Below are 57,671 nucleotides of genomic sequence, written 5' to 3' on the forward strand. Positions count from 1 at the left end.
TTCTCCGTTATATCATTTCCGACACTAAGTTCATCCAAAAAAGCAACCCTGAAAATCGTCAGCTAATCGGGGTTAAATAAAAATTTATAGTACAGATTTTCTTTTAATATCAAAGATATCTATATCTTTTTTTTCAAACAAATCTTCTAAGGCTTCTGTTCCTTCCTTCTCAGCAAATAATAACTCTTTTGTTGATATTGGTACTGTAAGTAACCATGTTACTTTTTTATCTATGAAATCTATGGAATTAAGTTTTTCCCATAAGAAAGGTGATGTAAATAAAACATGCTCCATCTCACTATTTGGAAAGTACATTCTTATTACCCCTTTAAATATTTTGCCATGGGTAATAGGTAGCTTTGTATTTATTATATTAAAGGCACATGTAGATAATATATTCGGAAAAAACTCAAATATTGTTGCACTAGCCCCCACAATTTCTATTCGCAAAGGCTTTTCATCAATTGAGTATCCAATTGAATAATCAGATAAACCAATCGTTGAATAAGAAGTAACACCCTCATAAGGTCTATCTTTAGTCGATAAGATATCAACATTGCTTACATTATTTTCATCCCAATATTTCGAGACGCTAGGTTTTCCACCGAATGCTTCTAAAGCAGTTCTTGCAACAATTTTGTTATCCTTAGTAACTGTCATATTAAATCTCCTTCAATCAAATTTGATTATTAATCACCAAAATAATCATCTGTTGAATCTTCTCCCTTATGATTCTATTTGTGGTGGAATCTCTTCCACTAGCGCATACTTTATGGTACCATTTGGATTAAATTTAATGTAACGTTTTTCAAACGAATAGCGAGTATTATAGACCCTATCTAAAAAAATAAAACACCATTTTTATCTGCCCTATTTCGAAACTAGTAACCTGCATATGTAACCTACCGATTATCGCCACGAGCTTTGTCATTGTAGTTAGTTTGTTAGGCAATCCATGTCATAATATCCCTACCATATAAAATGTCAGATCGCCTAATTATCGTAGTGTCCCACTATCCTACTATTAAAACTAAAACCATGATGGTACTACCTTCATGAGCTCTTGATTCTAAAGCTAATCATTATTTTCTCATTCAAATATCAGCTGATTTAATATAAATTAAAGAAAAAACCTTGAAAGGGGAAACCATTCAAGGTATGTTTTATTATCTTTCTTTAATCAACTAGTAACTCCAAGTAATATTTATCATTTTCTTCTATCCTTCTAAAAAATTCTTCAAGAGAAGTCGCAATTTGAATATCATAATAGTAAACTGCACTTCTATTATTTTCATTCAATTCTATTGACATTAAAGCTGATTCACTGCCCTCAAAAAATATTAGTTTGTTATTCTCAAATTCATCATAGATTTCTATGTCGGGGTAAAACTCAAAATCATTAACTCTTAATCGAAAATCCCTTACTGAATATGGGTCCATAATACGATTAATATTAAACTCTGATCCTTTAATAAATCCGTAACCAACCTCTATATAAAAATTAACTAACTCCTTTGGAAATTTTAAATCAAGTTCCTTTTCAACCTCTTTTATTTCGTTTTCAGTCACTGGATAAAAAATATTTTCTTGGTTTGCCTTAATAAATTCATAACTCATTATTTTTTATCTCCTTTAAATAATGTATTTGCTGGTGAACCTGCTCCATTAATACTAGCTTGATGCTCATTTGGGTTTACCTTTTGAAGTTTCAACACTTTCCCAATAGGGATAAAGGAGGCAGTAGCTATTGCCTAATCCATACTAGAAGCTTCATCATCTATTATAGTGGTTAGATCATCGAGAAATAGAAAATCCACGACGTCCTTACCCGCTTTTCCAACAACTGTAACTGTTTTGCCTGCACCTAAAAAAATGCTATCCCAGACGCTTTGTTTCTTTTCCACTTTAGAAATGGTCGTTTTCTTATAGCGATGTGGTGGAACCTCATCCACTAGCGCATACAGAAGTCAAAGGTATAGTATTGGAGAATATAGATGGTGGTAACTGATGGTTTTGTGATTACTTCTAATAGCTAGATACATTAAATAGGTTATACGTTATATAGGTGTTGTACGTACTTTATAATTTACTTAAACATCATATAGGGCACACAATTTTTATCTGTATTCTATAATTAATTAGCGGTTCATTCGGCACTAGGTAGCCCCTCAAAAAAGAAACCTTGAAAGGATCTAGCCAATCAAGGTTTATCAAATCTATACTTCTTGCTTAACTAAGTCTAATAAAAAATCACCAAAGTCATTAGCAATTATTTCATATGTTTGACTCTCTAAGTCTACTCCAGGCACAAAAGATACTACTTTTGGTTCACCATTATCATCAAGTTGACTATAGTCTAAACAAAATATTTCGTCACTCCCAGTATCATATATCACTAGCAGATTATCAGGTAGATTAATTTCTCTTCGTTCTGTTAAAGTGTACCATATAGCGTCTGGAACTGATGAATTTTCAAAATCAGCATTAATAATTCCGTATATTTCTTGAGCTCCGAAATTACCTGCTCCAAATGTCTTTAAATAATCAAAATATAAACCAGTAAACTTTAACCCTAATTTTTCTTCAGCCAAACTAATTAATTCATCTGTATGACCACCTACAAAGTCTACAATCTCTTTTTCACTCAAAATAATTTCCTTTGCTTTTTGATAATTTTCTACACTCATTTCCATCCCTCTTTTACATTAAAAATCATTGGCTCTATTTTTCCAGTAATCAGTTCGCCATTTATTAAACTCAGACCTATTTATACCTGAAGGTATAGTATTAGGATTGATGTGAATTACAGAACTGTTATCTTTATGAAACGTCTGTGTAACCTCTGCTATCGAACTTTCATTTTTTTGTGTCATGTGATGAAGGTTTATAGATTTTCCATCTGGACCAAGTGGGGCTAGTCCCTTCTGCATTCTTTCAAGGTTAGTTCTACCTCTTGCGTCTTTCATATTCGGATTTATAATATCATCTCTTTGGTAAACTTTCACGTTTTTAAATTGGGTAGTTTTATTCCAAAATTTATAACCATTATCTATACCCTTAGGAATATCTAAATAAGTACTTAATAAAAGGATGGCAGTCTATTCAACCACCACCCAAACTGATTAACTTGCCTTCGTTTCAGGCATTCTTGGCAGAATATAAGCCGTTTTATTTTTCATCATACCATAGACAATTCTGACTAATCTCCTCATAATACAGAGAAGGGCTTGTGACTTGGATTTCCCTTCACTTTGCTTTTGATTATAGTAAGCATAAAACACAGGATTACGAGGAATTTTACTCCCCTTACTTACTTGGACTTGTTGAACAGCTAGGTTGTAAAAAACATCATACAGCTTTCGGTTGCCTTGTTTTGTTTTCTTCATCGTTTCCTTACCGCCCGAACCCATCTTAATAGGGGCTATGCCTGAATACCTTGCTAGTTTATCAGAATTGGTGAAACGATGAATATCACCGATTTCTGCAATTAAAGCGGAGGCAGTCACCGTATCAATCCCTGGCATGGTTTCAAGCTGCATACCTAACTTCTGAATAGTTACTTTTAATTCTCTATCTACCTTCTTGATTTCCCTTTTCTTAAAGCTAATATCTCGAACTATGCTTTGAATGATAAAGTCTCTTGATGTTTGGTATTCTCGTTTTACTTCTCCATCTGCTTGAACAAGTGTTAATATTTGCTCTGCCTTTCTAGTGGAACAAGCATTGTTACTCACTTCTAATAGGAACTTCCGTAAGTCCTCTACTGTTTTCCCCTCCAAATGAGATGGTGAAGGGTAGCTTTCCCAAAAAGCTAATGCTGTTTTCCCATCCACTTCTGAAAAGAACTCCTTATAGCTTGGATAATGATAGTTTAATTGCATATGCAGTTGGTTTTTCAAGGATGTTTGTGTTTTTACTAAAGCATTTCTTCTACCCACAAGTTGAGCGATTATCCAATGAATATCAGATGGTGTAGCTTCAGGTAAATACGGTAGGTCACGTATTAAAACCCTTGCCACACATTGAGCGTCCCAACTATCATTCTTTTGTGTCATCGCATAGCTGTTCCGTTCTGCATTGGATAAAGAGGAGTTAACAAATTTCACAATGTAACCTTGTTCAATCAAATATAACGCTAAATCCCTTCCATAGCCGCCCACATCTTCTAATCCAAATACAGGGGTCAAACCTTCTGTTAAGTACCTATTCACATACTCTAGTAAACTCGGAAAGATGGCTGGTTTATTTTGAAACGTCATTTCTCCTAGCTTTTCATTCCAACAATCCAATATCACCGCTGTATGTTGAAACTTGTGTAAATCAAGTCCTATATAAATATACTTATCTTTTCTCATCAGAAAACCTCACCCCTATATTAGACTGAACGGATAAAGCAAGACAGAGAATGTCGGCAACCTTAGGTCGAGCGTTAGTCCCTAGGGACTCGCAAGGGTACGAAAGCCTATCCATTCTCTATCTGTTAACCGTTATAAAATGGCTTGATGTTTGCCATCTGCTGTTATGTCACCATAGTGGTATAACCCACTATAAAAGGCTTTTCTATCTAAAATCCTTTTGACTTGGACTTTAGTAAACAACTTTTCTTGTTTTGTTCGATGACCTTCCTCATTCAGTTGTTCCGCTAGTTGAGTTAATGACCATGAAGGATACTGTTCCTTTAAGTCAAACACTCGTTGTACGGTTTTGGCTTGTCTATCATCTATGACAAGGATTTTCTTACCTTTTTCCACTTTGTAGCCTAATGCGACATTTCCACCTGAATAGCCACCCTGTTGGGCTTTCTTATTCCGCCCTCTCCCTAGCTTTAAAGAGATTTCTAATCGTTGATATTGGTCTAATAACTCTATTAAACCATTGATTAAAAAATCGCTAGGGTCTTTCTTATGGATACTGTATTGCGGTTGTTCAATGCTCCGAATGTCTACTCCATACTTTTTCAATTCCCGATGAACTAACACTTTCACAATGTCTGACCGCCATAAACGGCTTGTATTCAGTGTGACAACATAATCCACCTTTTGATGGGTGAGATACTCCAACATCTCCTGAAAGCCTAATCTGTCCACTTCTAACGCTTCTTCGTCTACTTTAGCCCCACTGATACCCTCGTCCTTAAACAAGCGTAAAAGCGTATATCCTTGAGCCTGACAATATGCTTTGATTTCATCTTCTTGGTAAGCAAGGCTGTATCCATCCCTTGCTTGACCTTGTGTAGATACTCGAATATATCCGATAACTTTCATGGTATTTTCCCCCTCCGTTACGCAAATTAGGATTAACGTAACGCTTAGCCGCTATATTTGATGTAAATTCATTGTATGCGGCTTTAGCGATACAATCAACCCCTTTACCGATACAAGTTTGTGATGTATCGTAAAAGGTAACATGAATAAGAGGAAGGGAAGTACCATGCCTATTACAATCAAGCTAAAGGAAATCCTTAAAGAACGAGACCTTTCACAGCGTGAATTGGCGCGAATGACAGGTTTGCGACCAAATACAATCAGCCATCTTTGTTCAGACAATGTGGACAGAGTGTATCTATCAACATTAGAAACGGTTTGCAAAGTGTTAGACATCGACATTCAGGAGTTAATCGAGGTGGAGTAGTCCTCTTGTTCTAGTAATCGTTCTATGTACGTAAAAGTTGCGAAAAAATTTAAAAGGCAGCGAGAAAGCGAAGGTAAGGTTTTGAAGAATTGAAATGGTGGTAGCTGATGATATTATGGTTATTTGCTTAATAAAATAAAGAGTAGATAGGGCATACGTTTTATAAGTGTTGTACGTACTAAAGGATTTATTAAAACATTATATAGGGCTTACATGTATTATCTCCTTTTCTCTAAATAAATCGGAATTGTTCGACACTGGGTAGCCCCACATAAAAAAAAGAAACCTTGAAGTAAATAGCCCTTCAAGGTTCTACAAATAGTATTCTAAATACAATTATTTTTCTTCTTTATATGCTAATGCAATCTCCACTACTTCCTCTGGTGATAAATCCTCATCGTTCCAAAAAATTAAGTCACTGGGAGCAGGGTGAGGAACATTTTCTTCTAAGATTTCTATATATTCACTTACCTCTTCATCAGATAGCATAGGATTATATATTTTATTTACTAGTTCAACTAGTTCTTTAACGGTTAGTTTCTGATACATAATTGTGTACTTATCCTTGTTGAGATATTTGACACTAAATAAAATGCTATCTCTTCAGTCTCAAATTCCCTATTAATTCTTGGATATTCTCAGCAATATGCTCAAATGTCCCTCTTTCAAAATCTTCTAATTGTATTATTCCATTATTGTTCTCAATAACCACCAACAAACCATTCCCTTCAATCCCAATAGGTATCTTCTTTAAACTATCCCCATGATTTTCTTTATATCCTTTCAGTGACTCTCGGAATGAACTTATCTCGCTATTCGGTAGCACAGGCTCTAATGCAATATAGTGTTCCTGATAAAATCCATCTAAATCTGCAAACCAATATGAGTTAAAATATTCAACTATTGATTTATGCAATTTTATATCAAATTCATCTTCTAAACTTGTAAAGTCCTGTGAAACAGTCCTTTCTACAGGTTTCCATGAGATATATTCTTCCTCATCAACTTCTCCATCATAAATTATTAGGTTATCTTCACTACTAATTGGTGTTTTAAATAAAAAATCTAAACCTTCATTAGCTATCTCTTTTCTCATTTGAAAGTATATCTGCATTGCTTCTTTTATTGACAAAGTTATCACCCTTTACTTATTTAAAAATTTTTCAAGTAATTCAGCATACTCACTGTCATTTCCCCAAACACCTGCAGCTTTTTCCGCATTATGTATACCACCTGTTCCTGGGTGTAGCTTGGAAGGCACTGCAACTGCTTGACCACCCCCACCTACATGATGATGGATTAATTTATCATTATATAATTCCTTTATATCATATTGAGGGAAGTGTTCTCTAAATGTTTTATCATTTATCGGAGAAAAACCCAATTGAATTTTTTGGTTATTTGCTTTACTTAAACTTTCTGGATGTTTATTCATTATTTCTTTCCAATAAAAGTCTTTATCACGTAACCAGCCTTCTGAATTGGTTCCTGCTTTACCCTTGCCCACATAAGGCATTTCTACTGTAATTCTTGGGTCTGCAGTATATTTTTCTTCTAATTTTTTTAAATCAGCATTCCTATAAGTTCTTATAGGATGATTAGCATTATCTATACCCTTACTACCATCCCTAACCTTCTTCACATCAACCTTATCGCCGTTTTCAAAAAGCTTGTTTATCTTTCGAAGCTTTACCACTTTTCCAATCGGTATAAAAGAGACTCCCGCTAAAGCCTTATCCGCACCAGAAGCTTCATCATCCATAATGGTATTTATATCATCAAGAAAAAGAAAATCTACGACGTCCTTGCCCGCTTTTCCGACAGCTTTTACTGTTTTGCCTGCGCCTGAAGCAATGTTATCCCAGACGCTTTGTTTCTTTTCCACTTTGGATATGGTCGTTTTCTTAAAGCGATGTGGTCGAATTTCATCCACTAGCACATACTTTATGGTACCATTTGGATCCGTAAAGGACCTGAATTTCCTACCATCCTTTAGTATAAAGTAAATGCCATCCCACTCTTGTTGATAGTCTTTTACCATTACATAGTTTGTTACTTCTTGTCTTAACGGATCAAATTCTGCTTGGGTGAATACTCTTCCACTTGCCTCTCCGATGGCCTGCATGGAACGCAAAGCATAGTTTAGTGTACGCTTTTGAAATTTCTCCTGGAAGGCAGTAAGTAAAACATTCGGAAGCGTACCAAAGCGAGATAACACCGATCTCCCCAGTATTTCTAACACAACATCCGCGGAGAAAACTGTTTTCTTCGCCTTATTGCGGACAGTAGTTATCAAATCTTGATGAAATTCATAGCCACTTAAACTTCTTATCTTGTAATTTGCGATACCTATGGATTTCTGTTGGAACAAATCAGTAATCTTGGAGATATAGTTCTGCATGACAGCTATATCGCTCTTTAACGGTTCCAGTCGTGCAGTACTATTCGTATCAAATGTATGTAGGTTCTCCGTTATATCATTCATATGCTTTCTTGCGCCTTTAGCGTGATGAAGAAATTCCCCTTGATCTAATAAGGGAACGGAAACGATGTCACTTATGGAACGAATAATGGCATTGGCCTCATTCGTTAATCCGTTTACAATGTTTTCTATGCGCTGATTCTCTAGCATGAGATCATTCTGCAAAAAGGATTCTCGAATAAAGGCATCCTTAGCGGGATCAAAAGAGCGTAAGGAACGCTGAATGTCCAATACAATCTCCTTATAGTCGAGAATAAAACCTTCTAACAAGATCAATAATGGGATATGGCACTCTTGATAGAAGGAGCGGATTTTCTCAGCACCTTCCCCTTTAAAATGATAATCCAGAGATATAAAACTTTCTATAGCTTGTTGTATCTGCTTTACTTGCGGAAGTAGCACATCTAATTTTTGAACCGTCTGAGAAATACCCTGATGTAAGCTCTTCGCATCTAAAACTTTTATCGTAATCCCCCCTCACGTTTCCCTAGAAAATGGTTTGGATTATTTTTCCAAATCCTAAACTAAGACTAGTATAAGGGGTACGTTAGGAAGGGTAAATCGGTTTTCTGATAATTGAATCTATATACCTATAAGTTTACTTCTTGTAACCAAATAATCAATACTTTTCTCTTAGAACAAAAGTCTACTATTAGAGTTTCTAATAAACTGTCACACGAATTCACTATAGTATTAAATAATAATCGTGTTAACATGCTGTGAAGGAAAATTTTATCAGATTTGTATAGATACCCCTACAACTTCTATATTCTTAACCGAAATGTGCCAAGGAACCTGTCCCCACGGCTCTTTTTCAATAAAAATAAAAGAGAGCTATTCATTTTAGATCCTTACAAAGGACTAAAACAAATAGCTCTAATTCATTCAACAAAAAAACCGAGTGGATTCAGTAAATAACAGGTATCTAAACCATTTCAAGCCAGTGAACCTGTCCCCATGGCTTGGTTTGTCCCCATGGCTTTGTTTTATGTGTGAGAAACAATAAATTTTGCGTTTCCGGTTATTTGGTATTCTTTTACGCCTTGTGGTATTAGGAAATTAGTTCCTTTGGTGATTGGGAAGGTTTTATCGCTTACGGTAATTTCAGCTTTACCTTCGATTACACTCACTTGTAAGAAGTCATTTTCTAATGTTAGGGTAGCTTTTCCGTTTAACTCCCAGTGGTAGACTGTAAAGTAATTTTCCTCAACAAGTTTTTTACTGGTTAGTCCATCAGTTGTCACGACTTGTTGGTCTGTCTCAGCAGGTTGATGTGGTACAGTCGATACTTCTTTTGCCCTTTCCAGGTGAAGTTCTCGTTTGTTACCAACTGCATCCGTTCGATCATAATCGTATACTCGATAGGTGATATCCGAGCTCTGCTGTGTTTCTAATATAACAATTCCCTTACCAATCGCATGAATAGTTCCACTTGGGACATAGACAAAATCACCTGCACTTACCTTCTCACGTTTCAATAGCTTGTCCCATTCACCATCATCCATCATATTCTCAAGCTCTTCACGTGTTCTTGCATGATGACCTAAGATTAATTCAGCACCCTCTTCAGCAGATAGTACGTACCAACACTCTGTTTTGCCATAAGGCACACCTTCAACTTTTTGCGCATATGTATCATCGGGATGCACTTGCACGGACAATTCATCATTTGCATCCAATATTTTCACTAGTAGCGGATAATCCCCATCGTTACCAGGCTTTTTATTAAATAATTCACCATGTTCCTTCCAAGCATCTTCTAAAGTTTTCCCTTGTAATGGACCGTTTTGGATAACACTTGGGCCGTTTGGATGTGCCGAAATTACCCATGCTTCTCCTGTTTGTTCAAATGGAATTTCATAGTTAAATTCTGTCTTTAGTTTCTGGCCACCCCAGATTCTTTCCTGGAATACAGGTTGTAAAAAAATAGGTTCGTTGTACATGATGTCCCTCCAAAGTATTATGTGAGTATAAGTATAGTAGAACAGAATAATGTTATCAAACAGAATTCATTCTTATTTCTAATTAACTAGACTAAGAAGGATTGAAAGGATCCTTTATAGGCAGATTAATTGTTTCTTACGTACTTTATTTTGATTTTCACCTATAGTCTTATACTACCATTTCTATTAATTAACTAATGAAAACTTAGGTGACAATGCTAACTATACATCAAAAACTGTTTAAGACAAAACTGTGATAATATAGGGCATCCAGAGGTCAAAAAAATAGCTCCGTTATCAAATCGGAACCACTTCAAAACCCAGAATATAAAAATGTTGATCAAATCCAAACACTTTAGTTATCTTTTCTTTTTTCATAATTGCCATACTAACAGCATCAACATAGGACAAGCGCTGTTCTGGAAAGTCCCTTAATAATTGTTCAGCTAATTCCAGAATGTCCATTTCACAGATAATAACATCCAAAGCACCACTAGCCTTTGAACGCTGAATGATATCAAGAAAAGAATCAGCATACTTAAAGCCAATACGGTATCGTAACCAAGTATAGGTTTCTGCAATTACATAGGTTGATGAATAACGTTTAGTAGATAAATCAAGGTCTTCCAAATATGAACGAGCTTTTGTATGGAATTGATCACTCTCTACCATTAATGCTATCCATGCCCCAGTATCGATAAACAATTTATTTCTTTTCATGGGCATTTCCTTTGTTAGCTAGATAAATAGCCTCATCATGTGAAGTAGATCCATCTATTATATTCTTTTTCACCAAGGCAGTAAGCTCTAATAAAGGATCTGCCTGGTCCTTTTTATTAGTAATTAAATAATTATCGATGGCCTCTCTAATAATTTCTGCTTCAGTCTTACCTTTACGTGCTGATAATTGTTTAATTTGCCTATTTTGTTCAGGTTCAAGATAAATTTGCTTTCTAACTTTTCTTTCAGAATCCAATCCTATCACCTCATATACATTATATACAAAACAGATGATGTATACTACTTGTTTAGTGGAAAAAGCCTGACAGTTACTATTCCATCTCGAAAGCCCATGGGGACAGGTACCTCGGCTCAAAGAGCCGAGGTACCTGTCCCCATGGCATTGTTCTCTACAATACAGTAATTTTTATTGATGATTTTTGTCCTGCGATGTAGGTTGTAATTGTTGCACATCCTTTATTTTCCGCTACAATCATACCATCCTGATTTATGGATATAACAGAAGCATTACTAGTCGTCCATTGCTTATTTATCGTATGAAATTCCGTTATCTCTACATCATAGCTTAAATCTAAAACTTCAATAAATGCTCTAATCTTCAATTGTTCTTTTTCGCCTTTTTTCATTTGTAGCACATTGCTAGTGCGTCTCTTTGAAAAAATGTTTATTCCTTTTATAAAGGGTATGTATTCATACTTCATTCCAGTTGGCAATACATGTACCAATCCATAACCATGTACGTTACCATTTTCATTAGATACATAGCCTTTAGGAGCAGCATTTCCAGATATAATATACTGGATATCTTCTTGGTTCCACATTTGAGATACATGTAAATGGCCAAAGAGGAATAAAATATTTACATCTGGATTACTTCTTTTATAATCACGCAAAATACATGTTAATCTTGTCACATCTCCCTCTACCATTCTATGAGATGTTCCAAACTTGTCCTGCAGAGGAACATGAGTTGCAATCACTATATTTTTCTTAACATTTCTTTTAAGCAAAGTTTCTAGATAATGAAATTGTGTAGAATCCGACTTACTAATACTTTGGTCGTACGTTGAATTCAGTATAATTAATAACAACTTTCCATATTCAAGATGATAGGTAGCAGAGCCAAAATATCTCATAAACAAATCTAGATTACCCTGAAAAGACTCATGATTACCTGCAACAGCTAATAACTTTTTGTCCTTTAGTAATTTGCGTAAACTAGATACTTGTTCAAATTCTGAACTAGTAGCCTGATCTACCATATCCCCCATATGAATGACAAATGGAACATCTTCATGCTTACTAATCTGTAAAAAAACAAATTCCGCATTATTCGGGTCATGTGTGTCAGGAATTACAGCAAGACTAAATTGGTTCCAGTCAGAAGGTTCAGGTAGTTTTTTTATGAAAAATTTATTTTTAATTGGACCTAATTGATTTCCCGCTCGGTCATTTACTAGGATGGTGAATGAGTGTTCCCCGTCATCCAATGGTGTCACTGAGTAACCATAGCACCAGCCGCTTTTCTCATCATAAAAGATATCTAATTTTTCACCATCTAATGTAACCTTTATATCACTTTCGTTAATCCCACTTTGTACATCTGTTACGTTGAAAGAAATTCTTGGTGTTCCCGTATAACAAATCGCAGACTCTGTTGGCGTTATTTCCGATATTACTGGTTTTTCTTTATCAGGACTAAGATCGATTATAATTTTCTTATCGATACTGGGCATGGATATATTACCAGAAAAGTCACGTGCAACAATTGAAATATGATGCTCCCCTTCATATAAATTATCAAATTTATAACGAATCCTATTTTGTTCCTTCACGTATTGATATGCTAGTTCCACACCATTATGTTTTAATATAATAGTTTCCGGATCTACACCTGTCATTTCGTCCACAGCTTGTACCGATAGTGTAAAAGAACTACGATAAATCACATTTTCTGCCGGGAGAAAGTTACAAAAGGTCGGTCCAACCAAATCTTCATCATCGATATAGACAAAACGAATTTGGTCAAAACAAATTTCACCTGTATAAGTTGAATCGCCCACCAATGACTTATCCGTCTCTACTGCATAAATTTGTTCTAAAGATAGGGGAAGTGCCCATGATGGGTCAATTGGAGCATCTACATATTTCCAACCAACCCAGTCAATGTTTTTTTCTGTTAAATTAACCGTTTTTCTTTCTCCAAATCCATCGATTACAGTCGCTCTAATCCATGGCGATTTTCCATCTCCATGGATCCACATCCCAAGCTTCACAGGCCTTATTTTCGTCATCTTTTTTTCATTAAATAAAATATACATGGCTCCATTACCAGTAGTCCAGCCACCAAAATGGTAGGTTAATTTTAAGCACTTGCTTCCATATTTGGAATTACTCTTACAAATGGAGAGATCATAACTATGTACAAAAGAGAATTTTTTATCATACTTGGATAAATCACCATGTTCAAAATCATCCAGTATTCGTTCTTTATTGTGCATAAATATTCCCCTTTTTTACTGTTTTACCAAATTAATTGCTTTACGGATAAATCCTCCTGCTTGTTCAATTAACTGTTCCGCTTCTTGATACGAAACTCCTGACTCAATCATGACAATAGCTGGCTTTACTTTATAATCTGCTTTTTTTAAGGCTTCTTCCGCCTCGGTATTCGATATGGAAGTGATCGTACTAATGATGTTAATAGCTCTTTTCTTCAATTTATCATTACTAACCTTTACATCAACCATTAAGTTTTCATACACTTTCCCGATTTTAATCATCGCAGTTGTAGTAATCATATTCAAAATTTGCTTATGTGCTGTTGCTGCCTTTAATCTTGTTGAACCCGTTAAGATTTCAGGTCCAGTGATCACATCTATTACAATATGTGCATGCGCACTAATAAGAGAATTAGGATTACTGGATAAGCTGACCGTTGTTGCTCCTATCTTTTGAGCAAATTTTAATGCACCAATAACATATGGTGTTCGACCACTAGCTGCAATTCCAATTACAACATCATGTTCGGTGATTCCCCTTTGTTCTAATTCATGAGCCCCAAGAGTTTCATTGTCTTCTGCACCTTCAATTGCTCTCATAAACGCATTATTTCCTCCAGCGATGATTCCTTGTACAAGGTCTGGTGAAGTGCTAAATGTGGGTGGACATTCTACTGCATCAAGAATCCCTAAGCGACCACTTGTCCCTGCTCCAACATAAAATAGTCTCCCACCTCGTTTCATCGCTTGACATATTGCTTCAATTGCTGCACTAATTTCTGGTAATACCATACGAACACACTCAGCCACTGTTCGATCTTCATCATTCATAACCTTTAAAATATCTAATGTTGGTAAATCATCGATATTCATTGAATTTTGATTTCTTTGTTCTGTTACCAAAGTTGTCAGGTCAACCATATCGTTAGCACCTACTTATATAAATGATATTGTTTTTTTACTTTTTCAAAATCAATGAGTTGCTTATTACATTCCTCAAAAAAATCATCCGTTTGTATGTTCATAATATCGGTCCTTAGCTTCTTTGTACCTGCAAGCAAATCAAAAAAATACTTTCCATGATCATTTTTAACAAATTGAAAATCGCTTGGGTATAATTCAACTATTGATTCTAATAAAGTTAGTCCAGTTTTTAATGAATGTACTTGTTCCCTATCTATAATATGGAGCTGAACACCTTCACACACTTGGCCATTATATTTTTGATAAGTAGGTGAAAATGTAACGGGACGCGCCAATACACCTGGTAGCCTCTTTTTATTAACGTGTTTCGCTAATTTTTGCCCATCTATAAACGGTGCACCAATCCATTCAAATGGTCGTGTAGTTCCTCGACCTTCAGAAATGTTTGTTCCTTCAAAGAGACAAGTACCAGTATATAAAAGATTCATATCCAAATTAGTTGTATTCGGTGATGGTGGAACCCATAATAATCCTGTTTCATCATAATACATATTTCTGGTCCAATTTTTCATCGGGACAACAGTTAGATCGCAGGTGTACCCAAATTCATGGCGGAACATCCATGCTAACTCACCAATGGTCATTCCATGACGATTAGGTATAGGTAAAAGCCCTACAAACGAACGAACATCTTCTTCCACTAGATTACCTTCCATAGTTATTCCTGCAATTGGATTTGGCCGGTCTAATACAATCATTTTCTTATTATATTGGGCACACGCCTCCATAACGTATGCCATCGTATAAATATATGTATAATAACGAGAACCAATATCCTGCATATCGAATACGATGACATCTACATTCTCCATCATTTCCTTCGATGGTCTTCGAGTTTCACCGTACAAACTATATGCCGGTAATTTCGTATTATTATCGATGGATGAAGTAACTTTTTCACCCTCCTTTGCATTTCCACGAATCCCATGCTCAGGACCATACAAAGCAACAAGACGGATATCCGAATGCTCAAAGAATAAATCAATCGTTGTATTTAATCGCTGATCAACACCAGTCATATTCGTTACAAGTCCAATTCTTTGGTTTTGGAACTCTTTGTATCCTGTTTCCAGGAATATATCTAAACCTAATTTCATTACATAACACGTCCTTCGTTTAGGTTATACTTCCACTTTTTCATACTTCATAAAAACTTGTGAAGCACCCCACATCAAGATATAGGCTGTAATACTTCCCCCAAAGAATAACAACAAAATTGGTATGGTAGCATATGCGAAGTATTGAATGGCAATAACCCCTCCAAATAGAACAATAGTTAAAATAGGATGTCCAATTCCAATGAGAAATGCCCATTTAAAATAATGCGTCAATTTTAATTGAAAGTGGGAAAACATCGGAAAAATATACAATAATACAATCGCATATATTAGAAGAAGACCTATTACCGTATAGCTTGCTATTAAATAGGCAACATGTTCTTGAGTCCGCAATATTTGTAATTCTACTATCAGCAGGTACCCAGAGATGACTAATACAAGCCCTAGCATATTAATTCTAATAAATTCCTTTTTAAACGCTTTCCAGAAGGTTTGAAAAATAGGAATATCCGTATCTTTATTTATCCACTTTCTAACTACCGCAAACATGGCAGCTGTTGCAGGAAAAAAACCAAAAAGTAGCAAACCGATAACAGAAAAGCCAATCCATAATAAATTTAAATAAGCAAATCGTGTAACCCAAACTGAAAATCGATAGTATCCACCGACAAATCCATTCATTGTTGTTACCCTCCAGTAGATTTGAAGTTTACGATTAAATGCTAGTATTGAATCTATTAAAATTCATATCTATGCACGATTCTTTTTTAATAGTTATCTTGCTTATTCTTTAATAGAACCAATCAATACCCCTTGAACAAAAAATCGTTGGATAAATGGATAGACTATTAATAGAGGTAAAGATGAGACAATAATAACCGAATATTTTATTAATCCTGCAGTCTTAACTTGTTCTACTAAAGACTCGGCTCCCCCACCTGATGGATCATTTAATTGCATCTGATTCACGACAAGAATCTCCCGTAATATTAATTGTAGTGGGTACATATCTCTATCCGATAAATAAATCAATGCATTGAAATATTGATTCCATAAATTCACAGCATGAAATAATGCCATAACAGCAATAATTGGTATAGAAAGTGGTAGCACAATTCGCATAAATATATAGAAATCCGATGCTCCATCAATTTTGGAGGCCTCTACCAATTGATCAGGAATACTTTGTTGGAAAAATGCACGTGCGACCAAGATGGACCATGCACCAACAACACCTGGAATAACAATTGCCCACATCGTATCAAGCATACCTAACGATTTAACAACTAAGTATGTCGGAATAAGACCACCATTAAATAACATGGTAAATAATATAAACCATAAAATAATCTTTTTACCCTTTAGTTCTTTTCTAGATAGGGCATAGGCACATGGTAATAAGACAAATAAATGAACAGCGGTTCCAACAATAGTGTAGAGGATTGTATTCCCATAACCACGCCATATGGAACTATCCGCAAATACTTTCTCGTATCCCTTAAATGTAATATCTACCGGCCACAACCACATTTTCCCTGAACTTACAGCCTGAGGATCACTTATGGAAGCACTTAAAACAAAAATTAAGGGATAGACCACAATAATCAATATAATAGTTAAAAAAGTATTATTTAAAATCTCAAAAGTTTTATCAGACATTCCTGATTTCGACACGTTTTACACCACCTACCAAAGACTGTTGTCACTAGTTTTTCTTGCCACGTAATTAAATACAATGAGTAAGGCTATGTTTATAGCGGAATCAAATAAACCAATTGCTGCAGCAAAACTATATTGCCCCTCCAACAACCCTGTTTGATAGACAAACGTCTGAATAACATCGGAAGAGGAAGCATTCAAGTCATTTTGCATTAACAAGACCTTTTCAAATCCAACTGACATGAAACTACCAATATTTAATATAAAAAGAACAATTATAGTTGGTAAAATACTTGGTATATTGATATGTATAATTCGTTGAAAACGAGTAGCGCCATCTACTTTAGCCGCTTCATGTAATTCTGGGTTTACCCCAGCTAATGCAGCTAAATAAATAATCGATCCCCATCCTAATGTTTGCCAAACACCAGACCAAGTAAATATGTGGCTAAACCATGAAGGGCTAGTTAAAAATGCGATAGGTTCACCGCCCATTGCAACGATAATCCGATTAATTAAACCAGTAGACGGATCTAAAAAGATAACGATCATCCCTACAACAACTACTACTGAAATAAAATGTGGTGCATAGGTTAACGTTTGTGCCCACTTTTTAAAATACTTATTTTTCACCTCATGCAATGACAATGCTAGAATGATAGGTAATGGAAATAGTAATAATGAATAACCACTCAATATAAGGGTATTTTTAAGCAACCGCCAAAAATAATAGGAATCAAAAAATCTAGTAAAATGATCGAACCCTATCAAAGGGCTTCCCCAAATCCCATCCGTGGCAATAAAATTTTTAAAAGCTATTTGTACCCCATACATTGGAATGTAGTGAAAAATAGTAAAATACAGCAAAGCCGGGATTAGAAAAATATATATTTGCCAATTTCGTCGAATATTCTTCTTTAAGTCGCTCCACCCATTATAGGTTGGAGTTACGACTTCTTTTTTTGTTGTTTCCATCCACTGCCCTCCTACTTCAGAGCCTGGGACATAACAATTCCCCAAAGGTAAGTAGGAACAATCTGTTTTTTTGTGCATATACCTGCTCCGTAAATATACTTGGTTTTAAGCAGGGAGATAGCAAGTAATCATTCCGAGTTACAGGGTCTCACCTATGCCTACTCTCATAGAAATCTGTACTGTATATTTCCGGATTGAAACAGTGCATTGTTCAACTTAGCTTGATAGATTTAGTTATGTCCCAACCTCATCATGTAACGATCATTCTTAATAATTAATTACCTTTATATCGCTCGTATGCGTTCTTTTGAATCTCCATGTATTCGTCTAATTTCATTTTTTCAATTTGCTCTACATAGCTGTCCCATTCAGAGAAATCTTTCTCTCCTGTAATAAATGCTGCCTGCATTTCAGCTACATATTTAGATAAATCTGTTTGTAAAATAATAATTTGCTCATTTTCTTCCGCTGTATACGTAAAGCTTGGCCAAACTTCTTCAATCAAGTAAGGCTCTATAACTCCTACTGCCTCTTTATCAGCTGGAGCATTTTCAGAACCAGTAAAGTAATCATCTGTAACCATTACTGGGTGATTTCCGCCTGGATTGATAATATACTCAGCAAGCGCCTGTGTTAATGTCAAACCATCTGGATTATCTGTAATTTCTTCAAGTAATTTCGGTCCTTCAGCTGTTTCCTCATAAGTTACACCTTCAATTCCCATAAAGAACATTTTTGAACCCTCATCAGACCAAAAGTAATCGATCCATCTTAACGATGCTTCAGGGTTTTCATTTACTTTTGTAATAACAAAGTTACCTAAAGAACGTAGAGGGGATGTGATGCCTGTGTACATTTTAGTTCCATCAGGTCCTTCCAATGCATTACCAGGAATAAATTGGTTTCCTACATCTTCTCCATAAAGTTCGTTTGGATTATAAAATTGTACCGCGCCATAACGCTCTTCAGCTGCATTAGCTAAGTGCTGGTCCACTTCTAGTGAATATATATTTTGCTCAATTAATTCTTCATCATATAGTCTATTTAGATACTCTAACATTGACTTATATGAATCTGAAGTCGGGAAGAAACGCAGGTCACCTGTCTTTAGGTCTTCGTCGATAAGTGTATGTAATTGACCTTTATTTTGTACTCCAAATGCACCAGAAATCCAGTGAATAATACGGGACATTTGAGCGACACTACTAAGCGGTATTTCATCATTCTCACCATTGCCATTTAAATCTGTTTCTTTAACCGCTTTTAAGTATTCGTAAAATTCTTCTGTTGTTTCCGGATTATCCATACCAAGTTTTTCAAGCCATTCTCCGTTAATCCAACCTTTTGCTCCAATTAATAACGATGGAAATTCCGGTGAATATACAGTTGGAATGGAATATATATTGCCGTCTGGGAATGTCAAACCTTTTTTAATTTCAGGATTTTCATCCAGCACTTTAGCAATATTCGGTGCATATTCTTCAATTAGATCATTAAGAGGTATAAACGTACCCTGCGCACCATATTTTTGTATATCAGATACTGGAATATTTGCCGCATAGAAAACATCCGGTAAATCTCCACTTGCTAAAGCTAAATTTCGTTTCTCTTCTAAACCATCAGCTGGGACTTGATTCCAAGTAATGTCTATATTTGTCATTTTTTCATATTCATTTAAAAGTAAGACATCATTCCAATCATCTGCCGTAGTAGCTGACTTTCCAGAAAAAATGTCTAGTTCAATTTGCTCTTTAACGATTGGCATATTTTCTGTATTAAGATTATCAAGAGCAGCCTCTCTATCTACACCTGTTTCTTCATCTTTGTTACAAGCCACTAATACTAACGATAATGTCATAAACAAAAATAAAACTTTAATTCTCATTTTCTTCAATCCAAACCCTCCTAATACTTTTTTCTCTAAACTCATGTCATTCTTAGCATAATGTAATGTCTTTACTTTTTTTCTTAATCACCCCCTAAAGTTAATCTACTAAATAGTCTCTACGAAATTAATATCATTTGAAAACAGCATCATAGAAACAATTGTCTTGTACCCCTCGAACAAGGTCTTTTGATTTGGAAGCGCTTACCCTTATACCCAAAAATAAAATCCCATTTCGGAATTTAATTATATTTTTTGAATTTAAAATTTAATCATTTATATAATACCATAATGTTTTCTAAAATAAAATGTAAAATTACAAATAATAGCAATAAAATGTAATAATATTTCAATTTAAAAAATAACGCGTAAGGACCAGCTTGGAATTAGAGGTCTCTATAAGGGCAGCGTACTCCTTTGCCACTACTAGGACTTCATGAAATAAAGTCCCTATGGTACTCCAACTTTCCGTTGGTGTAACACCCTCTTTAATACTATTGCAGCAAGATCCTAGAGGACTATGCACTGGATTCCTCTTTAGAAAGCATGAAAACCTAACAATATTTTAAGCAGAGTCAATGTCCACACACCTATGCCTCTCCTTAACACTCCTTTCCCAACAAAAAAAGCTATTCATCTTAGTACCTAATCAGGTCTAAAACAAATAGCTCCAATTTATTTAAAATACGATCAAATTCAGTAAATAACTTTAGCTTATTATAGACCATTTCAAGCCGAGGTACCTGTCCCCGTGGCTTGTTTTAAGATAATACTTTCGAAAGTGATTCCTTAATTCGGTCCATATTGAATGGTTTTACTATAAAGTCATTTGCTCCTGCTTGTATGGCATCGACTACCATGCTTTGTTGTCCCATCGCGGAGCACATGATAATTTTTGCTGCAGGAAGTGCTTTTCTTATTTCTCTTGTTGCATCTACACCATTCATCTCTGGCATGGTGATGTCCATCGTAATAAGATCGGGTTGTAATTCTTTAGCTTGTTCAATGGCAATCAGACCATTCTCCGCTTCTCCAACAACCTCATGACCTAATTTAGTTACAATATCCTTTAACTGCATTCTCATAAATGCAGCATCATCTGTGATTAATACTCTCGCCATTTGAAGTCCTCCAATTAATGTTCCATTACCTCTTTTAGTTCTTCTTTTTCAGTAAGTGCTAGTACATTAGCTAAGTCTAGTAAAATCAATAACTCATTTTCTAGCTTTGCAACACCTTTGATATAATCCTTATGAACCATACCGCCCATTTCCTTGGCTGTTTCGATAACACTCGAATCAACATCCATCACATCCGTTGCAGCATCAACAATTAATCCGACCTGGATGCCATCAACCTGAACAACGATAATCCGATTTAAATCAGATTCTTTCGTTTGGGCAATTTGCAATCGTTCCTTCAAATCTAATACTGGAACCGTTTCTCCATGAAGGCTGATAATACCTTTAATAAAATCAGAAGTTCCTGGAACTTTAGTGATTTCTTTCATTTTTTCAATAGACATTACCTGCTTAATGTCTGCACCATATCGTTGATTGTTTAACGTAAACACAATAACTTTTACTGTTTCTTCCATCTTGAATCCTCCTATTATTTCACTAAAGCATTTGGATCAATAATTAAACATACTTCACCATTTCCTAAAATCGTAGCACCAGAAATAGCAAATATATTTTTTAAATAGTTTCCTAATGACTTTAATACGACTTCCCGTTGGCCAATAAAGGAATCTACTAGTAATCCGCTTCGCTTATCACCTTTTTGGATGATAACAACAGAGTGACTAGAATCATCCTGATCTGACACGCCATAAACTTTATTCAACGATACAAGAGGTACAATATGGCCCCTAAAGTCCATCACTTTTTGTCCATGGACATATTTAATATCTTGAGGACTCAAAGCTACTGTCTCAATAATGGATGAAAGTGGAATAGCAAATGTTTCCTGTTGCACCTTCACTAACAATGTTGACAAGATAGAAAGTGTTAAAGGAAGCTGTATCGAAAACATACTACCTTTTCCTGGTTCTGAGCTAACAACAATAGAACCGCCAAGGGATTCAATCTTATTTTTAACAACATCCAATCCAACACCACGACCAGAAATATCTGATATTTGATCAGCCGTACTAAATCCTGATGCAAAGATTAAGTGATATACCTCTTCATCAGATAACTGCTTCGAATGTTCTACACTGATTAACCCATTTTCAATTGCTTTCTCTTCAACCTTCTCACGATTGATTCCAGCGCCATCGTCAACGATATCAATGAATACATGGTTTCCACTATGATAGGCTTTAAGCGTTATTTTACCCTCTTCTGCTTTCCCTGCTTGCAATCTCTTTTCTGGTGTTTCGATTCCATGGTCAAGAGAATTTCGGATAAGATGTACTAGGGGATCACCAATCTCATCAATTACTGTACGATCTAGCTCCGTATCACTTCCGATAATTTCTAGAGAGATCTTCTTATGCAAGTCCTTCGATAAATCTCTCACCATTCGTGGAAATCGGTTAAATACTTGGTCAATCGGAACCATTCGCATGGCTAACAATAGACCCTGCATGTCTTCTGTCACCCTGGTCATGTTTTCAACCGTCTCGTTTAATTCTTGATCTATATACTTCTTAGACAAATCTTCTAATCTACTACGGTCAATAATAACCTCTTCAAATAGATTCATTAAATGATCAATCCGCTCTATATTTACTCGGATTGTTTTCGATTGTTTCGGTTTTTCTTTTGTTGTTTGTTTCTTATCTTCCGTTGATTGAACGGTTTCTTTTGGTATTTCTACAGATTGCTCTTTCATGGAAAAACCTGCAATTTCTACCTTTTCAATTTCAGAAACTTTTTCAATTGTTTCTTGAATCAGTTTGCTAGACTCCGTCGAGATAAATAAGAATGAGAAGGATTGATCAAAATTCCCCTCTTCTATTTCATCAACATCTGGAACGGTCTTAATCGCTTCCCCTAACGGCTCCAAATTGGAAAATACCATATAGGCACGTGGACCTTTTAACATACAGTCCTCTGTTAATTTCACTGTAATTTGGAAAGCTTGATATCCATTATTCACTGCCTGTGAAATAATCGTTGCTTGATATTCATCTATCTCTAACAACTCGGTAGCAGGGGGTTGTCCTACACTAGCTTCTTCCTCTGAAGGTTTACCAGTCTCCACTTGTTTCAATTGGGAAACAAGCTTCGTTACATCCTTTTTACCGTTATTTCCTTCACTTATGGACTGAACCATTACCTCTAAAGCTTCCACAGCAGCAAATGTTAAATCAATTACTTCAGTCGTAACAGTTAATTCATAATGGCGGATTTTGTCTAATACATTCTCCATTTGGTGGGTTAGAGAAGCAATATCCTCAAATCCCATTGTTGCAGACATACCTTTTAAGGTATGTGCTGACCGGAAAATTTCCTGGACAATCTCTATCTCGGTCGGTTGTTTTTCAAGTTTAAGTAAATTATCATTAATTGCTTGCAAATGTTCCCGACTCTCATCCAAGAATACTTCTATATATTGGTCTGTATTCATGTCCTCTCCTCTTCCTCTCAACAGCTATTAATCTAACAATAAATAAAGTTTTAATTCTCCAATGGATTCAAAAGTTACAGGAAGAACTAATGATCTTTCATACCCAGAAAGCATTGTATTTCCATCCATAATGGTTGGTGCTGTAATATCAGTCGTGATCCCTTTTTCCACGATAATCGTAGACAGGCCTCCAGCTAGCATATTTCCTAGTTCACCACTAAATGAAACAAGCATTTCATCCTGAAGTGGCATTCCGAACATTGCCTCACCAATGGCTCCAAACAAAGGTTTCTCCGCTGACAATACTAGCTTCCCTTTCACATCACCAGTAATCCCAATAAGAACACCAAATTGAATCTGCAAGGATTTTTGAGATAATTGTGGCTTACCAATGGTATGGTTAATTGGTACGATATTTTTCAATGATACAATTGTTCCATTTAATAAAGTCGTGATATAGTCGCTTTTCACGTTTGCTGTTAATGGCAAAGTAAATTCCCCCTAATGAACTAATAAAAGGCAAAAAACTATTCTAATGATAAAGAATAGCCAAGAATAGATAACTTGGCAGCCAGGCAATCATTGTCTAATAGACTTTAGACCCTTGGGCTTTGCGTCCCATTCTTTCAAATGGTTTGCCTTTTTCAATTACTTTATACCTATTAGTAGTCATTTTGCACTATTAAATAGTAGTATAATATAATACAATAAGCAACAATACAAAGCTTGGAATCATTTATTTTTTTAATTTCCATGAAGTAAAAGTATGAAAGAAGACATTTTCCCCCTTAAAAACCCCCTAGGAACGGGCTTTCCGAAAAAAACTTGAGCAAAGGAATTTTTCATCCCTTTGCTACCTTCAAGATTTTCTCTAAAACAACTTTTTTCTACTTTGATATCATGTTGTTATTCAATTTTAAGTTAAACTTTAAATCTACTTACAAGGCCTTGTAAATCTTCTGCCATATGAGAAAGGGATGTAGCAGAAGCAGTAATCTCTTCCATAGAAGCCATTTGCTCTTCAGATGCAGATGCAACTTGCTGCGTATTAATCGCAGAATCCTGAGAGATACGAGCTACACCTTCTAACGTCGTATTAACTTGCTCTATACTTGCAGACATCTCTTCTGTTACTGCAGAAACCTCTTGAATTTGGCTCGTTACATTTTCGATGGATGCTAGAATTCTTTGGAAGCCGCTACCTACATTATCGATCACTTCCATACCTACCGCTGTTTCCTGTGTACCTTTATCCATCAAATCAACAGCATTCGCTGTATCTGTCTGAATTTGACCTATCAAACTAGCAATTTCATCTGCTGAGCTCTTTGATTGCTCGGCAAGCTTTCTAACTTCATCTGCAACGACTGCAAAGCCTTTTCCATGTTCTCCAGCACGAGCAGATTCAATTGCAGCATTAAGTGCTAGTAGATTCGTTTGTTCTGCTATTCCAGTGATGACTTCAATGATAGAACCAATTTTATTGGATTGTTCCCCAAGATTTCTAATGACAGCTGCAGAATCAATCACAGAAGTATTTATTGCCTCCATTTGTTCAACTGCCTTTTGAATCGAACCATAACCATCATTTGCTTCTTGGTTTGTTTCTGAAGCTAGTTCTGATACAGAAGAGGTTGTTTCTGCAACCTGTTGAATTCCAATGGCCATTTCCTTCATTGCCTCTGAGCTCTCATTTGCACTTTTCCCTTGAACTTCTGCCCCACTAGCTACTTCCTGAATAGAAGATGCAACTAGGCTTGTTGATTGTGTCGTTTGTTCAGCGCTTGCTGATAACTCTTCCGATGCAGCAGCTACCTGATCGGATGTAGAACCAATTTGTCTAATCATATCTCGCAGGCTACCAATCATCCGGTTAAAGGAATTTGCTAATTCCCCAATTTCGTCTTTTGATCGTACAGAAAGCTCTTGTGTTAAATCTCCTTCCCCATCGGAAATATCTTTAAGCTGGTTATTAATCTTCTTAATAGGACTGACAATCGTTCTTGTGAAGAATATGCTAAATACGATAGCGATAACCCCAGAAATAACAATAACAATCACTAATATTGTAATAAAGGAAAGTATCGTTTCATTTATTACATCAACTTTTGGACCTACTAGCCACATCCCAATTACTTCACCATTTTTATCTGTTAATGGCTTATACATGGTTAAATGTTTTTCCCCTACAATGTCCGCTTCACCATAATATTCACTTTGATTTTTTAATACGGTTTCCGTTATATCTGGATCAGCCTTACTACCTATAGCTCTTTCACCATCTACGACAACATTAGTAGCAACCCGAATATCATCTTGAAATATCGTTACAGCACCACCAGTTATTTCACCAATTTTCTCAGTAATTTCATTATTATCGTTCATCTTTACATTACCTTTATAGATATATCCATTTTTAATGGACCAATCGCCACGGTATGTTTCATCTAACCAGTTATATCCTAGAGCAGATACTACCTTAACTCGGTCAATGAATACATCCTGCATGGCTTTATTAATTTGGGTATAGGATACAACACCTATAACTATAGATAGAAAAAGTATAATAGCAACAACTAATAGATTAATCTTTGCGCCTATTTTAAAGTTTTTAAGTTTCATGTTAGTTACTCCTGTCGGTTTGTATTTAAAAACGGTTTTATTGCTGAAACATAAAATAAAGGAGAGAAATTAAGTGAAGAAGGTTCACCAATTCTATTTCTATAGAGAAGATTTATACTGAAATGCCGTCTTTCCCTCCTGTTCCTATGTCTTAGTAGTAATAAATCTTTCATTAGAAAAACTCACGTTCGTTCGTCCTTTAACGAATGTGGTAGTTTTTCTTATGTCGGCGGAAAGTTTTTATACTTTCCTAACTACGAACAAAGGGACTAGCCCTATGTACCTACTCTATATTTCGACAGTATTGAGCAATACCTTAAATGGTGTTTTTTAACAAAAAAACCATGAGGACAAATCTTTTCGGTGGGGCGAGTAATCGTAAAAGGTCTTCGGTGGGACGAGTAACCGCAGTCCCAGTCCCAGGTTCACTGGCCTGATTTAATTCCCATGACCCAAATTCCAATCATGTGTTCAATCTATAGAGACAGGGGTGGATTTCTCCCTTCCCCTGTCTCCTTTTCCAATAATTCTAGTAAATTACTAGTTATTATCATATCCATGTGGATAGCCATTAAATAGAGCCAAGGAACCTGTCCCCATGGATCTTTATAGTTTAAAGTGTCTTATTAATTCATTTAGTTGACCTGCTAATGTAGCAAGTTGTTCGGAACTTCCTGCTACTTCTTCCATGATGCTGCTTGTTTGTTGGACGGAGGCAGAAGTTTGTTCAACACCAGCAGCAGATTCTTCAGAAACAGAAGCAATTTCTTGAATTGCTCCATTCATCTCCTCTGCATTTGCTGCAATTTCAGCTAGGTTTTCAGCTATAGTTGTAATACTGCTTACCATTACAGTTACAGCTTCACTAATTCCATGGAAAGTTTCACCAGTGGATTCTATTTGTACCTTCCCTTTCTCCACTTCCTTATATCCACCTTGTAGCGAGTCCGATACAAGTCTAGATTCCATTTGGATGTTACTTACAATATTCGTGATATCTGTAACAGAATCAGAAACTTGTTCAGCCAGTTTTCTAACTTCATCTGCAACGACAGCAAATCCTTTTCCATGTTCCCCAGCTCTAGCAGCTTCAATAGCAGCATTTAATGCAAGAAGATTTGTTTGGTCTGCAACGTCTCTAATGACGGTTACTAAATTAGATATTTCCTGTGATTGTTTGTCTAATCCTTCAACCTTTTTGACTGAGTCTTGTACGATCGTATCAATTTTTTCCATCTGAAGAATAGAATTTCTCATTAACTCCGAACCATCTTCAGTCATATTTAATACTGCTTTTGAATTTTCTTCTATTCGGTTACCATTTTCATTTGCTTCTAGAACCTTTTCTGCAAAATTATTCATACTAGACGATAAATCACTCGCACTATTAGCTTGGGTTTCAGAACCAGCTGCTAATTCTTGCATAGTAGATGCTACTTGTTCTGATCCAATTTTCACCTCATTTGCAGACTGAGTCAATTCCTCACTATGGCTGCTAACTGTTTCAGAAACGGTACTAATTTGACTTACCATTTCTCTTAGGCTTTGATTCAATTGATTCGTAGATGTTACTAATTGACCTATTTCATCATCTGATTTTCTTTGTAATTCCACCTTGCTTAAATTACCCGAAGCTAGGTCCTTCATGATACTCGTAACACGAGGAATTTCTTTTAGCATCTTCTTCAATAGGAAGAATACTAATACAATAAGTATCAAACAGGCAATACCGAAAAACACAATCATCATGATTGTGAACATACTTAGACTACTTAAGGCTTCCTCTTCTGTTATAGCGGTTCCAACAGACCATTGTGTTGTTGAAACTGGTGAATAGCCTATATATTGTGTATCACCATCTACGTCTCCAACTTCTAATCCCTTTTCACCAGCAACCATCTTCTTACCAATATTCCCAATATCACCAGGAAGTGACTGAAGTTGTTGTTCTAATATTAATTCACTATCCGGATGGTATAGAACGGTTCCATCATTTGAAAGTAAAAAAGAATATCCATTTTCACCTATCTTATAAGACTGCATTATTCCTGGTAAATCATCCAAGAAAATATCTATTGCTACGATACCAACCGTATTGCCGCCCTCTTTAATTGGCTTCATAAGACTTAAAATCATTTTTCCAAACACTTCATCCATATATGGATCAGTTATGTATACATCTTCTTCCTCTATAGCTGGTTCATACCAAGGTCTGCTTTTAATATCAAAACTTGAATCGGAAACTACGTTGTTACTTCCAACTAAGAAATTAGATTTATTGCTAGCAACCCACGCCATTGCAATATTATCATCTGTCTTAACAATCTCATCAAGTGATTTCAAAACATCCTGATAATATGTATTTGTAGTTGCTTCATTTCTTGACTCAGCTGTGTTTAAGTACCTGATTATCTCTTGGTTTGTTACAATTTGCTCTACAATAGTTGCTTTATTAGCAAACATACTGTCAACTTGATCTGCGATGGCATCACTATTTGTAGAGAGATTTTCTTCTATACTTTCTACTAATATTGATTTCGTATAAGAGTATATTAGAAATCCTGTTATTGAAAAAATAACAATAATAGCTATAAATAGAGAAAAAGCTACCTTTGTTGAAATATTATTTTTTACTCGAGAAAACAATTTTGTTTTATCTTCTTTTGTTACCATTGAAATCTTCCTTCCTAATCTACGTTGACTATGATTTCCCAATTTAATTTTTCATTATATTAGCTTTGTATTAGGTAATCATCCCTTTCTTCAATTTATTTTTTCCTGTCCCAACCTGAATTTCTATAAATCTCATTTTCAGATAGAGGAATAACCCAAAAATTAATAGGATTTTCTACAACAAACAATCAATAAACCCAATACCATAGAACCAGTAATAAATACCTATAACTCAACCGAACTTATAAATGAATAGACAATAATGCCCAAAGGTATTAACTCAATGTTTATATTAGTTACTAGAATTCCAAATTTCAATATTTTAGTTGTATATTACGGAAATAATTCTATTCTGAGTATTACGTATTAGTACCATTATTGCTCACATTCAGTTTTTTCAAGCCATGGGGACAGGTTCACTGGCTTTTAAAATATTAAAAAAGCTCCTATATAGATAGGTTTGTTCCCGAAAACAAACTATCTATATAGGAGCTTTAAACAAGATACTATGGTCAATCAAAATAGTGCCTTAAATCAATATCTACCTTAATTACCTACCCACAATCTAGCATGTCTCATCTTAATCCATAACAAAAAAAGCTATCAAATGAAGCCAAATTAAATTACTAGACATCCTATCCTAAGTTTAAGGGACAAACGACAACCTAGTTAGGATTGTCATTTGCCCCGAGAAAAAATTATAAGTTATACACAGCCAGTGAACCTGTCCCCATGGCTCTTTTTCCTATGGATCTTTCTAAAACCAAGGGGTGGCTGTTCTTTCGAGTACTGTGTTTAGTTCTTCGATGTTTTTTCTTCCTTGGGTTTGTAGCCATTCTACTGCTTTCTCTTCTCCTTGTTCTGAGAAGATTGCGACACTATCTTTCCAGGTTGCGCGTCCACATAGTACACCATTGAATGTGGATCCAGCATCTTTAGCAAATAATAGTGTTTGTTGGAATAATTCGGCTGAAACACCGGCACTTAAGAATATAAATGGAATGTTGCTGACTTCACTTTGAAGTTTAAAGTATTTACTTGCCTCATCCTTAGTATAGACAACTGGACCATTTGTATATCCTTCAACAAATGCCATGTTCACCGGAACCTCAACCTTTAACACGTCCACATGGAATCGTTCGTCTGAGAATACCTTCATCGCTTCAATGACTTTGTGTGGTTTCACTTTTGCATAAGCTTCACTTTTCACATCTTCATTATCTGCATCATAGGTAACAATTTCAAGGAAAAATGGCATATCCTCTGCTACACATTCGGTACCGATTCGCTCTACAAATGCATGTTTTTGGTCGTTAATTTCTTCTGATTCATCAATATCATAATAAAGTAAGAACTTGACGGCATCGGCACCTTTTTCTTTTAAACGCCTTGCAGACCAATTTGGTAATAAATCTGGTAATCTACCAGGTTCTGTTGCATCATAGCCAGTTTCCTCATAGGCAACTAAGAGACCAGCATTGTCATCACGTACCGCTGCACCATCCCAACCATACTCCGGATCTAATAAAATAGAAGAAGCAAAAGGGGTTAACTCTTTTGAAATATGAACCTTAAATTCTGTTAAAGCAGCATCAACATCGCTCTTACCAGCGCTTTCCAGCATTTTCTTAAGTGATCCTCTTTGGTCAATAGCCAAAGCACTAATTATCCCTTTTGAAGTAGATAGTCTCTTTAATAGGTCTTTTTTTGTAGCAGTTAATATAGCCATCATAATAGCTCCTTTACATTTTTATTCCTCAATATCCAAATATCGATAAATAGCTTTAGCTACACCATTCTTATCATTCGTCTCCGTCACATACTTTGCATGAGCTTTTACTAGATCATTTGCATTTCCCATTGCAAAACTGTCAGACACAACCCCCAGCATAGAGATATCATTTCCGCTATCTCCAATTGCCATGGACCTTTCTATGTCCATGCCAAGCACTTTAGCTAAATAGGTGATTGCTTTTCCTTTGGAAGCATTAACGTGTTCTAGTTCAAAATTAAAGTCCAATGATTGAACAATCGTTAGATCATTCGCATTCTTAAACTTTTCCAAAACAGCAAGTCGCTTTTCATTATCAAATGAAAAAACGTTAATATTGTATACAAGTTGTTTATCCGTATATAATTCTTCATGTTCTTCCTTGTATATATAACCAAATTGCCCTGTTTGCTTTTCATATTGGTTTTCCATAAAAGCAAATTCGTCTTCCGGGACATTATCTTTGTAGCTTGCTAATTCATCCAGGAGAATATTCTTGGCATAACTACGGGTGTAGATTCCATCATCACTGTATACCTCATAGTAAATATTCTCTTTATCTAATACCTTTAGAATCTCTTTTACTTTATCCCCCTGCATTGGTACAGATAAAATACTTGTTCCAGCGGGCGAATGAACAGTTGCACCGTTAGCACCAACCGTATATAGCGATAATCCTTCCTCTTTTAATATACTTTGAACATCAAAATGCGCTCTTCCTGTAGCAATTACTACTTCATGTCCTAATTCTTGTGCCTTCTTTATTGCCTTAATATTTTCTTTACTAATTTTATGTTCCGTATTGATTAACGTCCCATCTAGATCAATAGCAATTAAACTCATAAAATGCCTCCTTCTCTTATTAGAAAAACTCGCATTCGCTCGTCCTTTAACGAAGAATTGCAACATGAAGTACTCCCAGAGTTACTTCATAGAGAGCTTTGCGAAGTACGACTAGCACTCTTTGTGTTAGTTTTTCTATACGTGCAGAAAGTTTTTATACTTTCATACCTACCTAGAAAGGAAGCCTGTATTTCACGTACAGGCTTTGTTCAACTATCTATCTTATTCCCTACATATTCTCACTTAAAAAACGTTTAATTTCTTCATAGATTTTTTCTTCATTTTCTAGTGTTAGTAATTTTGCCCGTATATCTTCATGAACGAGCATTCTAGAAACAGCTGCAAGTAATGTTAAATGAGTAGTTCCAGCCTCATTTTCAGGGATTAATAAGGAGATGAAAAACTTAGCTGGTTGACCATCCATAGAATTCCATTCCAAACCTGATTCATTAACCATGATGACAATTCCAGCTTTTTGAATCGCACTATTTTTCGTGTGTGGAATTGCAAATCCATCAAAGAAACCTGTTGTGCTTTCCTTTTCACGGTTAGCTAATCCAGCAACAACTGTTTTTTTATCAGAAGCAAGTCCTTGTTCAACAGCAAGGGATGCTATTCCTTCAAAAACTTCTTCTTGCGTTTGAAAATTTGTATGCATCTTAATTAAGTTTTTATTTAGTAATTCCATGATTCAACACCTACTTTGTTTTTTGATAGGAATATTTTTGATACATACCATATATAAATCCACCGACTAGTGAACCGATTAAGATAGCAACCACCCATAGGACTCCATTCGTTACAACCGGTAAAACAAGGAATCCACCATGTGGAGCTGGTACTTGAACACTAAAGATATACGTTAAGATAGCTGAGATAGATGAACCTACCATTAGGATTGGAATAACAACAATTGGGTTCTTAGCAGCAAAAGGAATTGCACCCTCTGTAATATGTGTAGAACCTAGGATAAAGTTAACCAAACCAGCATTTCTTTCTTGTTCATTAAAGAATTTTCTAAAGAATACCGTTGCAAAAGCAGTAATTAATGGTGGTGTAATACATGCTGCAGAAACACCAGCCATAAAGAAGAAGTTACCATCAGATAGTAATGCGGTACCAGTTAGGTAAGCAGCTTTATTCACTGGACCACCCATATCTAAGGCACTCATACTTCCAACAATTAGACCTAATAGAATTGGATTAGCATCTTGGAAGTTAGATAGGAAACTCATCATTGCTTCATTAATAGTTGTCATTGGTTCTACAACAAAGTACATGGCTGCTCCGGTTAAAAAGATACCGAATAATGGATATAAGAAAATAGCTTTTAACCCATCAAGTGTTCTTGGTAACCCTTTCAATAATTTCATTAGTAATAAAATAATATAACCCGCGATGAAACCAGCTACTATACCACCTAGGAAACCAGCCCCACCAGTATTAGCCATCATACCCCCAACAAAACCAGCTACCATACCAGGCCGTTGAGCAATGGATTGACCGATAAATGCCGCAAGAATTGGTACCATTAATCCGAAGGCCACGCCGCCAGTACTATTTAGGAAAGCTGCAAATTCATTATAGGATTCGTGATCAGGATTCGCTGAGTGAATACCGAATAAGAATGATAGAGCTATTAACACCCCACCACCAACAACAAAAGGCAACATATGTGATACACCATTCATTAAGTGCTTATAAATGGCACGACCAAAGCCACCAGCAGATTTTCCTTCTGAAGATTCCTCCTGTTTGGATTCTGCGTTACTATTCCCTTTATATGGACGAGCTTTTCCATCAATTATTTGTTGAATTAAATGTTCTGCCTCTTTAATACCTGCACTGACGGAAACATCAACGGTTGGCTTTCCTTTAAAACGACCTGCATCAACATCTTTATCCGCTGCCACAATTACACCATCCGCTGCTCGGATTTCCTCTTTGGTCAATTGGTTTTGTACGCCAACTTGACCATGTGTTTCAACCTTAATCTCTACTCCTAATTTCTCAGCAGCCCTTTTCAACGCTTCCTCCGCCATAAATGTATGGGCAATTCCAGTAGGACAACCTGTTGCAGCAACGATTTTAACTTTTTTACTCATTATTTTTTCCTCCCTTGCAATATGGTAATTTCTACTTTTTGAACTAACTCTTCAATATCTTGTAAATCACTTAACCCTTTTGAAAAGGCAGTTGAAGCACCTGCCGCAGAAGCATATTTCAAGGCATCTTCTTGAGAACATCCTGCTTTTAACTTTTGGACAAACATCGCTAACATGGTATCTCCAGCACATGCTGTATTAACAACGTTGCCTTTTACTGTCGATGCTTTTATTACATGATCATTATCCATATAAATAGAACCATTTTCTCCTAAACTAATAAGTACTCGCTGTGCACCTTTATCTAGTAGTTGATACCCGGATTCGATGATTTCTTCTTCTGTTAAATTATCTTTATGGAAGAAATGGGCGAGCTCCTCATCATTTGGTTTAATTAAATATGGATGATATGGTAAGCAATCTAGTAATATCGCTGAACTAATATCTAGTATTAACTCGATGTCTTTTTCCTCAGCAATTTTAGCTATTTCCTTATAAATATCCTCATGGACACCTTTTGGAAGACTACCAGATACGAATAAGGTTGCATGCTTTGGTAACGCTTTTATTTTTTGGAGCATATGGTTAACGCCAGAAGAATCGACTACTGGTCCTTGATTGACAATTTTAAACTCCCCATCTTGACTATGGACGAATATATTCACCCTTGTGATCCCGTCAATATCAACAAAGTCTGTTGATATACCCATGTTTCGTAATTCATCTTTTATATAGTCACCAGTAAAACCTGCAGTAAATCCAAGTGCTGTACTATCAACACCTAATCGCTTCAAAATGATAGAAACATTTACTCCCTTACCATTTGCTTGATAATCTTCATCCTGGGTTCGGTTTACTTTATTTGGTAGTAAATTCTCGGTTTCTACGAATAAATCAATTGCTGGGTTTAATGTGCATGTATATATCATCCACTCACCTCCCTTAACTAATTTCATTATATTTCATAAAACCATGTAAAGGTTTTCAAATTGTGTAAAGGTTTTCACTAGATGAAAGTTTTTACAAGAACAAAAGCGCAAGCGCCCGGTTAGGGACTACGGACTGGACTGAGCCGTAGGAGATAAAGGAAACACGACGACCGTAGGGAGTCGATGTTGACTTATCGTACGGAGGCGAGGGAAGTCTCGCTAGTCCCTGGGCGCTGGAGCTGGACGTGGCTGTTCCTTCACAAGAACTTAACAAAGCCAAAACTTTATACTTTCTTATGTCGGCGGAAAGTTTTTTATACTTTCCTAACTACTAAAAAAAGATATTTACCTAATATGTTTGGTAAATATCTTTTATGCAAATCAATTCATCATGTTTATTTCATACGTATGGCATAGGCATCTAATAAAACTCTAGAGATTACTTGTAAAGGTAATCTTGAGCGAACCTCATAATCTGGGAAAAAGGAATGGGAGTCTTTATAGCCTAAGAAAATTAACTCCGACATTTTCGCAAGCGTTGAATCCATTTTTGTAGTTAATGTGATCGTACTAATATTATTTATTCGTAAATTCTTACACGCTTCCACCAACTCGTTTGTTTCACCACTCAATGAAATAAAAATGGCCATTTCCCTATCCTTTAGCCTCTGCGATATCACCCTAATAATATTGGGATCATTGTGCATTTCACAGTTCTTTCCTAGTAATTGGAATTTCATTGTCATTTCGTTTGCAATCATTTCGGAAAACCCACGTGCAAATATATAGATTTTTTCAGAATCATGTATCTTTTGAATTGCATCCTCTATGGTACCAATGGAAAGCATTTGAATCGTCTTTATCACTTCATGTTCATTCTTAATGATTGCCTGTTTAATCATTAAATCAATATCATCCAGTTCATTATGGGTATCAGGCTTTGCAATTTTTTCCTGAATACTATATTTAAACGAGGTATAGCCATCATACCCAATCTTTTTCATTAGCCGAACGATTGTAGCTGTCGACACACTAGCATGTTCACTTAATTTAACTATCGACATTGTAGAGATTTCCTCTAGATGATCATAAATATATTTCAGTAAAAACCGTTCTGAGTCACTTAGTGTATTGTATTTTTCAGGCGAAATATCAAAAATCATGCTGTTCATAATGTTCTCCCTTTTCATAGTTTGAGATATTTATATAGTAGCATAATGAACTCAGAATACCTGTAATAAGATTCCTTTAGGGAGACTTGCTGAAGTTAATCTTTTATTAAAGGTGAGTTGGGATGCAGATGGTGAGGCTAAGCCGGGTACTCACTCCATAACTAGACTAAAGCTGATAATACATGCCTTCTCACAAATTCCAATCTCAAATCTCACTCAAATACGATTCCACCATTCCGTGCATTTATTTCAAGCCAAGGAACCTGTCCCCATGGTTCTATTTTTGCTAAAATCGGTATATATTCTAGTATTCTACGAAAGGTTGTATTCGATGGCTATTCTTTTTGGTTTGTGTGGGGTTTGTTGTTTTGGTTATGTTTTTTCTCTAATTTATGTTAGTGGGAATATTGATTTTGGAATTATCGTTATTTCAGTGATAGGGGTTATTTTTTTATTGTTAGCTATTTTTCATCGACGGATTTTTTCATTCATCCAAAAGAAAAGGTGGTTAAAACACTTGATAACAGGCGTTCTAGTGATAGCTGTGGTTACTATCGTGTTTTTCGAAGTTCTTATGTATCAGGCCAAAGAGGATCCGCTTCCTAATGGCGATGTTCCAATTCTAGTACTTGGTGCTGGTTTGATTAACGGGGAGCCATCTCCTACTTTAAAAAGAAGATTAAATAAAGCGTATGAAATATACCAACAGAATCCAACTACCATTGTGACCTCTGGCGGAGTGGATTACAATGAGGAAATATCTGAAGGCGAAGCAATGAAAAGGTACTTGGTCTCCCTCGGGGTAGAACCAACTGATATTTTAGTAGAAGATCAGTCAACAAGTACCCATGAAAACTTTCTTTTTTCAAAGGAATTACTTGCACCTGATGAGCTAAAACCAGAAATCATTGTGATCACGAATGACTTTCATATGTTTCGGGCCAAAATGATCGGTGGTCGGGTTGGTTTTACTGTGTATGCGGCACCTTCTGAAACACCTAATCATATAGTTGTTCAGGCTCATATTCGGGAATACTTTGCGATAGTTAATACGTTTTTGTTTCAGAAGTAGTAGGGGTGCCTTTAGCTTTTTAAACCATCTCCATTTTCAAGAGAACGGCAAAGATGGAACTCATTTGTATTTTCATAATGGTAGGTGCTTTAACCAGTCCCTTTCTAAGAAAGGGACTGGTTAAAGTTTTTTTGCAATTTCTAGGATCTAATCCATGCCATATTTGCATTTTTTGCTATTAATACTTCATGGATTTGGGACGTTCCTTCTATTATTTCATTTACTTTAGCATCTCGATAAAGCCTTTCGATATCATTTCCTTGAATGTAACCATTACCGCCATGTATTTGCACCGCATGATTCGCTACATTGACACCCATTTTGGAAGAAAAATATTTAGCTGCCCATGTTTCCATGATGGATTCGGGAGCATTTATTTCCTTTAAATAGCCTGCATGATGACACATATGACGCGCAGCCTTTACCTCGACAATCATTTCTGTAAGCATCTTCTGAACTAATTGTTGCTCACCAATTGACTGATTGAACTGTTTTCTCGTTTTAGAATAAGAAAAACTTTTCTCCAAGCAAGCCTGTCCCAAACCGACACAGCCCCAAGCAATGGTATATCTTCCATAATCCAAAGAATTCAAGGCAACAGCAGAAAGCCCCATTCCCTCTTTTCCTATCCTGTTTGCTTTTGGAATAACACAATGATTAAAATGTAACTCTGCCAACATAGAGGCTCTGTTGCCCATTAATCCAGTCATGGCTTCAATACTTAATCCAGGAGTATCCTTCTCCACAAGAAATGCGGTAGGTCCATCATTAAGTTGTGCTATCACCAGAATTAAGTCAGCCACCTGCCCCATTGTGATCCATTTTTTTACGCCATTCAACACATAACTGTCATTCCTAACTTCAGCCTTGCATTGAATACTTTTAGCATCACTTCCTGTATCTGGTTCAGATAAAGCGAAAGCACCAAGGATGCTTCCATCACTCAATTGTGGTAAGTAGGTTTGCTTTTGTTCTTCCGTACCAAAACGCTGGATGGCGATTGCCACCATTCCATGAACAGTAAGCATCGCTCTAGTGGATGAGCATACTTTTCCAATTTCTTCATTAAGTAATCCCTGTGTTATTGGTCCAAAGCCTTTTCCACCATATTCTTCCTGTACCATAGACCCAAGATAGCCTGAGCTACGAATTGACTCCATTATTTCCTCTGATAACCTTTCATTTCTATCGCTCTGGGTTGCATATGGTTTTACTTGCTCTTCTGCAAATCTTCTAAACTGCTGTCTCCATTCTATCTGATTTGTTGTCAGCTGCACTTTCATCACTTCCCCCTATTTTTGTAGGATTATGACGTTTTCGACTGTATTAAACTATACATTCTCCACTTTTAATTGTTCCAAAAAATTAGCTATTCTGTCGATAGACTGAAAGTTTTTCAAATCTAATTCCTCATTTTTTAGATGGATTTGAAATTCCTTTTCGATAAACATCACTAGTTGCATAGCAAAAAGTGAACTAACATAGCCTGTAGAAAATAAATCTTCATCGTCGCGTAATTGATGATCCCCAAAAAACTGTTCCAAAAACTCCCGAATTTTTAATTTTGTATGCATCAAATTTAATTTCCCCTTTTCATATATTTACTTTATTCAACATACGATTCAATTTGCGTATTGTAATGAATTCATGCTCATCCAATACAAGCCTTGATAGTTTGGTTAGGGAGGCGTCTGTACTTACATCAATAAATGCATTCACCCCTCTATTAGTCGCAACTTGCAGGGTATTCATCCAGTCCATCTTACTGTACATATTTCTAATTACTTCTTGTTTTAACTCGCTTCCATGATAAAGTGGTTCTTGACTGTAAACGGAAAGAATAGGAACCTTGATATCTTTAAAGAGAATCCCATCAAGAACCGCTTCCAAATCCTGAATTCCATCCTTAGCATAGTGTGAGTGAAATGCGATGGATGAATTCAACTTGAAAGCTTTAAGTGCCCCGGCCTCTATATTCACACGTACAATTTGCTCTACAGCCTCATCTGTCCCTGAAATGGTGATACAGTCATCATTATTTATAATGGAAACATCAACATGGTCTAATAGATTCTCGTGGACAATTGTTTCAGTGACCTCAACATCCGTTCTGCCAATAAGGATTGCCATATTTTCTTTTAGTTTGGTATGCTTTTCTTTGTACTTACTTATTCCAGTGAGTACTTCCAATCCTTCTTCAAAAGAAATTGCGCCATTACAAGCAATAGCTGTAATCACTCCCATACTATACCCTAATGACATACTTGGTATAAATCCAGCGTCCAGATAGGATTGATAGATACTATGATTCGCAGCATAGATTGCCATCCAGTCCATCACTGGATTATTCTCGGTATAGTAGTCCCTATCACAGATATACGACCATAAATCAAAGGAATATATTTCTTGAACTACCTGGCTATATTGCTTAATTTCATCAAGCTGTGCCTTGCTTAACGTTGCAAATGATTCTTTATAATTAGCACTAATTCCTTGAAAGAGCATAGCTGCATTCCTGTTTCCCCTATTTTGCACGATGATTTCCCTCCTTTACGGTTATCTTTATGTCCAAGTTTAGGTAAGAGAAAGCTTTCTAAGAGAATAAATATAGTTCTGAATCACTTCTCTTATTTCTTCCTTATGTTGCTCTTCACAAAATAACTGTATTTTTAGTTCATCTTCTAACAATGTTAGTGTAATTTCTGTAGATAACTCCGTAGAGTGGGATAGAGTCTCTGTGCCACCGCCAAGTTCTTCACTCTCCCCCTTTGAATCATAAATAGATAGATAGTTAAATATAGGAACGTGAATCGTGTCGCTATAGACACCTTTTAATGCTTTAGAAATCTTTTTATACTGTTTTTTTAGCTCTGAATCTACTAGAAGTGTTGAGAAGTTAACATTTTTTTCATTCGCCAAGCTAATCAGTTTGCGCACTTTAGTTAAATCAAACTCCTCATCTTTTCTCAGGACTAAAGGCAATACGTCGAGAAACTCCCCAATCGTATTAAAATAATTATTATTTTTATACTTTCTATCTTGATACATCATGACAAATGGAATAGATACCAAATCAAAATTATTTTCTAAAATCTTTTGGAAGATAGTCATGGAAACATCCCAAGACATCTCTTTTATTTGTTCATAGAGATCATCCGTAAGTCCTATCGATATACTGGTATTGCTGAAGGATTTATGTTGGAAAACTTGATTAAATTTCTCCATGCTCTTTCTGAAATGAACTAGATTAAATGTTTCTATCAGTTCATCCTCCGATACTTCCTTTGGTCCCGATTGTAGCAAATCAACATAGGTAGCATAGCTTGATTCAATCTGCTCAGGGAATATTCCATTATTAGCATAGGCTTGTCTAATATTAGCTTTGATTATTTCCATACTCATTCCATCAAAGATTAGATGATTGAATGGCATATAAATCTTGTAATTCTCATGATTCAATTTAAGAATGATCACCTTATACAGCAACTGATGGAATACATGATTCTTGTTTTTCAGGTTCTCCTGGAATAGCTCATTAACAATATAATCAATCACCTGATTCCTTATGTGCGCATCCGTATTTTTTAGGTCTACATAAGGGATATCCAAATCATTTACTGGTCCATGTTCTTCCATCTTCATTTCTTTATTCGCCATGAACACCGTACTTCTTAGCAAGGATTGTTTATTAATGACACTGTTAATGCTTTTTTTCAGCACCTCGACATTCACTTCATGATTAAACTCCATAATCGCACCACTATAGGTTCGGTTTGTATCCCAGGTGATTTTTTGAATCGCTGATGTTGAATAGGCTTTCGTTTTCTCAGAATTTAAAATGGTTGTGTTAAATTGATCCATCTGTTCTGACAGTGTATTCTTTATTTCAGCAAAATCGGTATAAACAAGTTCCACATAGTCGTCCTTTTGTGGATTACTTAACAACTTCGGTTCGATACAGTTAGTATAGATGGATCGTATTGTTTCATAGTAGAAGATATCTTTAATAGATAGGCTTATGCCAACCTTGTTTAATTCTTTATATATCTTAGCTACTCGTAAGGAGTCTAGTCCCAGGTCAAATAAATTATCCGTCACACCAATCTGCTTTAATCCGAGTACTTTTTTACAAATATCCACCATCAATTGTTCCACAGTATGGAGTTCCTCATCGCTTGCAGCATTTGTTCCGATGCTAGTTTCTATAGTTGGAAGTCTGTCTCTATCTACTTTTCCATTAATAGTTAATGGAATAGAATCCAATCTAACAAAATAGGATGGAATCATATAGCTTGGAAGTGTGCGCTTTAATGTTTCTCTTAACGTATTTACTAGTATTTCATTCTCTGAAACATAATAGGCACAGACATACTTCATGCCATTTATCTCTTTATCTATCATCGCCACCTGAGATATGGATGCAATCTCTAGCATTTGTTGCTCAATTTCACTCATTTCAATTCGATGACCGCGGATTTTAACCTGTTGATCCATCCTTCCAACGTAGTCAATCATTCCGTTTGGCAGCCATCTAGCAATATCTCCAGTCTTATAGAGCATTTCACCTTTTTGGTATGGATGTTCAACAAATTTCTCTTTGGATAACTGCTCATTACCAAGATACCCTCTAGCTATCCCTTTTCCGGATATACATAATTCACCTTCTACACCAATAGGAACTAGCTTTAGATTCGTATCCATGATCAAAACATGATGGTTCGTTATTGGTTTGCCAATAGGTATTTTCCCCTCAACATTGTCTGGTATTTTATAATAGGTTGTACAAACCGTATCCTCGGTCGGCCCATATGCATTGATAACTTCCATCCGACCTAATAAATGTTGAATCATAGTTGCTTTTACTTCACTACCCGCTACAATGACACGTTTAAGCGCTTGATCCCCTTCCAGTTCGGCTGCAACAAAGGGAGGTACAGTGACGGTCGTTATCTTATTCTTTCTAATATAGTCATTCAATAAATCCGGGCTAAGAATGACATCTTTTGTTGGAATATAGAGCGTATTGCCAAGCAAGATAGACATCGTAAGTTCCCAGGAAAAAGCATCGAAAGCTATACTGGCAAATTGTAAAATATGTTCATTTCCATGAATTCCAAGTCCCTCTTTAAACCAGTTTGCCAAATTAATAACACCTTTTTGTTCCAGCATGACACCCTTTGGCTTTCCAGTCGTACCCGATGTATAGATAACATAGGCTAAGCTGTTCAAATTCGTTTCATTATCTAGCTGTTCCACCTCATTCTGATACAACGCTTCGTCCTCTAAAAATACGAACTCAATCGTCGTAAGCTCTAACTCTTGGATGGATTCCCTAGTCGTTAATAAAAACTGTGCTTGACTATCGCGAAGCATATAGTTGATCCGCTCTTCAGGATATTCCGTATCAATAGGTAAATAGGCTGCGCCTGCTTTTACTATGGCAAGCATCCCAATTATCATTTCAAATGACCTGTCTACCATTATCGAGACCACTCTTTCCGGTCCTACTCCCTTATCTCTCAGCATGCTAGCAAGTGACAATACTTTTCTATTTAGCTCGCCATAGCTCATGGATTGGTTATGGAAAACAATCGCTTCTTTATCCGCATTTTCTGTTACTTGGTAGTCAAATAACGCTTGCATAGTAAACTTTTCATCTAGTGGAACATTCGTGTTGTTAACGTTTTCGATTAGTATCTTTCTTTCCTTTTCTCCTACTAACTCTAACTCATTTATCGAAATATCTGGGTTTGCCATAAGCTGATCTACTATACCAACAAAATGATCCTTTACCCGTACAGCCGCTTCTCGATCATAAACACCGTCATTATAGTCAAATACAATCGTAAGTGCTTCACCAGATAATACTTTTAAATTAAAGCTGTAGTTCGTCTCTTCCACTGCCTTTGACTCGCCAAGCTGAAATCCTGACCTGGCAAGAATTCCATGATTAATTGCCTCAAGATCCAATGGATAATTTTCAAATACCATCAGTGAATTAATTAATCCAGATTTTATTTCAGTATTTTTTTGAATATCAGCTATCGAGACATAGCGATAGGCCTCATTCTCATCAAAATCAGCTTTAATTTTCGTAATCATATCATGATAAGTTTCACCTGCGGTTGTCTGGACCCGTAATGGTATCGTATGGATAAACAAACCTACCATCTTATTCATTTGCTCCATTGCCGTGGTTCTCCCAGAATCAATGAACCCGAAAACGACATCTTGCACATTATTATAGCGCTGTAGTAAGATGGCCCAAATGCTTTGTAAAATAGTATTCACGGTGACGTTATTTTCCATTGCAAATTTTTTTAGCTGATTCGTTCTCTTACCCAGATTTAGAACGAGCTCTTGCGCTCTTCCAGGATTGATAGTAGCTTTTTTAAAAGGAATGTCCACATAGTGATTGTAACCTTCTAAATAATTTGACCAAAATTGCAATGCCCGTTCCTTATCCTGTTGCTTTAGCCAATCAAGATAGCATTTAAATGGAACTGGCTTTTCAGATAATGGGTCTGTACCAATCATACAATGGTTATAAATCTGAAATAGCTCCTGACTAATAATACCGAAGGACCACCCATCTAGAATAATATGATGGTTACTTAAGATTAAACGATACTCCTCTTTAGCAAGCTTTACGATAAAAAGTCTAATTAAGCTATCCTGCGATAAATCAAAACCTCTCACTCTATCTTCTTTAATCAATTGCTGAACATAATGCTGTTGATTTCCATTCATATCGCTTATATCTTGATAATGGATTTCAGGCTTTCTCTTCTTATAAACTACTTGCATATTATCCCTAAAATTACTGCTATCGAAACCTGTTCGTAAGCTATCATGACGAGATACTAGCTCTTGAAAGCTTCTCTTAAAGCAGTCAACATCAATATCACCTATAATGGTAAGCAACATGCTTACATGATACGCTTCTCCACTATCTGATAACGAATGGAAAATCAAACCTTCTTGCATTGGTGTGAGCGGATAAATACTTTTTATATTATCCATGACATGTTGATATGGTTCTAATTCCTTTAATGATATCGCCTCATCTGTAATATCCGAAACCGTAATTTCTACGTTTTCCCTCGATACACAATGGGAAATAATCAATTTGATTTGATCCATGTAGTCTTGTAACAACTGTTCCATCGATTCATCATGAAACTCTTCCCTACTATAGTTTAGGGTTAGATTAAATTCGCCATTTAAGACATAGCCCACAAAATCCAATGGATACAATCGTATACTATTCCTACTAATGGATTCACCGCCTTTAATTTCAGATAATGTAAAGTTTTCACCAGATATTTCCTGATCAAATTGTCCTAAATAATTAAAGCTAACCTCGGGTTGCATTGCTTCCTTTAACTCATACTTGGATAAGTACTTTAGGATTCCATAACCTATCCCTTTATTAGGTATTCTTCGTAATGTATCCTTGGTCCCAGCAATGACCTCTTCCAGTTGGTCATACTTATTTAAGACCACTGGATACTGACTGGTGAACCATCCTACTGTTCTAGTAATATCTACCTCGTCCAAAAGTTGCTCCCTACCATGTGATTCTAAATTTAATAATAGTTTGTCCGATTGGTTAAACGTTCCTAGAGTAAGGACTAAAGCAGCTAGTAAAATATCATTTATTTCCGTAGAATAGGCCCTATTTACTTTTGTTAAAAGATCATGAGTGAAATCACGATCTAATACGACAGTTTTATGACTTATTGTATGACCACTTGGGCTTTGGGTCTCTTTGTTTCGTTTCACCCTTTTCATATCATGGCCATGCAACCCCCGCCAATATTCTAGTTCTTTCCTCATGGGATAACTAGTTGCAAATTTGTTTTGTTCAAGAGCCCATTCTTTAAATGATGTGGTTTTTGGTGGTAGCACGGTTTCTTTTTGATGTTTTAGCCCACTATATATAGCATCAAAGTCTTCAACGATAATTCTCCAAGATACGGTATCAACAAGTAAGTGGTGAATCACGATTAGTAGATGGTCACCTTTGTCCGTTTTAAATAATCCCAATTTAACTAAAGGACCCTTCTCCAAATCCATGCTTGACTGTAAATCCGTACTTAGGTTATAGATTTCATCATTGGAAACCTCTCTACCAGTTAAATCATAAACAACTAAATCATAGTGCTTTTCTGTTCGTTCATTTAATTGTTGCTTCTTGTCTATAAAGACAGCTCTTAGTATGTCATGATGTTTTACGATGGTGTCAAAAGCTATCTGTACCCACTGTTGGTTAAAACCTTCTTTACTATAAAGCATCAGCTCTTGGTTAAAATGATTTTTCACTAATTTTTCCTGATTAAAAAACCATTTCTGAATTGGTGTTAACTCAACTTCACCTTTCACTTCATCTTGAGCGATTATCTTATTATCTTTTTTAACATATTCTATGAGTTCTTTAATGGTGGGATTTGCTGCTAATCTTTTTAGCTCCATAGAATAACCTTCATTCCTCATACGAGCTATTATTTGTATTCCTTTGATAGAATCTCCACCAAGACTATAGAACGTTTCATCGGTTCCAATGTTCTTAACACCCAATACACTTTCCCAAATCGAAGCAATGACTATTTCCGCCTCTTCTAGTGGGGCATTATCGTTTTTCACTGTATTCGTTAATCTTTTAGGTATTGGCAACTTTTTCTTATCTAACTTTCCGTTAGGACTAAGTGGTAACGCGGTCATTTTTATGAACCAAGCAGGTATCATGTATTCTGGTAAATATCTTTTAAGTTCACTTTTAATGTCATCTTCACGGTAATCCTTTTCCAGACTAAAATAGGCACACAGATACTTATCGCCTTGTTCTTCTCTGCATACGACTGCTGCTTCCTTTACACCCTTAAGTTTCATGAGCGTATTTTCTATCTCTCCTGGTTCAATTCGGAAGCCTCTTATTTTTACTTGTTGATCCATCCTTCCTAAGAATTCAATATTCCCATCCGGCAACCATCTTGCCTTGTCTCCGGTTCGATACATCTTCTGTCCAGGTATATACGGATTGTCAACGAATTTCTCAATATTTAATTCTTCCCTATTACGATAACCTCTTGCTAATCCATCACCCGAAAAACAAAGTTCTCCTTCCATACCAATCGGGACTATTCGGGAGTTACTATCCAAAATATATGCTGTCGTATTGGATATGGGTTTGCCTATTGGAACCAACTTTGATTCATCTACGATGGAATGAATAGGATAAATGGTAGAATATGTTGTATTTTCAGTTGGTCCGTACGCATTTAATAGCATGAGATCAGGTACTTCTTTTTTAATCCTATTTACATATTTAGGATGCAATACTTCACCACCAGTGATTAAAGTGGTTAGCCCATTAAAAATACTTGGATTCACTTCACACATTTTATGGAACAGTGCAGTAGTCAAAAACATAACCGTAATCTCGTTGGATTTCAGATAATTTTCCAAAAGAGAATGGTCAAGTATTGTATCTTGTTTGCTGATATGTAAGGATGCTCCATTCAGGAGGGTACCCCAGAATTCAAATATCGATGCATCAAACGTAATGGATCCAGTCTGTAATAGCCGATCATTTTCTGTTATATCGAGATAATTCGTTTCTTTCACCAACCTGGCAATACCTTTCTGGCGTAATTCTACCCCTTTTGGTTTACCAGTTGTTCCAGAAGTATAAATGACATAAGCTAGACTATTTGCATGATTTGTTTGGTTAGGATTACTTCTTTTAGCGCTATACGCACCCTTCTGTAAAATATTCAAACACTTCAAACCATCTCTACTAAAGCTTGGATTATTTGTATCGGTCAAAATTATTTGGACATCACAATCATTTAACATATATTGTATTCTGTCCTCGGGGTAGTCTGGATCAATCGGTAGATATGCCCCTCCAGCTTTTAGAATTGCCAACATACCTATTATCATCTCTAAGGAACGCTCCACCATCATGCCAATAATATGGTTCTCTTCAACCCCTTGTTCTATCAATGAATGCGCTAATCTATTAGCCTTGTGATTTAGTTCCTTATACGTTAAACGTTCATTTTGATAAACAACTGCCGTATGATTTGGTGTCTTCTTGACCTGTTCTTGAAACAGTTCTGCCAACGTTCTATTATCGGGATATGGGGTCTTTGTTTGATTGAAAGAAAATAAAATCGTATTCTTTTCTCCTGGATCAATTAAATCGATTTCTTGTACTTTTACCAAACTTTTTTGAATTACTTGATCCACAATCCATTCAAAAGCGTTTTTAATTTTCAAGACATTTTCTGTGGAGTACACCTTTTCGTTGTATAAAAACTTAATTTCTATTGCTTCTTTCGGAGTTACCACGACGGTGAAGTTATAGTTTGTTTCATCCATGCCCGTGTCATGAAATATTGATTTTCCACCATCAAGTAGCTTTAAATCATTTTTTCGTTGAATAACTTCGATTAATTCGGACTCATCCAGTGGAAAGTTTTCGAATACAAAGAGACTATTTATTAGTTCGTTTTTGAGCTCACTTGTATTCTGGATCTCAGCTAGACTTAAATACTCATAGCGATGGTTTTTAATAATTCCCCTGCTCACCGTCTGAAGGAGTTCTGTAAACGAAGTATCATTTGTTATCCGAACTCTTAATGGAACAGTATTAATAAATAGTCCAAGGATGCTTTCAACCCCCACTATTTCTGCATTTCTACCGGACACAACATAGCCATACACGATATCTTCACTAGTCGCATACTTTTGAAGTAGAATCGCCCATACACTTTGCATCACCGTATTTAAGCTTACTTTATTTTTCCGGGCTAATTCTTCAATGAATTTTGTTTGCTTCCTATCTAGTTTCCAACTTAATTCATGGTTAACAATCTCATTATTTTTATTTTCTTCTGTAAACGGGAGATGAACAGCGGATGTAAGCCCGTTTAAATAATCTCGCCAATACGCTTGTGCCTGTTCTTTGTCTTTCGTTTTTAACCAAGTGATATAATCACTATATGGTCTTATATCCTTCAAATTAGCAGGATATCCATGCTTTAATTCGTGGTAAATCTTAAACAACTCGCTTACTATTATGCTGATACACCAGCCATCCATCAAAATATGATGGGCATTAAAAATGATACAATAACGATTATCCATCATTTTCACTAATACTAGTTTTATTAGGTTATCACGGCTTACGTCGAATTGTTTTTTCTTCTGTTGTTGTAGGAAGGTATCTAGATATTCTTCTTTATTCACCTGTAGATTGGAAATATCTAAATAGCTAAAATCAGCTTGTCTACTTTTAAAAACAACCTGTAAATTTTGCTTGAACGACATGTAATCAAAAACAGTTCGTAAGCTATCATGTCTGTCTATTATTAGATGGAATGCTTTTTCTAATAGTTTCTCATCTAATGAACCTTCTAATTGAATAGAAGAGACTATATTGTAAGGATCGTCTTCCTCCATTAACGCATGATACAAAATTCCTTCCTGCATCGGTACTAGTGGATAGATCTTTTGTATATTTCCTAAATCATCCCCATACGATTTCAATTCCTCAAATGAGATATCCTCTTCTGTTAGATCTGTAATCGTTCTATTCTTGCCTTCTATTTTCTGACAGTGTTCCATGATGGCAAGGAGAGAGACCCGGAAATACTTTGACAACCCTTCCATTGTTTCATCATTAAATGCTTCATTATGATAGGTTATGAGAACTTTCAAACTACCATCTCTCATCTCCCCTATAATGGTTAATGGATAAAGACTCGGATTGGATTCCATCTTCACTGTCTTAAATATCTTTTTTGTTTCAGCTAGCTCTTCCTGACTATAATAGTTGAATAGGATCTCCGGTTTTAATGTGACATTCGATCTTGCCTTAATTAAACCATAAGACAAACCATTGTCTGGTATTTTTCTTAGCGTATCCTTTGTATATTTGATGGTGTCCGAAATATCCTGATACGTTTTTAATAGTACTGGAAATGTAGATGTGAAATTCGCAACCGTTCTACTAACATCCATATTTTTTATCCAATTTCTATTATTCGCTTCTAAGCTGATTAATGTATTTTCTTCATTTGTCCAATCACTGATTGTCATCGTTAGAGCAGCTAATAATAGCTCTCTAGTTTCCGTATTATAAACGTTATTCACGTTTTCCAGCACATCAGTTTCCTGTTTACTAAGTTCAAAAACCTGCTGCGAGTGATGTGATGGTGAGTCGATTTGAACTTTCATTATTCTCTCCCCCCAACACGATTATTAGTTACTTGTGAACATCCTCTATTATTTTTTATTTATTGAAGTGAGCCTTTCCCATTTCTAGGCAAAGGCTTAATACCTATTGCACCCATATCATTCCAATGTTCTAACTGTTTGGTTATATAATGAGAATCGGCATAGTCATGGAGTTTATTGGACCACTCTTTATAGGAGGTCGTTTTAGCCAAAAACTTTATTTCCTCTCCCTTTGTAGCCTGGGTATAACCTCTTTCTAAATCTTCCATCAAAATATTCCACGATGTAGCGTCCATTAATAAATGATGAATCGCTAAGAAAAGGTAGTCTCCTAACGTCGTTTTAAATACGCCTATTTTAACTAATGGACCAGAGAACAGCTCCATATTTCCCCTGATTTCACTACATTTATCCAACATTTCCTCGTAGCTTACAGAAGTAAACACATTCCACTCGTATAGATTGCCCTCCATCCCACGATTCAATTGAAGCACGTTGTCTCCGAATGACTTATACATCATTCGTAATGCATCATGATGAATCATCATGTTATCGAAGACCTTTTTGAGTACATCTGTCTGAATCCCATCTTCTTTAAAAAGAATTACCGATTGACAACTAGCAGTTGATTTATGATGTCCTTCATCGAAGAAGGTCTGTTGAAATGGAGTTAGAACAACTTTTCCTGTAATCATTTCCTGATTATTCACTTGATTAGCAACTACTTCGGCTAGTTGTTTTACTGTCGGATACTCATAAACCTGTTCCACTTCTAAGTGAATTCCTATTGACCGCAACCTTGAAACTAACTGCACTGCTTTTATGGAGTCGCCTCCTAAACTAAAGAAATCGTCATTAATCCCTGCCCGTTTGGTACGTAATACCTTCATCCACGTATCGAATAGTAATTCTTCCGTTTTAGTATTCGGTGCTTCTGATACAACTCCTGTTTCGAGTTCATCTGTTGGCTCTGGCAAAGAAAGCTTGTCCACTTTTCCATTTAACGTATATGGCAATTTCTCAATTGGTATAAAATGTGCTGGCATCATATAGTCTGGTAATGCTCTCGAAATAAGACTTCTTAATTCAGGGAGTAACATTTTCTCATTAAAAATGACATAGGCACATAATATGGCTTCCTCCCCGACCTTCCTATCGACCACAACAGCTTCGTTAATCCGTGGGTCTTTTACTAATTGGCTCTCTATTTCTCCCAGCTCGATTCGATGACCCCTTATTTTGACTTGATTATCTTTTCTCCCTAAAAATTGAATCGTACCATCGCTTGTCCATCTAGCTAAATCCCCTGTTCGATACATACATTCTCCAGGAATTAGTGGGTTTCCTTCAAAATTTTGTAATGTTAATTCATCCTTATGTATATAGCCCCTGCCAACTGCCTCTCCCGATATATAAAGTTCTCCTGGAACCCCTATTGGTAACAGCGACTTTTTGTCATTCAAAATAAGAACTCTACAATTCGAAAGCGGCTTTCCAATAGTAATTGATTCACCATTTATTAATTCCTTCACCGTTGCCCATATGGTAGCTTCTGTCGGACCATACATATTGTAAATTTTTGCATTCGATAGTTTTCTAAGGTCATCAAAGACCTTATATGGTAGTTCCTCCCCACCAATACATACTGTCCTAACACTTTGGAGATAATTACCACCATTGTCGTCATTCCGTATCGAGTCAATTAGTAACTTTAATCGAGACGGGGTGACTTGAAGAACATTAATTTCGTTTCTATAAATGATTTCTTTTAAATGTAGTAAGTCATTTTGTTCTCGGTTATTCAAAAGGTAAATTTGCATTCCTTTTGTTATTGGAACAAATAATTCAAGTCCAAAAATATCAAAACTGAATGTGGTCAAACACAAAACACGGTCGCTCACATTAAATGCGACTTTATCAGTGACAGCTTTAACAAAACTAGCTAAATTCCTATGTTCAATCATGACTCCCTTTGGTTTTCCAGTTGAGCCAGATGTATAAATGACATATGCCAAATGCTGAGGACTGATATCAACTTCAAGATTTTCCTTCTCTCTACTCGTTACATTCTCCACATCCATGCATATATGTTGAATGGAAGACGCATATTTTTCTTGTAATGTTTTCTCGGTCAGCATAATATTGCATCCGCTATCCATTAACATATAACGAATTCTTTCTTCAGGATAATCCGCATCAATTGGTAAATATGCCCCTCCAGCTTTTAATACGCTCAGGATACCAACTAGCATATCGAAGGACCGGTCTACCATAATGCCTACAATGGTCTCCGGGCGTACCCCTTTCTCCTGTAAAAGCCTCGCCAACTGATTCGCCTTCTCGTTTAATTCTCGGTAACTCATTCGATTATTCTCAAAAACAATCGCTGTTTGATTTGGTGTCTTTTCCGCCTGTTCTTCAAACCATTGTACGACGGTCTTTGTTTCCACTTTAAACTGCTCTATCTTATTATTAAATTCATACAACAATTTATCCTTCTCAACGAAATCGACTATTTCAATGTCCCCAAGCTTCATCTCATCCGTACCCTCTTGCTGTATGACTGCTAAAATATTTTTAAAGTATTGACTCCATCTTTTAATTGTTTCTTCTTTGAACAGATCAGTTTTATACGTCAAACTGATATCAAAAGCCCCATTCTCTTCAAGGATTTCTAAGGTTAAGTCAACATCTGAAAACTGATTTTTGAAATCATGAGCACCTATTTCCAAATCTTTAATTTTAAGTGATCTTTGATCTGTCTTTTCATATATAAACATCGTATTTATAAGTGAAGTATGATTACTTTTCTCGCTATTTATATCACTGACGAGATCCTGATACGGATAATATAAATGGGAGTAAGCTTCTAAGCAACTTTGCTTTACTTCAGCAATACATTCTTTCAGTGTTTTATTATCAGAAAGAAGATTCTTGAGTACAATCGTATTCGTGAACATTCCAATAGTAGTATCAAACGGACCTGCAGCTCTAGTTGTTGCTGGCGTTCCTATTAATATATCTTCATTTCCTGATAATTTTTTAAGTAATAAATTAAACGCAGCTACTAAAAGCATAAAAACGGAACACTGATGTTTTCCAGCTGTGACTTTTAAACGATTAACCAAATCATGCTCAACCTTGTCATGGACCGTAGCTGCTAAGAAACTCGCTTCCTTTGAAGCTGGAAAGTCTGTTGGCAGCTGTAGTGCATGAACATTACCAGATAATTTATCCAGCCAGTATCCCTTATCCTGTTCCATTTTTTCTGACCGTAAATAGTTTTGTTCCCATCGGGTAAAATCCCTGTACTGGCTCGTAATAGGGGCTAGAGACTGACCTTCAAACTGTTGAATTAGCTCTTGTACAAAGATATTCATTGAGATTCCATCAGCTATGGTGTGATGAAAATGAAAGATTAGTAGGCCCGTGTCATCACCATTTTCGATAACAGAAACGTTAAAGAGTGGGGCTTTCCCTAGATCAAATGGTTTCATAGTTGCTTGAATTAGGTCATCTAATGGTTCATTTTTCCTTGTTACTTTTTCTATTTTAAAATCAACCTGTGGGATAATTTCTTGCTTAAAATCACCATCCTCTACATAGAATTGTGTTCGTAAGCTTTCATGCCGCTGTAGGATTGCTGAAATAGCTTGATTCAATGTAGGGATATCAAGTTCTCCTTTATATGTTAGAACCGATACAATGGTATTTGGATCTCCTTCACTTACTAAACTCTGGGCATATAAACGCTGTTGTACAGTTGACATTGGTAGAACTTGTGATTGAATTGTTTCATTAGGTGTGCTCATACTGGATTCTATTTTATTTGAGGGAGGTGTTGGTACGATTCCGAAATAACCAGCCTCTCTCATTTCTTCTACTGTACGGATAATCGCAGAGATAATCGATTCGATATCTTTCTCTGAATGTTCCGTTGAAATGAAACAATTTCTCCCCTCCCATACATAAATACCTTTTTCAAGTAATCCGTAAAAGAATATTTCAAAATCGCCTTGAAAAACAAAACGAAACAATGATCCGAAATGAACGACCTTCATCGGGATTTCATTTTGTTGAAAGTAGGTATTTATTCGGGTGACAAAACGGTCTGTTTTTTCGTTAAGTGTCGTATATAAATGGTTTTGATTTTCCTTAATATGATTCAATGTTGCGGTTGCTGCAGCCATTGCCATCGGATGATGTGAAAAAGTTCCAGCGACAAATGTTCTTTTTTTCTCGCTAGGTGGTACCGAGTCATCGCCAAATTGCCACATTCCACCATCAATACTATCGAGATACTTTGCTTTTCCTGAAACAACTCCAATAGGCATGCCGCCGCCAATGACCTTACCATAGGTTACAATATCCGCTTGAATATCGAAATATTCCTGCGCGCCTCCTGCTCGGATACGGAAACCGGTTATAATTTCATCAAAAATCAATGCAATATCACGTTGTTCCGTTATTTTCCGTAAATCCAAAAGAAACTCATGAGGTTGAACATCAGGCTTTCTACTTTGAACCGTTTCCACTAATACTCCGGCAATATCATTAGCATTATTTTTAATATAATCCAATGCATTTTCATCATCGTATGGAAGGATGACAAGGTCACGAACCATACTATCGAGAATTCCAGGTGCTAAGGGAATCGAATTTGGTGTGCCATCAGCTTCATAGGAAGGTAAACCTAGTAAACCATCATATGTTCCATGATAAGAGCCTGCAAAAACAACGATTTTTTTCTTCCCAGTAATGGCACGGGCAATTCTTACTGCGACCATATTTGCCTCTGTTCCAGAATTATAAAAGGCAACTCGTTCTACCCCAGTAAGCTCACTAATTAACTCTGCTACATTACCTGCCAGTCTACCCATCGGTCCTAATGGCATACCGTGATTCAATTCTTCTTTTAATGCCTCATTTACAAATGACGGATTATGACCAAATAAACTCACCCCGAATCCCATGGTTAAGTCTAGTAAGCTATTACCGTCAATGTCTTCGATTTTGGATCCATTTCCTTTTTCCGCAACAATTTGATAAATCATTTCCTTGAACAAAGGGCGAAATCCTGCAACATTTCTATTGTTTGCATATACATTTCGATAATGCTGTGTATTTTCTTTTGATTTAAGAAAATAACGTACATATTTCTCCTCTACATTTTTTATGTAGCTTTGCTTCAGGCTGTCTATACGTACCTCTTTCAAGCTCATCTTTTTATAAGGAACAAAAGTCGTATCATCTCTAACCATCTGCTTATGAGAATTTAATGTTTTCGGGGTCTTCTGTTTTACTTGTTCCACCTGAACGTTACTGTTATTAACCTGCTCTAGTTTAACTGTCTCTGTCATATTCTTGATAATCTCAAGCTGACCATCCATAATCTGTATTTGCTTATTAAATATGTCCTGAATTGGTCCGATAGTATGAAGTGCGACAGAATCACCGGAACTATTGGCGTTCCGATATTCCTTCTGATGGTCCCCTTCCATAATTCCAGTGACAACTTCAGGAATCACCTCTTCGGAAGTTTCAGTTATCTCTAGATTTGGGACTTCCATGGAACAATCAGTCAGGGAGATGTCCGCATGGTCAACTATATAGCTAGCAATCTTCTCCACTGTGTCTAGATTGGTAAAAAAGTCATTTAACGATATATTCACATGATACTTACTATCAATTTGTTTATTTAGCGATACTAAAACTAACGAATCAAAACCTAACATAAATAAATTTAAATCGTCTTCTATTTCATCGAGTTCTAACCAGGTTAAGACCCGAATCATTTCTTTTATTTCTAATTTTATTTTATCTAATTGATTCCCTTTATCCTGTTCGGGATGTTCGACTGTTGTCTTGTTCGATACTAGCTGTTCCTCCCGTGGATTGGAATTATTCTTCATATGGTTCACCTCACGCCAAAGCTTTTTCCTTTGAAATGGATAGTTAGGAATGATTACACTACGATTTTGATAAAATGAATGGAAGGTTGTCCAATCAAAATCAAATCCTTTTACATATAACTTAGAAACCGAAGCAAACAATTGATTATAATCCGCTAACCCTTTTCGGAGTGATGGTAAAAAGTCAACTTCCTTATCCTTAATACTTTGATGAGCGAGACCACTAAGGGTAGCATCACCACCAATTTCAATAAAGGTATCCACACCAAGTTTTCTCGCTTGATGAATAGATTCTTGAAAATTCACACATTTCGAGAGGTGCTCCACCCAGTATTTTTTATTTCCTAATGTTTCTATATTTTCTACCTTTCCAGTGATGGTCGATATCATCGTAACATGAGGGTGTGAAAATTTAATTTCACCAATTTCATTGTGATATACCCCTTCATACTTGGTCATCAATTTAGAATGGTATGGATGAGGAATGTCCAATTTATTAATAAAGACTCGATGCTTTTCTTGTATTGCACGAACAACCCTATCTACCTCTTGGCTTGGACCAGAGATTGTAACATTCTCTGGCGCATTAATCGCCGCAATCGAAACATGTTTACAGCCACTTTCTTCGATGGCATGTTTTACGTTCTCTTCATTAGTAAGAATGCCGAGCATCTTCCCATCAATGTCTATCGAATCCATCATTTTTCCACGCTGGGCTATCATCTTAATTGCATCTTTCAGGCTAATAAGCCCTGCATAACATGCTGCTGTATACTCGCCAATACTATGCCCAATCACAGCATAAGGTTTAACTCCCAATGTATCCCACCATTTTGTCAGAGCATATTCAATAGAAAATATGATCGGTTGGGAATAGAGTGGCGAATTCATCCATTGTGGGTCTTCACCATAAATCGCTTCTATTATTGATATAGAAAGAATGTTATTAAATTCTTCATTACATACATCTAATGCCTTTCTAAACGGGTCTGATGATAAGTAAAGGTCTTTTGCAATTTCTTTATAGATGGAGCCTTGTCCAGTAAATAAAAAGGCAATTTTATGATTACTTTTTTTCACTTTATTTGCTATCGTCCCCTGTTCACTTGTTAACGCTTTTTCGATTTTATCCACCAATTCTTCTCTACTTTTTCCAACGATGGAAAATCGGTAATTTAAAAAAGATCGACTTATATTTGTGGAATAAGCAATATCCCTAATACTTTTTTCGTCCTTATCTTTAATAAATTCTTTTATAACACTTAAATAATCTCTTAATGCAGTCTCATTTTTAGCCGATAATGTCATCAATTGAACAGGGAGCATACTCCTGTTCTCTTCCCTACGTATGGTGGGTGGTTCTTCTAAGATTGCATGAGCCAACGACCCACTAAAGCCGAATGAGCTAATTCCTGCACGGCGAACTTTTCCATTCTGTGGCCACTCCATCAATTGATGGACTACCTGTGTTTTATCCCAATTAATATTCGGATTAGGATTATGAAATTGAATACTTGCTGGTATCTTTTTCTTCTCCATTGCCATGATTACTTTAATGAGACTTGCCATACCTGAGGCAGCCTCTAAATGGCCAAGGTTTGATTTGACAGAACCAATTAATAGCTTGTCTTTTTTATTTTTGAAAACCTCAGATATAGCTTGTACTTCAATTAAATCACCCAGTGGCGTACCAGCACCATGAGTCTCTATATAGTCGATGTCTTCAGCAGCCAATCCTGCATTAGTCAATGCCTGACTAATGACACGCTGTTGAGAAATCCCATTAGGGGCAGTATAACCGTTCGATTTCCCATCCTGCCCCAAAGCAACACTTTTCACTATAGCTTTCACATCATCACTAGCCATTTTTGCATCTTCTAATCGCTTTAGTATGATGACACCGCAACCTTCTCCTCTTCCAAATCCATCCGCTGTTTCATCAAACGGCTTACATCTACCGTCTTTAGAAAGGCCACTATATTTAGATAGACCAATAAACGACTCCGGTGATAATAATAAATTCGCACCACCAACGATAGCCATGTCACACTGATGATTCTGCAAGCTTTCCACAGCAGCATTTAAAGCGGTAATGGTAGATGAACAGGCTGTATCACTAGTTATTGCCGGGCCTGTAAAGTCATAGAAGTAGGCTAATCTCCCCGCTGCTGAGCTAAGTGATACACCTGTTGTAGAGTAAGGTGTAATATCAGATGTATTACCAGAAAACAATTCAGCATTCGCATACTCATATGAATTTATCCCAATAAAAACGCCAGTTCTACTACCCTTGATTTCATCCATATTTATTGCTGAATTTTCCATTGCTTCCCAGCTAACCTCTAATAACAATCTGTGTTGTGGATCGATTGAACTTGCTTCGATTGCCGTTAGCCCAAAATGGGAATTATCAAAGGCTTTAATATCGCCTTTTAAAAAGGAACCGTAGGATGTAACCATCTTCCCTTCCTCTTCCGGGTTATTACTATAATATTGTTTATAATCAAATCTATCTTCTCTTATTTTTGTAACGGTATCTAAACCATTCTCTAGTACTTTCCAGAAGCCTTCTGGATTGGAAGCCTCACCTGGAAAGCGACAAGAATACCCTATTACAGCAATAGGTTCTTTGTTCTTTTGTTTATTAATTTCTTGGGATAGATTCTCAATTTTTTCTGCTGCTTTTTTTAGGGCTGTTTTGTACTTGATCACTTGTTCTTCCATAATCTCATCTCCAAATTAAATTCTTACAGGACAAAGAAATAGATTGCATAACAAGCATTAGTAGATTGATGGGATTAATTCTCCTTATCCTATCCCCCTGCAGATATATAGTGAAAATTACTCCACGCTTTTTAGGGATTCAATCATATTGATTTTAGTTACTTTTC

At 36.1% G+C, this 57,671-nt stretch carries 41 protein-coding genes and 1 riboswitch (2 of these 42 cut by a window edge); of the genes, 2 read left to right on the top strand and 39 right to left on the bottom strand.

Annotated features, from left to right (window positions below):
• The 8 genes from K332_RS0107630 to K332_RS0107670 form a co-directional block, all read right to left on the bottom strand.
• Positions 1-38, bottom strand: the beginning of a protein-coding gene (locus tag K332_RS0107630) for a T7SS effector LXG polymorphic toxin (protein WP_026906910.1). It extends 169 nt beyond the left edge of the window; only the first 38 of its 207 coding nucleotides appear in the window; the start codon lies at positions 36-38; its stop codon lies off the left edge, out of view.
• A 46-nt stretch (positions 39-84) separates the two neighbouring features.
• The gene (locus K332_RS0107635) at positions 85-660 is read right to left on the bottom strand and encodes a suppressor of fused domain protein (protein WP_026906911.1); all 576 of its coding nucleotides are present in this window, start codon (positions 658-660) and stop codon (positions 85-87) included.
• A 516-nt stretch (positions 661-1,176) separates the two neighbouring features.
• A complete protein-coding gene (locus K332_RS0107640; protein WP_026906912.1) occupies positions 1,177-1,617 on the bottom strand; it encodes an SMI1/KNR4 family protein in 441 nt (146 codons plus the stop codon).
• 134 nt (positions 1,618-1,751) lie between these two features.
• Positions 1,752-1,952 (bottom strand): hypothetical protein, encoded by a 201-nt coding sequence (locus K332_RS0107650; protein ID WP_026906913.1) that lies wholly within the window; start codon positions 1,950-1,952, stop codon positions 1,752-1,754.
• 264 nt (positions 1,953-2,216) lie between these two features.
• Positions 2,217-2,687 (bottom strand): SMI1/KNR4 family protein, encoded by a 471-nt coding sequence (locus K332_RS0107655; RefSeq protein ID WP_026906914.1) that lies wholly within the window; start codon positions 2,685-2,687, stop codon positions 2,217-2,219.
• Between the two features lie 18 nt (positions 2,688-2,705).
• Entirely contained in the window at positions 2,706-2,966 is a 261-nt protein-coding gene (locus tag K332_RS24855; RefSeq protein ID WP_026906915.1) for an HNH/ENDO VII family nuclease, read from the bottom strand.
• Positions 2,967-3,122: 156 nt separating this feature from the next.
• The gene (locus tag K332_RS0107665) at positions 3,123-4,355 is read right to left on the bottom strand and encodes an IS110 family RNA-guided transposase (RefSeq protein WP_036688381.1); all 1,233 of its coding nucleotides are present in this window, start codon (positions 4,353-4,355) and stop codon (positions 3,123-3,125) included.
• Between the two features lie 132 nt (positions 4,356-4,487).
• Positions 4,488-5,264: a recombinase family protein gene (locus K332_RS0107670; protein WP_026906917.1), complete on the bottom strand. Its 777-nt coding sequence runs from the start codon at positions 5,262-5,264 to the stop codon at positions 4,488-4,490.
• A gap of 166 nt (positions 5,265-5,430) precedes the next feature.
• Between K332_RS0107670 and K332_RS0107675 the strand changes: the two genes are divergently transcribed.
• A complete protein-coding gene (locus tag K332_RS0107675) occupies positions 5,431-5,631 on the top strand; it encodes a helix-turn-helix domain-containing protein (protein WP_026906918.1) in 201 nt (66 codons plus the stop codon).
• A gap of 336 nt (positions 5,632-5,967) precedes the next feature.
• Here the strand turns inward: K332_RS0107675 and K332_RS0107680 are convergent, their stop codons facing one another.
• From K332_RS0107680 to K332_RS0107800, 25 genes are all read right to left on the bottom strand, one after another.
• Entirely contained in the window at positions 5,968-6,180 is a 213-nt protein-coding gene (locus K332_RS0107680) for a bacteriocin immunity protein (protein WP_026906919.1), read from the bottom strand.
• Between the two features lie 46 nt (positions 6,181-6,226).
• Entirely contained in the window at positions 6,227-6,745 is a 519-nt protein-coding gene (locus K332_RS0107685; protein WP_026906920.1) for a SecY-interacting protein Syd, read from the bottom strand.
• 30 nt (positions 6,746-6,775) lie between these two features.
• Positions 6,776-8,584 (bottom strand): T7SS effector LXG polymorphic toxin, encoded by a 1,809-nt coding sequence (locus K332_RS24430; protein ID WP_342665448.1) that lies wholly within the window; start codon positions 8,582-8,584, stop codon positions 6,776-6,778.
• A 515-nt stretch (positions 8,585-9,099) separates the two neighbouring features.
• A complete protein-coding gene (manA, locus tag K332_RS0107695) occupies positions 9,100-10,056 on the bottom strand; it encodes a mannose-6-phosphate isomerase, class I (protein ID WP_026906922.1) in 957 nt (318 codons plus the stop codon).
• A 297-nt stretch (positions 10,057-10,353) separates the two neighbouring features.
• Positions 10,354-10,776, bottom strand: coding sequence for a type II toxin-antitoxin system VapC family toxin (locus K332_RS0107700; RefSeq protein WP_026906923.1), 423 nt, complete (start codon positions 10,774-10,776; stop codon positions 10,354-10,356).
• Positions 10,763-11,032: a ribbon-helix-helix domain-containing protein gene (locus K332_RS23235; protein WP_051359384.1), complete on the bottom strand. Its 270-nt coding sequence runs from the start codon at positions 11,030-11,032 to the stop codon at positions 10,763-10,765. Before K332_RS23235 ends, K332_RS0107700 begins: the two co-directional genes overlap by 14 nt.
• Positions 11,033-11,186: 154 nt before the next feature.
• On the bottom strand, positions 11,187-13,298 hold the full coding sequence (locus tag K332_RS0107710; protein ID WP_026906924.1) for a metallophosphoesterase family protein: 2,112 nt from the start codon (positions 13,296-13,298) through the stop codon (positions 11,187-11,189).
• 15 nt (positions 13,299-13,313) lie between these two features.
• Entirely contained in the window at positions 13,314-14,219 is a 906-nt protein-coding gene (gene murQ, locus K332_RS0107715; RefSeq protein ID WP_026906925.1) for an N-acetylmuramic acid 6-phosphate etherase, read from the bottom strand.
• 11 nt (positions 14,220-14,230) lie between these two features.
• The gene (locus K332_RS0107720; protein ID WP_026906926.1) at positions 14,231-15,379 is read right to left on the bottom strand and encodes an exo-beta-N-acetylmuramidase NamZ family protein; all 1,149 of its coding nucleotides are present in this window, start codon (positions 15,377-15,379) and stop codon (positions 14,231-14,233) included.
• Positions 15,380-15,403: 24 nt separating this feature from the next.
• Positions 15,404-16,021 (bottom strand): YesL family protein, encoded by a 618-nt coding sequence (locus K332_RS0107725; protein WP_026906927.1) that lies wholly within the window; start codon positions 16,019-16,021, stop codon positions 15,404-15,406.
• 102 nt (positions 16,022-16,123) lie between these two features.
• The gene (locus tag K332_RS0107730; protein WP_425414448.1) at positions 16,124-16,999 is read right to left on the bottom strand and encodes a carbohydrate ABC transporter permease; all 876 of its coding nucleotides are present in this window, start codon (positions 16,997-16,999) and stop codon (positions 16,124-16,126) included.
• 27 nt (positions 17,000-17,026) lie between these two features.
• Positions 17,027-17,974: an ABC transporter permease gene (locus tag K332_RS0107735; RefSeq protein WP_026906929.1), complete on the bottom strand. Its 948-nt coding sequence runs from the start codon at positions 17,972-17,974 to the stop codon at positions 17,027-17,029.
• A gap of 274 nt (positions 17,975-18,248) precedes the next feature.
• A complete protein-coding gene (locus K332_RS0107740; protein WP_036688413.1) occupies positions 18,249-19,859 on the bottom strand; it encodes an extracellular solute-binding protein in 1,611 nt (536 codons plus the stop codon).
• 761 nt (positions 19,860-20,620) lie between these two features.
• Positions 20,621-20,980 carry a response regulator gene (locus K332_RS0107745; RefSeq protein WP_026906931.1) on the bottom strand — a complete coding sequence of 120 codons (360 nt, stop codon included), beginning with the start codon at positions 20,978-20,980 and terminating at the stop codon, positions 20,621-20,623.
• A gap of 14 nt (positions 20,981-20,994) precedes the next feature.
• The gene (locus K332_RS0107750; RefSeq protein WP_026906932.1) at positions 20,995-21,456 is read right to left on the bottom strand and encodes a chemotaxis protein CheW; all 462 of its coding nucleotides are present in this window, start codon (positions 21,454-21,456) and stop codon (positions 20,995-20,997) included.
• A gap of 14 nt (positions 21,457-21,470) precedes the next feature.
• A complete protein-coding gene (locus K332_RS0107755; RefSeq protein ID WP_026906933.1) occupies positions 21,471-23,435 on the bottom strand; it encodes a chemotaxis protein CheA in 1,965 nt (654 codons plus the stop codon).
• A 27-nt stretch (positions 23,436-23,462) separates the two neighbouring features.
• Positions 23,463-23,924, bottom strand: coding sequence for a chemotaxis protein CheX (locus K332_RS0107760; protein WP_026906934.1), 462 nt, complete (start codon positions 23,922-23,924; stop codon positions 23,463-23,465).
• 74 nt (positions 23,925-23,998) lie between these two features.
• A riboswitch (cyclic di-GMP riboswitch) is annotated at positions 23,999-24,085 on the bottom strand.
• A 271-nt stretch (positions 24,086-24,356) separates the two neighbouring features.
• Complete coding sequence (locus K332_RS0107765) at positions 24,357-26,057, bottom strand: methyl-accepting chemotaxis protein (RefSeq protein WP_026906935.1); 1,701 nt, start codon at positions 26,055-26,057, stop codon at positions 24,357-24,359.
• Positions 26,058-26,663: 606 nt separating this feature from the next.
• Positions 26,664-28,730: a methyl-accepting chemotaxis protein gene (locus K332_RS23570; RefSeq protein ID WP_084287817.1), complete on the bottom strand. Its 2,067-nt coding sequence runs from the start codon at positions 28,728-28,730 to the stop codon at positions 26,664-26,666.
• A 757-nt stretch (positions 28,731-29,487) separates the two neighbouring features.
• Complete coding sequence (gene lacD / locus K332_RS0107775; RefSeq protein ID WP_026906936.1) at positions 29,488-30,459, bottom strand: tagatose-bisphosphate aldolase; 972 nt, start codon at positions 30,457-30,459, stop codon at positions 29,488-29,490.
• A gap of 21 nt (positions 30,460-30,480) precedes the next feature.
• A complete protein-coding gene (locus tag K332_RS0107780) occupies positions 30,481-31,344 on the bottom strand; it encodes a Cof-type HAD-IIB family hydrolase (protein ID WP_026906937.1) in 864 nt (287 codons plus the stop codon).
• Between the two features lie 229 nt (positions 31,345-31,573).
• Positions 31,574-32,032, bottom strand: coding sequence for a PTS sugar transporter subunit IIA (locus K332_RS0107785; RefSeq protein WP_026906938.1), 459 nt, complete (start codon positions 32,030-32,032; stop codon positions 31,574-31,576).
• A 10-nt stretch (positions 32,033-32,042) separates the two neighbouring features.
• Entirely contained in the window at positions 32,043-33,449 is a 1,407-nt protein-coding gene (locus K332_RS0107790; RefSeq protein ID WP_026906939.1) for a PTS fructose transporter subunit IIC, read from the bottom strand.
• The gene (pfkB, locus tag K332_RS0107795; protein ID WP_036688386.1) at positions 33,449-34,378 is read right to left on the bottom strand and encodes a 1-phosphofructokinase; all 930 of its coding nucleotides are present in this window, start codon (positions 34,376-34,378) and stop codon (positions 33,449-33,451) included. Before pfkB ends, K332_RS0107790 begins: the two co-directional genes overlap by 1 nt.
• Before the next feature lie 395 nt (positions 34,379-34,773).
• Positions 34,774-35,550 (bottom strand): MurR/RpiR family transcriptional regulator, encoded by a 777-nt coding sequence (locus K332_RS0107800; protein ID WP_026906941.1) that lies wholly within the window; start codon positions 35,548-35,550, stop codon positions 34,774-34,776.
• 517 nt (positions 35,551-36,067) lie between these two features.
• Between K332_RS0107800 and K332_RS0107805 the strand changes: the two genes are divergently transcribed.
• Positions 36,068-36,622 carry a YdcF family protein gene (locus K332_RS0107805; protein ID WP_169727354.1) on the top strand — a complete coding sequence of 185 codons (555 nt, stop codon included), beginning with the start codon at positions 36,068-36,070 and terminating at the stop codon, positions 36,620-36,622.
• Positions 36,623-36,762: 140 nt separating this feature from the next.
• On the opposite strand, the gene K332_RS0107810 is transcribed toward K332_RS0107805, so the two are convergent.
• The 6 genes from K332_RS0107810 to K332_RS0107835 all read right to left on the bottom strand — a co-directional run.
• Entirely contained in the window at positions 36,763-37,905 is a 1,143-nt protein-coding gene (locus K332_RS0107810; RefSeq protein ID WP_026906943.1) for an acyl-CoA dehydrogenase family protein, read from the bottom strand.
• A gap of 48 nt (positions 37,906-37,953) precedes the next feature.
• Complete coding sequence (locus tag K332_RS0107815) at positions 37,954-38,196, bottom strand: phosphopantetheine-binding protein (protein WP_036688422.1); 243 nt, start codon at positions 38,194-38,196, stop codon at positions 37,954-37,956.
• A 19-nt stretch (positions 38,197-38,215) separates the two neighbouring features.
• Positions 38,216-39,157 (bottom strand): ACP S-malonyltransferase, encoded by a 942-nt coding sequence (locus K332_RS0107820; protein ID WP_026906945.1) that lies wholly within the window; start codon positions 39,155-39,157, stop codon positions 38,216-38,218.
• A 39-nt stretch (positions 39,158-39,196) separates the two neighbouring features.
• The gene (locus K332_RS0107825) at positions 39,197-48,868 is read right to left on the bottom strand and encodes a non-ribosomal peptide synthetase (protein ID WP_026906946.1); all 9,672 of its coding nucleotides are present in this window, start codon (positions 48,866-48,868) and stop codon (positions 39,197-39,199) included.
• Positions 48,869-48,927: 59 nt separating this feature from the next.
• Positions 48,928-57,504 (bottom strand): hybrid non-ribosomal peptide synthetase/type I polyketide synthase, encoded by an 8,577-nt coding sequence (locus K332_RS0107830; RefSeq protein ID WP_026906947.1) that lies wholly within the window; start codon positions 57,502-57,504, stop codon positions 48,928-48,930.
• Between the two features lie 117 nt (positions 57,505-57,621).
• Positions 57,622-57,671, bottom strand: partial view of an ABC transporter permease gene (locus K332_RS0107835; protein WP_026906948.1) — the 3' portion only. 2,287 nt of this gene lie beyond the right edge of the window; 50 of the gene's 2,337 nt are visible here — the last part of the coding sequence; its start codon lies beyond the right edge, outside the window; its stop codon occupies positions 57,622-57,624.

The organism is Paucisalibacillus globulus DSM 18846 (assembly GCF_000482485.1).
Lineage (GTDB): Bacteria > Bacillota > Bacilli > Bacillales > Amphibacillaceae > Ornithinibacillus > Ornithinibacillus globulus.

Excerpts from the sequence above, each read along its gene's own strand:
- K332_RS24855 (WP_026906915.1), bottom strand. The coding sequence starts at position 2,966 with ATGAAAGACGCAAGAGGTAGAACTAACCTTGAAAGAATGCAGAAGGGA.
- pfkB (WP_036688386.1), bottom strand. The coding sequence starts at position 34,378 with ATGATATATACATGCACATTAAACCCAGCAATTGATTTATTCGTAGAA.
- K332_RS0107750 (WP_026906932.1), bottom strand. The coding sequence starts at position 21,456 with ATGGAAGAAACAGTAAAAGTTATTGTGTTTACGTTAAACAATCAACGA.
- K332_RS0107830 (WP_026906947.1), bottom strand. The coding sequence starts at position 57,504 with ATGGAAGAACAAGTGATCAAGTACAAAACAGCCCTAAAAAAAGCAGCA.
- manA (WP_026906922.1), bottom strand. The coding sequence starts at position 10,056 with ATGTACAACGAACCTATTTTTTTACAACCTGTATTCCAGGAAAGAATC.
- K332_RS0107780 (WP_026906937.1), bottom strand. The coding sequence starts at position 31,344 with ATGAGTTTAATTGCTATTGATCTAGATGGGACGTTAATCAATACGGAA.
- K332_RS0107635 (WP_026906911.1), bottom strand. The coding sequence starts at position 660 with ATGACAGTTACTAAGGATAACAAAATTGTTGCAAGAACTGCTTTAGAA.
- K332_RS0107675 (WP_026906918.1), top strand. The coding sequence starts at position 5,431 with ATGCCTATTACAATCAAGCTAAAGGAAATCCTTAAAGAACGAGACCTT.
- K332_RS0107785 (WP_026906938.1), bottom strand. The coding sequence starts at position 32,032 with ATGGAATTACTAAATAAAAACTTAATTAAGATGCATACAAATTTTCAA.
- K332_RS0107655 (WP_026906914.1), bottom strand. The coding sequence starts at position 2,687 with ATGAGTGTAGAAAATTATCAAAAAGCAAAGGAAATTATTTTGAGTGAA.
- K332_RS0107765 (WP_026906935.1), bottom strand. The coding sequence starts at position 26,057 with ATGAAACTTAAAAACTTTAAAATAGGCGCAAAGATTAATCTATTAGTT.
- K332_RS0107745 (WP_026906931.1), bottom strand. The coding sequence starts at position 20,980 with ATGGCGAGAGTATTAATCACAGATGATGCTGCATTTATGAGAATGCAG.
- K332_RS0107720 (WP_026906926.1), bottom strand. The coding sequence starts at position 15,379 with ATGAAATTAGGTTTAGATATATTCCTGGAAACAGGATACAAAGAGTTC.
- lacD (WP_026906936.1), bottom strand. The coding sequence starts at position 30,459 with ATGGCTATATTAACTGCTACAAAAAAAGACCTATTAAAGAGACTATCT.
- K332_RS0107730 (WP_425414448.1), bottom strand. The coding sequence starts at position 16,999 with ATGTCTGATAAAACTTTTGAGATTTTAAATAATACTTTTTTAACTATT.
- K332_RS0107810 (WP_026906943.1), bottom strand. The coding sequence starts at position 37,905 with ATGAAAGTGCAGCTGACAACAAATCAGATAGAATGGAGACAGCAGTTT.
- K332_RS0107710 (WP_026906924.1), bottom strand. The coding sequence starts at position 13,298 with ATGCACAATAAAGAACGAATACTGGATGATTTTGAACATGGTGATTTA.
- K332_RS0107700 (WP_026906923.1), bottom strand. The coding sequence starts at position 10,776 with ATGAAAAGAAATAAATTGTTTATCGATACTGGGGCATGGATAGCATTA.
- K332_RS0107640 (WP_026906912.1), bottom strand. The coding sequence starts at position 1,617 with ATGAGTTATGAATTTATTAAGGCAAACCAAGAAAATATTTTTTATCCA.
- K332_RS0107790 (WP_026906939.1), bottom strand. The coding sequence starts at position 33,449 with ATGAGTAAAAAAGTTAAAATCGTTGCTGCAACAGGTTGTCCTACTGGA.
- K332_RS0107740 (WP_036688413.1), bottom strand. The coding sequence starts at position 19,859 with ATGAGAATTAAAGTTTTATTTTTGTTTATGACATTATCGTTAGTATTA.
- K332_RS0107685 (WP_026906920.1), bottom strand. The coding sequence starts at position 6,745 with ATGCAGATATACTTTCAAATGAGAAAAGAGATAGCTAATGAAGGTTTA.
- murQ (WP_026906925.1), bottom strand. The coding sequence starts at position 14,219 with ATGGTTGACCTGACAACTTTGGTAACAGAACAAAGAAATCAAAATTCA.
- K332_RS23570 (WP_084287817.1), bottom strand. The coding sequence starts at position 28,730 with ATGGTAACAAAAGAAGATAAAACAAAATTGTTTTCTCGAGTAAAAAAT.
- K332_RS0107755 (WP_026906933.1), bottom strand. The coding sequence starts at position 23,435 with ATGAATACAGACCAATATATAGAAGTATTCTTGGATGAGAGTCGGGAA.
- K332_RS0107815 (WP_036688422.1), bottom strand. The coding sequence starts at position 38,196 with ATGCATACAAAATTAAAAATTCGGGAGTTTTTGGAACAGTTTTTTGGG.
- K332_RS0107665 (WP_036688381.1), bottom strand. The coding sequence starts at position 4,355 with ATGAGAAAAGATAAGTATATTTATATAGGACTTGATTTACACAAGTTT.
- K332_RS0107680 (WP_026906919.1), bottom strand. The coding sequence starts at position 6,180 with ATGTATCAGAAACTAACCGTTAAAGAACTAGTTGAACTAGTAAATAAA.
- K332_RS0107735 (WP_026906929.1), bottom strand. The coding sequence starts at position 17,974 with ATGGAAACAACAAAAAAAGAAGTCGTAACTCCAACCTATAATGGGTGG.
- K332_RS0107670 (WP_026906917.1), bottom strand. The coding sequence starts at position 5,264 with ATGAAAGTTATCGGATATATTCGAGTATCTACACAAGGTCAAGCAAGG.
- K332_RS0107725 (WP_026906927.1), bottom strand. The coding sequence starts at position 16,021 with ATGAATGGATTTGTCGGTGGATACTATCGATTTTCAGTTTGGGTTACA.
- K332_RS0107800 (WP_026906941.1), bottom strand. The coding sequence starts at position 35,550 with ATGAACAGCATGATTTTTGATATTTCGCCTGAAAAATACAATACACTA.
- K332_RS0107825 (WP_026906946.1), bottom strand. The coding sequence starts at position 48,868 with ATGAAAGTTCAAATCGACTCACCATCACATCACTCGCAGCAGGTTTTT.